The sequence below is a fragment of the Pseudoalteromonas sp. Of11M-6 genome (genome assembly GCF_022347905.1).
Lineage (GTDB): Bacteria > Pseudomonadota > Gammaproteobacteria > Enterobacterales > Alteromonadaceae > Pseudoalteromonas.
In genome coordinates, this window is the sequence record NZ_JAKRFW010000036.1 from 1 (window position 1) to 55,787 (window position 55,787).

General features: G+C 43.4%; 55 protein-coding genes and 2 tRNA genes. 43 read left to right on the plus strand and 14 right to left on the minus strand.

What is annotated here, in order from left to right; genetic code table 11:
• From ftsY to MHN32_RS16325, 7 genes are all read left to right on the plus strand, one after another.
• A partial coding sequence (ftsY, locus tag MHN32_RS16295) for a signal recognition particle-docking protein FtsY (protein ID WP_239422332.1) occupies window positions 1-1,906 on the plus strand: 1,906 nt, incomplete at its 5' end.
• Window positions 1,907-2,019: 113 nt separating this feature from the next.
• The gene (ftsE, locus tag MHN32_RS16300; protein ID WP_017218471.1) at window positions 2,020-2,697 is read left to right on the plus strand and encodes a cell division ATP-binding protein FtsE; all 678 of its coding nucleotides are present in this window, start codon (window positions 2,020-2,022) and stop codon (window positions 2,695-2,697) included.
• Window positions 2,694-3,680 carry a permease-like cell division protein FtsX gene (gene ftsX / locus MHN32_RS16305; protein WP_010607197.1) on the plus strand — a complete coding sequence of 329 codons (987 nt, stop codon included), beginning with the start codon at window positions 2,694-2,696 and terminating at the stop codon, window positions 3,678-3,680. The genes ftsE and ftsX overlap by 4 nt, the downstream gene beginning before the upstream one ends.
• 298 nt (window positions 3,681-3,978) lie before the next feature.
• Window positions 3,979-4,836: an RNA polymerase sigma factor RpoH gene (rpoH, locus tag MHN32_RS16310; RefSeq protein ID WP_010374102.1), complete on the plus strand. Its 858-nt coding sequence runs from the start codon at window positions 3,979-3,981 to the stop codon at window positions 4,834-4,836.
• A 194-nt stretch (window positions 4,837-5,030) separates the two neighbouring features.
• The gene (locus MHN32_RS16315) at window positions 5,031-5,744 is read left to right on the plus strand and encodes a 1-acylglycerol-3-phosphate O-acyltransferase (protein WP_029215903.1); all 714 of its coding nucleotides are present in this window, start codon (window positions 5,031-5,033) and stop codon (window positions 5,742-5,744) included.
• Window positions 5,744-6,079, plus strand: coding sequence for a ribonuclease E inhibitor RraB (gene rraB / locus MHN32_RS16320; RefSeq protein WP_010374098.1), 336 nt, complete (start codon window positions 5,744-5,746; stop codon window positions 6,077-6,079). The genes MHN32_RS16315 and rraB overlap by 1 nt, the downstream gene beginning before the upstream one ends.
• A 225-nt stretch (window positions 6,080-6,304) precedes the next feature.
• Window positions 6,305-7,579: an HD domain-containing phosphohydrolase gene (locus MHN32_RS16325; protein WP_211867054.1), complete on the plus strand. Its 1,275-nt coding sequence runs from the start codon at window positions 6,305-6,307 to the stop codon at window positions 7,577-7,579.
• On the opposite strand, the gene MHN32_RS16330 is transcribed toward MHN32_RS16325, so the two are convergent.
• The gene (locus tag MHN32_RS16330) at window positions 7,576-7,893 is read right to left on the minus strand and encodes a hypothetical protein (protein WP_010374094.1); all 318 of its coding nucleotides are present in this window, start codon (window positions 7,891-7,893) and stop codon (window positions 7,576-7,578) included. The genes MHN32_RS16325 and MHN32_RS16330 overlap by 4 nt on opposite strands.
• Window positions 7,894-8,266: 373 nt before the next feature.
• On the opposite strand from MHN32_RS16330, the gene MHN32_RS16335 reads away from it, so the two are divergent.
• Window positions 8,267-9,526, plus strand: coding sequence for an outer membrane protein transport protein (locus MHN32_RS16335; protein ID WP_239422333.1), 1,260 nt, complete (start codon window positions 8,267-8,269; stop codon window positions 9,524-9,526).
• A 44-nt stretch (window positions 9,527-9,570) separates the two neighbouring features.
• Here MHN32_RS16335 and mutS read toward each other — a convergent pair whose 3' ends face one another.
• The gene (gene mutS, locus MHN32_RS16340; RefSeq protein ID WP_239422334.1) at window positions 9,571-12,162 is read right to left on the minus strand and encodes a DNA mismatch repair protein MutS; all 2,592 of its coding nucleotides are present in this window, start codon (window positions 12,160-12,162) and stop codon (window positions 9,571-9,573) included.
• Window positions 12,163-12,186: 24 nt separating this feature from the next.
• Between mutS and MHN32_RS16345 the strand changes: the two genes are divergently transcribed.
• The 4 genes from MHN32_RS16345 to MHN32_RS16360 all read left to right on the plus strand — a co-directional run bounded on the left by MHN32_RS16345 (window position 12,187) and on the right by MHN32_RS16360 (window position 16,337).
• Window positions 12,187-12,678: a nicotinamide-nucleotide amidohydrolase family protein gene (locus tag MHN32_RS16345; RefSeq protein ID WP_102057545.1), complete on the plus strand. Its 492-nt coding sequence runs from the start codon at window positions 12,187-12,189 to the stop codon at window positions 12,676-12,678.
• Between the two features lie 66 nt (window positions 12,679-12,744).
• Complete coding sequence (gene recA, locus MHN32_RS16350; RefSeq protein WP_095729681.1) at window positions 12,745-13,800, plus strand: recombinase RecA; 1,056 nt, start codon at window positions 12,745-12,747, stop codon at window positions 13,798-13,800.
• Between the two features lie 339 nt (window positions 13,801-14,139).
• Entirely contained in the window at window positions 14,140-15,456 is a 1,317-nt protein-coding gene (locus MHN32_RS16355; RefSeq protein ID WP_010378944.1) for an adenylosuccinate synthase, read from the plus strand.
• 242 nt (window positions 15,457-15,698) lie between these two features.
• The gene (locus MHN32_RS16360) at window positions 15,699-16,337 is read left to right on the plus strand and encodes an SEL1-like repeat protein (protein WP_010378945.1); all 639 of its coding nucleotides are present in this window, start codon (window positions 15,699-15,701) and stop codon (window positions 16,335-16,337) included.
• 347 nt (window positions 16,338-16,684) lie between these two features.
• On the opposite strand, the gene MHN32_RS16365 is transcribed toward MHN32_RS16360, so the two are convergent.
• Window positions 16,685-18,556 carry a sodium:proton antiporter gene (locus MHN32_RS16365; RefSeq protein ID WP_174170617.1) on the minus strand — a complete coding sequence of 624 codons (1,872 nt, stop codon included), beginning with the start codon at window positions 18,554-18,556 and terminating at the stop codon, window positions 16,685-16,687.
• 571 nt (window positions 18,557-19,127) lie between these two features.
• Here MHN32_RS16365 and proB point away from each other — a divergent pair.
• Both proB and MHN32_RS16375 read left to right on the plus strand, forming a co-directional pair.
• A complete protein-coding gene (gene proB, locus MHN32_RS16370; RefSeq protein WP_017218481.1) occupies window positions 19,128-20,228 on the plus strand; it encodes a glutamate 5-kinase in 1,101 nt (366 codons plus the stop codon).
• 3 nt (window positions 20,229-20,231) lie between these two features.
• Window positions 20,232-21,479, plus strand: a complete 1,248-nt coding sequence (locus MHN32_RS16375) for a glutamate-5-semialdehyde dehydrogenase (RefSeq protein ID WP_174170619.1) — start codon at window positions 20,232-20,234, stop codon at window positions 21,477-21,479.
• A 186-nt stretch (window positions 21,480-21,665) separates the two neighbouring features.
• On the opposite strand, the gene MHN32_RS16380 is transcribed toward MHN32_RS16375, so the two are convergent.
• A tRNA-Ala gene (locus MHN32_RS16380) sits at window positions 21,666-21,741 on the minus strand.
• Between the two features lie 129 nt (window positions 21,742-21,870).
• Between MHN32_RS16380 and MHN32_RS16385 the strand changes: the two genes are divergently transcribed.
• A complete protein-coding gene (locus MHN32_RS16385) occupies window positions 21,871-22,266 on the plus strand; it encodes a hypothetical protein (protein WP_017218483.1) in 396 nt (131 codons plus the stop codon).
• Entirely contained in the window at window positions 22,263-22,775 is a 513-nt protein-coding gene (locus MHN32_RS16390; RefSeq protein ID WP_174170620.1) for a prolyl-tRNA synthetase associated domain-containing protein, read from the plus strand. Before MHN32_RS16385 ends, MHN32_RS16390 begins: the two co-directional genes overlap by 4 nt.
• Here MHN32_RS16390 and MHN32_RS16395 read toward each other — a convergent pair.
• Entirely contained in the window at window positions 22,734-23,867 is a 1,134-nt protein-coding gene (locus MHN32_RS16395) for an MFS transporter (RefSeq protein ID WP_239422335.1), read from the minus strand. The two genes, MHN32_RS16390 and MHN32_RS16395, sit on opposite strands and share 42 nt — an antisense overlap.
• A gap of 188 nt (window positions 23,868-24,055) precedes the next feature.
• Here MHN32_RS16395 and MHN32_RS16400 point away from each other — a divergent pair, with 188 nt between their 5' ends.
• The 4 genes from MHN32_RS16400 to MHN32_RS16415 all read left to right on the plus strand — a co-directional run bounded on the left by MHN32_RS16400 (window position 24,056) and on the right by MHN32_RS16415 (window position 27,061).
• Entirely contained in the window at window positions 24,056-24,592 is a 537-nt protein-coding gene (locus MHN32_RS16400; protein ID WP_010378951.1) for a DUF2058 domain-containing protein, read from the plus strand.
• Window positions 24,593-24,664: 72 nt separating this feature from the next.
• A complete protein-coding gene (locus tag MHN32_RS16405; protein WP_010607213.1) occupies window positions 24,665-24,988 on the plus strand; it encodes a c-type cytochrome in 324 nt (107 codons plus the stop codon).
• 121 nt (window positions 24,989-25,109) lie between these two features.
• Complete coding sequence (locus MHN32_RS16410) at window positions 25,110-25,877, plus strand: class II aldolase/adducin family protein (protein ID WP_102057539.1); 768 nt, start codon at window positions 25,110-25,112, stop codon at window positions 25,875-25,877.
• Window positions 25,878-25,885: 8 nt separating this feature from the next.
• Window positions 25,886-27,061 carry a mandelate racemase/muconate lactonizing enzyme family protein gene (locus MHN32_RS16415; protein ID WP_088531804.1) on the plus strand — a complete coding sequence of 392 codons (1,176 nt, stop codon included), beginning with the start codon at window positions 25,886-25,888 and terminating at the stop codon, window positions 27,059-27,061.
• A 129-nt stretch (window positions 27,062-27,190) separates the two neighbouring features.
• Here the strand turns inward: MHN32_RS16415 and suhB are convergent, their stop codons facing one another.
• Window positions 27,191-27,994: an inositol-1-monophosphatase gene (suhB, locus tag MHN32_RS16420; RefSeq protein WP_010607217.1), complete on the minus strand. Its 804-nt coding sequence runs from the start codon at window positions 27,992-27,994 to the stop codon at window positions 27,191-27,193.
• A 215-nt stretch (window positions 27,995-28,209) separates the two neighbouring features.
• Between suhB and trmJ the strand changes: the two genes are divergently transcribed.
• From trmJ to MHN32_RS16500, 16 genes are all read left to right on the plus strand, one after another.
• On the plus strand, window positions 28,210-28,938 hold the full coding sequence (trmJ, locus tag MHN32_RS16425) for a tRNA (cytosine(32)/uridine(32)-2'-O)-methyltransferase TrmJ (protein ID WP_010607218.1): 729 nt from the start codon (window positions 28,210-28,212) through the stop codon (window positions 28,936-28,938).
• Window positions 28,939-29,229: 291 nt separating this feature from the next.
• Entirely contained in the window at window positions 29,230-29,721 is a 492-nt protein-coding gene (iscR, locus tag MHN32_RS16430) for a Fe-S cluster assembly transcriptional regulator IscR (protein WP_010378960.1), read from the plus strand.
• 23 nt (window positions 29,722-29,744) lie between these two features.
• On the plus strand, window positions 29,745-30,959 hold the full coding sequence (locus tag MHN32_RS16435; protein WP_010378962.1) for an IscS subfamily cysteine desulfurase: 1,215 nt from the start codon (window positions 29,745-29,747) through the stop codon (window positions 30,957-30,959).
• Between the two features lie 60 nt (window positions 30,960-31,019).
• Window positions 31,020-31,403, plus strand: coding sequence for a Fe-S cluster assembly scaffold IscU (gene iscU / locus MHN32_RS16440; protein ID WP_010607219.1), 384 nt, complete (start codon window positions 31,020-31,022; stop codon window positions 31,401-31,403).
• Between the two features lie 9 nt (window positions 31,404-31,412).
• Window positions 31,413-31,736, plus strand: a complete 324-nt coding sequence (gene iscA, locus MHN32_RS16445; RefSeq protein ID WP_010378967.1) for an iron-sulfur cluster assembly protein IscA — start codon at window positions 31,413-31,415, stop codon at window positions 31,734-31,736.
• A 60-nt stretch (window positions 31,737-31,796) separates the two neighbouring features.
• The gene (hscB, locus tag MHN32_RS16450) at window positions 31,797-32,321 is read left to right on the plus strand and encodes a co-chaperone HscB (RefSeq protein ID WP_102057536.1); all 525 of its coding nucleotides are present in this window, start codon (window positions 31,797-31,799) and stop codon (window positions 32,319-32,321) included.
• 41 nt (window positions 32,322-32,362) lie between these two features.
• Window positions 32,363-34,225, plus strand: coding sequence for a Fe-S protein assembly chaperone HscA (gene hscA, locus MHN32_RS16455; protein ID WP_239422336.1), 1,863 nt, complete (start codon window positions 32,363-32,365; stop codon window positions 34,223-34,225).
• Window position 34,226: 1 nt separating this feature from the next.
• The gene (gene fdx, locus MHN32_RS16460; protein WP_010607222.1) at window positions 34,227-34,565 is read left to right on the plus strand and encodes an ISC system 2Fe-2S type ferredoxin; all 339 of its coding nucleotides are present in this window, start codon (window positions 34,227-34,229) and stop codon (window positions 34,563-34,565) included.
• 88 nt (window positions 34,566-34,653) lie between these two features.
• The gene (locus tag MHN32_RS16465) at window positions 34,654-36,087 is read left to right on the plus strand and encodes an NAD-dependent succinate-semialdehyde dehydrogenase (protein ID WP_239422337.1); all 1,434 of its coding nucleotides are present in this window, start codon (window positions 34,654-34,656) and stop codon (window positions 36,085-36,087) included.
• Window positions 36,088-36,186: 99 nt separating this feature from the next.
• Window positions 36,187-37,068 carry an NTP transferase domain-containing protein gene (locus MHN32_RS16470; RefSeq protein WP_239422338.1) on the plus strand — a complete coding sequence of 294 codons (882 nt, stop codon included), beginning with the start codon at window positions 36,187-36,189 and terminating at the stop codon, window positions 37,066-37,068.
• A gap of 46 nt (window positions 37,069-37,114) precedes the next feature.
• Window positions 37,115-38,188 carry an aminoglycoside phosphotransferase family protein gene (locus MHN32_RS16475; protein ID WP_010607225.1) on the plus strand — a complete coding sequence of 358 codons (1,074 nt, stop codon included), beginning with the start codon at window positions 37,115-37,117 and terminating at the stop codon, window positions 38,186-38,188.
• Between the two features lie 141 nt (window positions 38,189-38,329).
• On the plus strand, window positions 38,330-39,706 hold the full coding sequence (locus MHN32_RS16480) for a Gfo/Idh/MocA family oxidoreductase (RefSeq protein ID WP_235367932.1): 1,377 nt from the start codon (window positions 38,330-38,332) through the stop codon (window positions 39,704-39,706).
• A gap of 80 nt (window positions 39,707-39,786) precedes the next feature.
• On the plus strand, window positions 39,787-40,287 hold the full coding sequence (locus tag MHN32_RS16485) for a nuclear transport factor 2 family protein (RefSeq protein WP_235367931.1): 501 nt from the start codon (window positions 39,787-39,789) through the stop codon (window positions 40,285-40,287).
• Between the two features lie 29 nt (window positions 40,288-40,316).
• A complete protein-coding gene (locus tag MHN32_RS16490; protein ID WP_017218496.1) occupies window positions 40,317-40,583 on the plus strand; it encodes a YkoF family thiamine/hydroxymethylpyrimidine-binding protein in 267 nt (88 codons plus the stop codon).
• A complete protein-coding gene (pnuC, locus tag MHN32_RS16495; protein WP_039493061.1) occupies window positions 40,583-41,203 on the plus strand; it encodes a nicotinamide riboside transporter PnuC in 621 nt (206 codons plus the stop codon). The genes MHN32_RS16490 and pnuC overlap by 1 nt, the downstream gene beginning before the upstream one ends.
• Window positions 41,166-41,978, plus strand: a complete 813-nt coding sequence (locus tag MHN32_RS16500) for a phosphotransferase (RefSeq protein ID WP_239422339.1) — start codon at window positions 41,166-41,168, stop codon at window positions 41,976-41,978. The genes pnuC and MHN32_RS16500 overlap by 38 nt, the downstream gene beginning before the upstream one ends.
• 66 nt (window positions 41,979-42,044) lie before the next feature.
• Here the strand turns inward: MHN32_RS16500 and MHN32_RS16505 are convergent, their stop codons facing one another.
• Window positions 42,045-42,227, minus strand: a complete 183-nt coding sequence (locus tag MHN32_RS16505) for a helix-turn-helix domain-containing protein (protein WP_010607231.1) — start codon at window positions 42,225-42,227, stop codon at window positions 42,045-42,047.
• Between the two features lie 197 nt (window positions 42,228-42,424).
• On the opposite strand from MHN32_RS16505, the gene MHN32_RS16510 reads away from it, so the two are divergent.
• Window positions 42,425-42,499 (plus strand) — tRNA-Arg (locus MHN32_RS16510).
• Between the two features lie 14 nt (window positions 42,500-42,513).
• Here the strand turns inward: MHN32_RS16510 and MHN32_RS16515 are convergent.
• Complete coding sequence (locus tag MHN32_RS16515) at window positions 42,514-43,479, minus strand: zinc transporter ZntB (protein WP_235367929.1); 966 nt, start codon at window positions 43,477-43,479, stop codon at window positions 42,514-42,516.
• Window positions 43,480-43,762: 283 nt separating this feature from the next.
• Here MHN32_RS16515 and MHN32_RS16520 point away from each other — a divergent pair, with 283 nt between their 5' ends.
• The 3 genes from MHN32_RS16520 to MHN32_RS16530 are packed head-to-tail and all read left to right on the plus strand — an operon-like array spanning window position 43,763 to window position 46,114.
• Window positions 43,763-44,197, plus strand: coding sequence for an ATP-dependent zinc protease (locus tag MHN32_RS16520; protein ID WP_235367928.1), 435 nt, complete (start codon window positions 43,763-43,765; stop codon window positions 44,195-44,197).
• Entirely contained in the window at window positions 44,194-45,099 is a 906-nt protein-coding gene (rimK, locus tag MHN32_RS16525; protein ID WP_010378991.1) for a 30S ribosomal protein S6--L-glutamate ligase, read from the plus strand. Before MHN32_RS16520 ends, rimK begins: the two co-directional genes overlap by 4 nt.
• Window positions 45,086-46,114 (plus strand): succinylglutamate desuccinylase/aspartoacylase family protein, encoded by a 1,029-nt coding sequence (locus MHN32_RS16530; protein ID WP_102057526.1) that lies wholly within the window; start codon window positions 45,086-45,088, stop codon window positions 46,112-46,114. Before rimK ends, MHN32_RS16530 begins: the two co-directional genes overlap by 14 nt.
• Here MHN32_RS16530 and MHN32_RS16535 read toward each other — a convergent pair.
• The 4 genes from MHN32_RS16535 to recQ form a co-directional block, all read right to left on the minus strand.
• Window positions 46,104-46,667 (minus strand): mechanosensitive ion channel domain-containing protein, encoded by a 564-nt coding sequence (locus MHN32_RS16535; RefSeq protein WP_010607234.1) that lies wholly within the window; start codon window positions 46,665-46,667, stop codon window positions 46,104-46,106. The genes MHN32_RS16530 and MHN32_RS16535 overlap by 11 nt on opposite strands.
• 58 nt (window positions 46,668-46,725) lie before the next feature.
• Window positions 46,726-48,393, minus strand: a complete 1,668-nt coding sequence (locus MHN32_RS16540) for a POTRA domain-containing protein (RefSeq protein ID WP_239422344.1) — start codon at window positions 48,391-48,393, stop codon at window positions 46,726-46,728.
• Window positions 48,394-48,544: 151 nt separating this feature from the next.
• Entirely contained in the window at window positions 48,545-48,832 is a 288-nt protein-coding gene (locus MHN32_RS16545; protein WP_239422340.1) for a DUF3630 family protein, read from the minus strand.
• A complete protein-coding gene (recQ, locus tag MHN32_RS16550; RefSeq protein WP_239422341.1) occupies window positions 48,832-50,646 on the minus strand; it encodes a DNA helicase RecQ in 1,815 nt (604 codons plus the stop codon). The genes MHN32_RS16545 and recQ overlap by 1 nt, the downstream gene beginning before the upstream one ends.
• A gap of 193 nt (window positions 50,647-50,839) precedes the next feature.
• On the opposite strand from recQ, the gene rarD reads away from it, so the two are divergent.
• Window positions 50,840-51,730 carry an EamA family transporter RarD gene (gene rarD, locus MHN32_RS16555; protein ID WP_266070687.1) on the plus strand — a complete coding sequence of 297 codons (891 nt, stop codon included), beginning with the start codon at window positions 50,840-50,842 and terminating at the stop codon, window positions 51,728-51,730.
• Here rarD and MHN32_RS16560 read toward each other — a convergent pair.
• A complete protein-coding gene (locus MHN32_RS16560) occupies window positions 51,719-52,954 on the minus strand; it encodes a response regulator (protein WP_239422342.1) in 1,236 nt (411 codons plus the stop codon). The genes rarD and MHN32_RS16560 overlap by 12 nt on opposite strands.
• Window positions 52,955-53,183: 229 nt before the next feature.
• Window positions 53,184-53,555, minus strand: coding sequence for a DUF413 domain-containing protein (gene maoP / locus MHN32_RS16565; RefSeq protein ID WP_010607241.1), 372 nt, complete (start codon window positions 53,553-53,555; stop codon window positions 53,184-53,186).
• Window positions 53,556-53,642: 87 nt separating this feature from the next.
• On the opposite strand from maoP, the gene MHN32_RS16570 reads away from it, so the two are divergent.
• Window positions 53,643-54,488 carry a LysR family transcriptional regulator gene (locus MHN32_RS16570; protein WP_010607242.1) on the plus strand — a complete coding sequence of 282 codons (846 nt, stop codon included), beginning with the start codon at window positions 53,643-53,645 and terminating at the stop codon, window positions 54,486-54,488.
• A gap of 148 nt (window positions 54,489-54,636) precedes the next feature.
• Complete coding sequence (locus MHN32_RS16575) at window positions 54,637-55,566, plus strand: porin (RefSeq protein ID WP_239422343.1); 930 nt, start codon at window positions 54,637-54,639, stop codon at window positions 55,564-55,566.
• The last annotated feature ends 221 nt before the right edge of the window (window positions 55,567-55,787 follow it).

Here is a 55,787-nt window from a genome sequence, read left to right on the forward strand (position 1 = left end):
AGCAAAAGAACAAGCTGAGCGTGAGGAAGCAGAACTTCAGGCACAACTTGCGAAAGAACAAGCTGAGCGTGAGGAAGCAGCACGCCAAGAACAGTTAGCGAAAGAACAAGCCGAGCGTGAAGAAGTAGAACGCCAAGAACAGTTAGCAAAGGAACAAGCTGAGCGTGAAGAAGCGGAACGTCAGGCACAATTAGCAAAAGAACAAGCCGAGCGTGAAGAATCAGAACGTCAGGCACAACTAGCGAAAGAACAAGCCGAGCGTGAAGAATCAGAACGTCAGACACAATTAGCAAAAGAACAAGCTGAACGTGAAGAGGCAGAGCATCAGGCACAATTAGCGAAAGAACAAGCTGAGCGTGAAGAAGCAGAGCGTCAGGCACAATTAGCGAAAGAACAAGCCGAGCGTGAAGAAGCCGAACGTCAGGCACAATTAGCGAAAGAACAAGCTGAGCGTGAAGAGGCACAGCGTCAGGCACAATTAGCGAAAGAACAAGCCGAGCGTGAAGAAGCCGAACGTCAGGTACAATTAGCGAAAGAACAAGCTGAGCGTGAAGAAGCAGAACGTCAGGCACAATTAGCGAAAGAGCAAGCTGAGCGTGAAGAAGCAGAACGTCAGGCGCAATTAGCGAAAGAACAAGCCGAGCGTGAAGAAGCAGAACGTCAGGCGCAATTAGCGAAAGAACAAGCCGAGCGTGAGGAAGCAGCACGCCAAGAACAGTTAGCAAAGGAACAAGCTGATCGTGAAGAAGCAGAACGTCAGGCGCAACAAGCAAAAGAACAAGCTGAGCGTGAGGAAGCAGAACGCCAAGAACAGTTAGCTAAAGAACAAGCTGAGCGTGAAGAGGCAGAACGCCAGGCGCAATTAGCGAAAGAACAAGCTGAACGTGAAGAAGCAGAACGTCAGGCGCAATTAGCAAAAGAACAAGCCGAGCGTGAAGAGGAAGAGCGTCAAGCACAATTAGCTCAAGAACAACAAAAGCCGAAAAAAGAAGGTTTCTTCTCCCGCCTTAAAAAAGGCTTGTTGAAAACCAAGGCCAATATCGGCTCAGGCTTTGCTTCGGTATTCAAAGGCAAGAAAATCGATGATGAGCTGTTCGAAGATCTAGAAACGCAATTGCTAACGGCTGATATTGGTGTTGAAACCACGATGAAGCTAATAGATAACCTGACTGATGCCGCTGATAGAAAGCAGTTAAAAGACGGTGAAGCTTTATATGATCTAATGAAAAAAGAAATGTCAGAGATCTTAAAAACGGCTGAGCAACCGCTTGAGATCCCTACCGATAAGAAACCTTTTGTTATCTTAATGGTCGGCGTAAATGGCGTTGGTAAAACGACAACAATCGGTAAGCTTGCCAAACAGTTTCAAAGCGAAGGTAAATCTGTCATGTTGGCGGCTGGCGATACTTTCCGCGCGGCTGCGGTAGAGCAGTTGCAGGTATGGGGTGAAAGAAACAGTATCCCTGTTGTTGCCCAGCACACAGGTGCTGATTCTGCGTCGGTGGTATTTGATGCCTTCCAAGCCGCTAAAGCGAGAAATATCGATGTATTAATAGCGGATACAGCGGGTCGATTACAAAATAAAGATAACCTAATGCAAGAGCTTGAGAAGATAGCTCGAGTAATGAAAAAGTTAGACCCAGACGCGCCACATGAAGTGATGTTGACGATTGATGCCGGAACTGGTCAGAATGCGATTAGCCAGGTAAAACTGTTTAATCAAGCGGTTGGCTTAACTGGTATCACGTTAACTAAGCTTGATGGTACAGCCAAAGGTGGGGTTATCTTTGCTGTGGCGGATCAGTTTAAGGTGCCAATTCGATATATCGGTGTAGGTGAAGGCATTGATGACTTACGCACCTTTAAGAGTGATGATTTTATCGAGGCATTGTTCAGTCAAGAATAAATAGAGACATCAGTTGCAATAAAGCGGGCAAATTTGCCCGCTTTATTCGATTGCCGAATTGCTACAATGCCACGGACTGAGTGTCATGGTTAAAATAAGTATAAGAGGCCAACATGATTAAATTTGAGCAAGTGAGCAAAACTTATCCTGGTGGGCACAAAGCACTGGAAAAAGTGAGCTTTGAACTTGCAAATGGAGAACTCGCATTTTTAACCGGCCACAGTGGCGCTGGTAAAAGTACATTATTAAAGTTGGTTAGCGTGATGGAAAGGCCATCAGCAGGCCGTGTCTACATTAATGGTGTCGATCTCAATACGGTATCTAACCGGCAAGTTCCTTTCGTTCGCCGAGATATTGGGATTATTTTTCAAAACCACCGCCTACTCGAACGTTACAGCGTATTTGATAACGTCGCACTACCTTTAGTTATTGAAGGTACTCACCATAAACAGATCACCAAAAGAGTACATGCCGCTCTGGACAAGGTGGGTTTGCTTGATAAAGCAAAGTGCCATCCGAGTGTGTTATCTGGAGGTGAACAGCAACGTGTTGGCATAGCAAGAGCGATTGTTAACTCGCCGCCTTTGCTGCTTGCAGATGAACCTACGGGGAACTTAGACCCAGAACTATCGATGGAAATTCTGAACCTATTTGAAGAATTTAATCGCCGTGGTACATCCGTTCTTATCGCTACTCATGATTTGGGGTTAATAGCACGTATGAAATACCGTAGCTTCACGCTTAATCAAGGACGCATGCTACAAGATCCGCTAGCGGAGGACACGCTATGAGTTTGCTGTTTAAAGGACGGGGAAATCAGGCTGAACAGAGTAAAAAATCGATATTTCATCATTTTTACTTTTTTTGTTTGATGATTATTCGTCAAGGTGTACAGAGCCTTGGGGAAATGTGGCGTACGCCAATGGCCTCTTTAATGACTATTCTAGTTTTGGGGCTCAGCCTGACATTGCCTGCGACGCTTTATGTGGTAGTGAAAAATGTACAGCAGGTAAGTAGCGGGTTTAAAGAGGCATCTGAAATATCATTGTTCGTTAAAGATGAAATGACAGAAGCACAGACACAAACCTTGGTGAAGCGACTTGCACTCTATCCAGAAATAGAAAAAGTAGTACTGATTAGTAAAAGCCAAGCTCTGGACGAGTTTAAGTCAATGTCAGGCTTTGGTCAGGCGCTTAACTATTTAGAAGAAAACCCGCTGCCCAATGTTGTGTTGGTAACGCCTGTTAGTCGTTTTAGAAAACCACAAGCCGCAACTGAGCTTCTTACTAAACTTGAAAAAGAGCGCGAGGTCGAGTTTGGTAAGCTGGATATTGAATGGCTAGAGCGCCTAAATGCACTACTGGGGTTACTAAAAGAAAGTGTGATCACCGTGGGGTTTCTATTGCTTAGCGCCGTTATCTTGATTATTGGAAATACCATACGCTTATCCATCATGGACAAGAAAGAAGAAATTCAAGTGCTAAAACTGGTGGGAGCGACCAATACTTTTATTCAGGCTCCGTTTCTTTGGACTGGTGTATGGTATGGCATAGTCGGTGGTTTGGTTGCCTTTATCTGTGTTGGCCTTATGTTGTGGTGGCTGGAGTCAGCTGTATCTACAGTTGTTGGGGTATATCAAAGCAACTTTGTGCTTCAGGGAATGGCAGGGAATGAACTTTTAGTGCTACTTGGCACTGCAATTACTTTAGGGTTTGTAGGCTCTTTTCTTTCTGTACACCGTTATATCAAAGAGATTGAACCTGAAAAGGTATGATTTAACGCTACAAACACCAATCGACTGCTAAAGTGTAGCAGTCGGTTGCCAATTACTATCAGATTTTAGCACTCAAACAATCAGAACTAATTAAATTTAGCACTGTCATAAAAAAATAATATCGTAAAAAGAAGCCTAGTTAATTCAATATTTTTAATATTATTCAGCAGGTTATATTTTATTTTTGAAGTTCTTCTAAAAAGGTTGATTTTAAAAATCAGATAAAGTAGATTGCATTTAGCACTCTAGATGTTAGAGTGCTAAATATACACGAAACGGTTTATCACTGAGGTGAAACATGACTAAAGATTTATACGCATTAGCACTAACTGGGCAGCAAAGCGCAAGTGTTGAAGGTTACCTTCAATCTGTAAGCACAATACCTATGCTTGGCGCTGAGGAAGAGAAAAAACTTGCGACACGTCTTCAGGAAGAAGGGGATCTTAACGCGGCTAAGCAACTCATTATGTCTCATTTGAGATTTGTTGCTCACATCGCAAAAAGTTATTCGGGCTATGGCCTACCTCAGGCTGATTTAATCCAAGAAGGAAATATTGGGTTGATGAAAGCAGTAAAGCGTTTTGACCCAAGCGTGGGTGTGCGCCTTGTTTCTTTTGCGGTACATTGGATTAAAGCAGAAATCCATGAATATGTATTAAAGAACTGGCGTATTGTTAAAGTTGCGACGACAAAAGCGCAGCGTAAATTATTCTTCAATCTACGCAAAAATAAAAAGCGTTTAGGTTGGTTTAACCAAGACGAAGTGACAACGGTTGCAAACGAGCTTGGTGTAAGTGAGAAAGAAGTTCGCGAGATGGAGTCTCGTATGGCAGGCCAAGATATGGGCTTTGACCTATCTGCTGACGATGATGAAAGCCAAGCTGGTAATTTCTCTCCAGTACAGTATTTAACAGACACAAGTAGTGACCTTGCCGAAGAAGTTGAGCAAGAGCAGTGGCAAGAGCAGTCACATAATCGCCTATTTGCAGCACTGAAAACGCTTGATGAACGCTCTCAAGATATCGTAAGTGCACGTTGGCTTGCTGACGAAAAAGCAACATTACAAGATCTTGCTGAGAAATATAGCGTGTCGGCAGAGCGTGTACGCCAGCTAGAAAAGTCAGCAATGAAAAAGCTGCAAAACGCAATGAGCTAAATTTTGCAAAAATGATAAATCGTGTGTCAAATGCCGCTACTCAGCGGCATTTTTATTTTCTATAAATAGATCAGTACCTTAACTATCATACTCTGAGATTCCTCTGGCAGCCTCTAAACTATCATCATTTTGAGCTTACAAGTGTTCGCTTATTTTACTATAATGCGCAAGATTTTAATTCTGGAGTGGTTAAATTGATTGCCATTATACGAATTCTCTTATTAACAGTGTTTATCATTGTTAGTGGTATTTGCGGATTGTTATTGTGCATTGTGCGCCCTTTTCATGCTAACAATGTGCACACGATAGCCAAATGGTATGGCTATATGTCAAAGTTGATAGGCGTTGAGTTGGTGATAACGCAGCATGAAAATGCCAAGCATGTTGTCCCCGCGATGTATGTTGCAAATCACCAAAATAATTATGATCTCTTTACGCTGCCGGCCGTGGTGCCAAAAAACACCGTCAGCATGGGGAAAAAAAGTTTAAAGTGGATCCCGTTTTTTGGACAAATGTATTGGCTATCTGGCAACATTTTGATTGATAGAGCCAATCGTTCTAAAGCCTTAGGAACACTGACCAAATCAGCAAAAAAAATCACCGAGTCAAAACTATCGGTTTGGATGTTCCCTGAAGGGACCAGAAGCTATGGTCGCGGTTTGTTGCCATTTAAAACCGGGGCATTTCACACCGCAATGAGCGCCAATGTGCCTATTATCCCAGTATGTATGAGTTCAACGCATGAGCAGATAAAGCTCAATCGTTGGAATAATGGTAAGGTCTATATCGACATGCTAGAACCGGAATATTTAGACCCTGAAGTGCCAGCAAGGGATCACGCTGCTCAGATCCATGCTAAAATGGCTCAAAGAATAGCTGAATTAGATGCAAAAGCGAGATTAAAATAATGGAAAACTGGCGTGAGATAAGTGAAGACATCGTTTCTTCATTGCTAGAAGACGGTTCAAACCCTGAAACGCTTTATGAAGTAGAACATCACTTTGTAAGTGAGGATTTTGACAAGCTGGAAGCAGCAGCATTAGCGGCATTTAAATTGGGCTATGATGTTGAAGAACCAGCAGAGCTTGAGCTCGAAGACGGCGGTAAAATTTGGGGCTTTGATGTTGTAGTAGAAGCCGAACTGGATACCGACGTTATCATGGAAGACGTAGACAAGTTAGAAAAGGTTGCACTAGACGCTGGCGTTGAATACGACGGCTGGGGAACTTATTTCCAAGAATAGCAACTGTATAAAACCCAGCATGTATATGGTGTTGGGTTTCCCCTTCTGCAACACTTCATAAATACCTCAAATTAAATCACTTAATTAAGTAAACTGGTATAACAAGCGTTTCTGAGTGGTTGTAATTTCACCATACCTTTGTGTGAATTTAATCTGAATAGATGGTGTTTCACCTCATTCAATGGTATTAATATTCATTGGCTAACTACGTAGTGTAAGCGATTCATGCAGATTGTCCTCCCAATTGAAGATCTTAGACCTGGCATGTTTGTGGATAATGTTCACAAGCATAAGTCTGACGCGGGTATTAAGATCAAATCTCGGGGAATGGTCAGAGATGAAGCCATCATTCAAAAGCTGATTGACAAAGGAGTACTTGAGCTCACTATAGACTTTACGCAGAGCGATATTCCTGTACCACAGAAATACCAGCAGCCAGCAGAACCGGTCACTGAAGCACCACAAGCCCCTGAAGAACCTGCCGCCAAAAATGGCATGGATGGCAGTCTTTCCACCGCTCGCAGCAAACCAAAATCCAAAGCCAAAACGGTGAGTAAAGAACAAACTTTGCAGCAAGAATTTGCGGTTGCGATGCAAAAGTTTGAAAAGAATAACCGTCAGATCCAAAGCCTCTATGGAGATGTAACATCGGGTTTGAAGGTCGATATGAGCCTCATCAATGAGGTAAGTAAAGACATCGTCGATTCGGTACTGCGTAATTCAAATGCGATGGCGATTTTAACTCGGATCAAAGACAAAGATGCCTACAATTGGCGTCATATGACCAACTGCGCAATTCTGATCACCGTATTTGCCAAGCACCTTGGTTTGCAACATCACATTATTGAACAGTTAGCCATGGGGGCGATGTTGCATGACATTGGTCACGCTAAGTTACCCCAGGGGTTGATCAATAAGCCGGGTAATTTTACCGATCTTGAGTATCGTGCGGTCAAAAAGCACGTGGCGCAGTCTTTAGGATTGAGCAAAGGTGAGTCTGGGATCACGCCTATTATGCTGGACATGATCATCAACCATCATGAACGCTTAGATGGTACAGGTTATCCCAGAGGGATTAAGGACGACGCACTCAGCACCGCGGCAAGAATGATGGCGATTGTGGATGTATACGACGCCATAACCTCAGATCAGCACCACAAAGAGGCTGATGAACCAATTAATGCGTTACGTTTTTTACTGTCGAGTAAAAAGCAATTTGATCCTATTTTAGTGCAGCGTTTTATTAAGTGTATGGGGGTTCACCCCGTAGGGACTATTGTTAAACTGACCAACGAGCGATTAGGATTGGTACTAGAAGGCAATAAGCATGCACCAACCGCACCTCTTGTACGTGTGTTTTACAATACCAAACATCTCCACCATGTTACGGCAAAAGATTTGGATTTAAGCGAGTCAGAGATAAAAGTGATCGCAAGTGTCAGGCCGCTTGATTATCAAATTAACCTCTCACGATTGCTAAGAGATCAATTATTGATTTAAGGTTTGGATTGCGCGACTGGGAAGAAAGCGTTTTTACAGCGTCTTTTGAGATTTTGCCATCTAGCAGAGAGCATTGCGCCAGTCATACAGCTTGCCATCATTAATATCCACAGTAATGTTCCCTTTTCCGAATGTAACGCCGCACAGCTTAGCAGCAGTGATAGCAGCGCTGCGACAATTGCACCTAGCCAGTATTGACTGACCGGATTATCACACTCTCCTGCGTGGCGACAGGCACAGTAGTTTGCTTTACACAGGCAATATACGCTGAGACCGCAAAATACCAATGCGCAAACGATTAATGCTATCGACATGTTGTTCTCCTTAGCACGATTAACACACTGAATGACTCATACTCAGATTGAAGAGTGTATATAAGGGATGAAGGTACGTCAATGATATTGGTAATTATTATCATTTGGTAATTTGTCTCATCCGATGAGTTTACAAAGTGCGTAATTTGTTCGTTATATGTTCACTTAATCAACGAAAAGTCGCAAAAAAGGAGATTTCTACTCCACTTTTAGGTAGGGTGTCATGAATTTATTATTCTGCCAATTTGGTGGGTGTGTGGCATAGCTGGATATTGGCTAGGTGAGCAAGGTCAAAGTGAGGCTGCGCAGTGTTACTCGAATTGGTTTTTTTAACCATTACTCAGGAAATGGTTAGTTCACAGGGGATTAGAGTATGAACAAAGTATTATTAGGTCTTATCGCATCAGGTGCGATTTTATCGTCATCACAAGCACTAGCTGCCGCCTTCCAACTTGCGGAACAAAACGTATCTGGCCTTGGTCGTGCTTATGCGGGTGAAGCATCTGCAGCCGACGATGCGTCAGTGGTAGCACGTAACCCAGCATTGATGGGTAAGCTATCGGGCACGCAACTATCAGTCGCAGCTATGTATGTTCAACCAGATGTAAGCCTAACAGGGACTAGTACCAATAATGGTATTCCTGCATCAGCGTTAAATGACAACAGCATCGCACCAAGTGCTATTATTCCTGCTATTTATGCAACGCACAAATATAACGACCAATGGTCGATTGGTGCAGGTATCTATTCACAGTTTGGTCTATCTACAGAATTCGATAAGGATTATGTTGCTGGCCAAATCGCGGGTGAAACTGAAATCAAGACCGTTAACTTAGGTATTTCTGCTGCTTACCAAATTGATGAGCAATGGAGCGTAGCGTTTGGTATTAATGAAGTTTATGCCGATGCTAAAATCGTTCGTAACCTTGGTGCGACAACGACAGGTTTGCCAGCCAGTACTCAGGCGGTACACTTAGAAGGTGACGATTATGGCTTTGGTTGGAACCTAGGCGTTGCTTATCAAATTGATGAAAACAACCTAATCGGCTTCCATTACCGTAGTGAAACAGATATCACATTTGATGGCCACTTTAGCAACGACTTACCAGCAGCGATGGGCGGCTTGAATGGCGCGTCACTACCTGGTTCAGTGGATGTAACGTTACCTGCGATTGCTGAGATCTCAGGTTCTCATAAATTAAACCAAGAAACCTCACTACACTACAGCGTACTTTGGACTGGCTGGAGCAGCTTCGATGAACTTAAAGCGATTATCGGTACTTCACAGTCGGCATTTACGAAAGAAGAAAATTTTTCAAACTCTTTGCGCTTCTCTGTTGGTGCTGATTATCAGTTAAGTGAATATGTTAAGTTGCGTGCAGGCATGGCGTATGATGAATCGCCTGCGGATGAAAACCTTCTATCAATTTCAATCCCAGATACAGACCGTACATGGTACTCTTTTGGTGCTGAGTATACTTTACCAAATCAAGCAACACTTGATTTTGGTATCAGTCTACTACGAGGCAAGACTCAAGACTTTATCGAGACCGACAAAGCGCAAAGCGAGTGGGGTTTCCGCTCTAAAGGCCATGCGATGATCTTTGGTCTTCAGTATAACCACAAGTTCTAATTGTGAGAGAACATTAAAAAAGCGGCTTGGCCGCTTTTTACTTTCTATAGCTTAGATTTAAGTTGATATAGCAAAGCATGAGCTTGCTTTGGTGTCATATCATCGGGATCCATATCTGCAAGTAGCGCTTCAACCTCAGAAGGCTCATTGGCAAGCATTAAGCTCTGCTGTACAGGTGCGGCTACATGAACAGGCTTATCGCCAACGACACTCTGATGTTGCTCTAACAAAGCGAGTTTCTGTTTCGCTAACTTAATCACTGCTTTTGGCACGCCGGCAAGACTTGCTACCTGTAAACCAAAACTCTTACTTGCAGCCCCTTCCATCACTGTGTGTTTGAAGGCAATAGTATCGTTATGTTCAACGGCATCCAAATGCACATTAACAAGGCCTGCTTGCTGCTCAGCCAATTCGGTTAACTCAAAATAATGAGTAGCAAACAGTGTTTTTGCTGCAATTTTGCTGGCGAGATAATCCGCTGTCGCATAAGCGAGTGATAAACCGTCATAGGTGCTTGTCCCACGACCAATTTCGTCCATTAGCACCAATGATTGGGCGGTTGCATTGTTTAAAATGGTTGCAGTTTCGGTCATTTCAACCATAAAGGTTGAGCGCCCAGAGGCAAGGTCATCACTGGCACCAATGCGAGTAAAAATACGATCGACAATTCCGATGGTGGCTGCGCTTGCCGGTACATAGCTGCCAATATGCGCCATCAACACAATTAACGCGGTTTGACGCATATAGGTCGATTTACCACCCATATTTGGTCCAGTAATAATGAGCATTTTACGTTCATCGTTGAGTTTTACTGGGTTGGCAATGAATGGTTCTTTACTTACTTGTTCTACGACTGGGTGGCGACCATCCACTAAATCAATTTCAGTGCCCTCGGTAAGCGTGGGCTTGCAATAGTCTAGTGTCTGAGCACGTTCGGCTAAGGTGTTTAATACGTCCAGATCGGCAAGCGCTGCAGCCATGACTTGCAATTGTTCAATATAAGGAGCGATGAGTTCAAAGAGCTCTTCATATAGGCGCTTTTCAAGTGCTAGTGCTTTCGATTGGCTACCAAGCACTTTGTCTTCATGTTCTTTTAGCTCAGGAATAATGTAGCGTTCGTTATTTTTCAGTGTTTGTCTGCGAATGTATTCCGCGGGCACTAAGTGCGAATTGGCCCGGCTGATCTCAATATAAAATCCGTGAACGCGGTTATACCCAATTTTTAATGTCGAGATCCCTGTGCGTTCGCGCTCTCTTTCTTCAAGTTTTTCTAAAACATCCGTGGCACCTGCGCTTAATGCGCGTAGCTCGTCAAGCTCTGCATTGTAGCCCTGTGCTATTACTCCACCATCACGAATGAGAACAGGGGGATTGTCGATAACCGCTCGTTCTAACAAATCTTGTAACTTAGGTAATGCAGGTGAATGGCTAATAATAGACTGAAGTCTCGTATCCGTCGCATCTTGTAAAATATCATGCAGTGGCGGTAACGCTTGTAATGCACTTCTTAAGCGCGTTAGATCACGCGGACGAGCGGTAAATAACGCTAACCGGGCTACGACTCGTTCAATATCGCCAATGTGTTTTAGTGCATCGTAAACTTCCATGCATAGTTGTTGTTCGATAAGGCTCGCAATCGCATTGAGTCGAGCATTGAGCTCTTTGCGTTCGCGCACGGGCGTATGAATGCGGCGTTTTAGTAAGCGCGAACCCATGGCCGTTGAAGACTTATCTAAAATCTGCGCTAAGGTGTTTTCAACACCGCCAGAGAGGTTTAGAGTTAGCTCTAAGTTTTTGCGCGTCGCGGCATCTAAGATCACCGCGTGCTCATTCTTTTCGAGCGTGATCGCACGTATATGAGGTAATGCAGTGCGTTGCGTGTCTTTCACGTATTGCATGACACAACCCGCGGCGATTAAACCCATATTGGCATTGTCGACACCAAAACCGACTAAGTCGCGGGTTGCAAACTGCTGACAAAGTAAATGCTTTGCTGTGTCTAAATCAAACTCCCAATCTGGACGGCGACGACTGCCTTTAATGCTTTCTAGCACTAAAAGGTTCTGAAATGATTCTGGATATAACAATTCTGCGGGCTGCAAGCGCTGTAACGTGGAATTAAGTGCTTCGTCAGTCTGTAGCTCTACGATATTAAATCGGCCCGAGTTAATATCAAGATAGGCAACGCCATAACCTAAGTTTTTTGGATGTTGGTAGACCGCCGCAAGTAAATTATCTTGGCGTTCTTGCAATAGTGCTTCGTCGGTGACGGTACCTGGAGTAACAATACGCACAACTTTACGTTCTACAGGACCTTTACTGGTCGCAGGGTCGCCAACTTGCTCACAAATAGCAACAGATTCACCCAGTTGTACCAAGCGAGCTAAGTAGTTTTCAACTGCATGATAGGGAACACCCGCCATTGGAATTGGATTGCCACCGGCTTTACCGCGATAGGTTTGAGAAATATCAAGAAGCTGCGCCGCTCTGATAGCATCGTCAAAGAAGAGTTCATAAAAGTCGCCCATGCGATAGAACAGCAAGATTTCTTGATGCTGAGCTTTAATTCGCAGGTATTGCTGCATCATTGGGGTTTGTTGGTTTATAGTGTGTTCTGAATATAGATCTGACGACATTGTTGATACCTAAAAGGTTTTCCTATGGAGCACTACAAAGAGATAGCCGAATATGCGGCACAATTGGGCGCTATTCTAACGAATAACGGCGTAACAATCACTACCGCAGAGTCATGTACAGGTGGTGGGGTGAGTTATGCGTTAACAGATACGCCGGGGAGCTCTGCTTATATCGAACGTTGTTTTGTGACATACAGTAATCAAGCTAAGCACGAATTATTGGGAGTATCACAACAAACCCTAACGCAATTTGGTGCCGTGAGTGAGCAAACGGTTTTGGAGATGGTCAAAGGTGCTCAGCAGGCAGCTCATGCTGAAGTTGCCATTGCTGTGTCTGGTATCGCTGGACCAACTGGAGGCAGCGTTGATAAGCCCGTAGGTACTGTATGGTTTGCTATTGCGAATAGTGATAGAGTTCAGGCATTTCACCAAGTATTTACTGGGAATAGGGCCGAAATAAGACTTCAAGCCATTGAATTTGCATTAAAAAATGCTATAGCGATGGTAAAATCATAAAATTCTACTTGATACTGTGATTTCATACAGTATACTAGGTGTCATTACGCTGAATTGGAGAAGCAAATGAACGATAACAAGCAAAAGGCATTAGACGCAGCACTATCACAAATTGAGCGTCAGTTTGGTAAAGGCTCAATCATGAAACTGGGTGAGAACAAGGCGCTAGATATTGAAGCCATCTCAACGGGTTCATTAGGTCTGGATATTGCACTTGGTATCGGCGGCTTACCAACTGGTCGTATTGTTGAAATCTATGGTCCAGAATCATCAGGTAAAACAACGCTAACATTACAAGCGATTGCAGAAGCGCAAAAAATGGGAAAAACATGTGCGTTCGTTGATGCTGAACACGCACTCGATCCAATCTATGCCGAAAAGCTAGGCGTTAATGTTGATGAGTTATTAGTATCACAGCCTGACACCGGTGAACAAGCGCTTGAAATTTGTGACATGCTAGTTCGTTCTGGTGCGGTTGATTTGGTTGTTATTGACTCGGTAGCAGCACTTACCCCTAAAGCTGAAATCGAAGGCGATATGGGTGACTCACACGTTGGTTTGCAGGCTCGACTCATGTCACAAGCATTGCGTAAGCTTACTGCTAATATCAAACGCTCGAACACATTATGTATTTTCATCAACCAAATTCGTATGAAGATTGGTGTGATGTTTGGCAACCCTGAAACCACAACTGGTGGTAACGCACTTAAATTCTATGCATCTGTACGTCTTGATATTCGTCGTATCGGTTCAGTGAAAGAAGGTGATGAGGTTGTTGGTAACGAAACTCGTGTTAAGGTTGTGAAAAACAAAGTAGCACCACCATTTAAGCAAGCTGAGTTCATCATCATGTACGGTGAAGGTACGTCGAAACAAGGTGAGTTGATAGACTTAGGTGTGAAACACAAACTGGTTGATAAAGCGGGTGCTTGGTTTAGCTATAACGGCAGTAAAATTGGCCAAGGTAAAGCAAACTCAATTAAGTTCTTAAAAGAAAATGTTGAGATTGCCAATGAAATTGAAGGCAAGTTAAGAGAAATGCTCCTAGCGCAAGCGGTTATTATGCCTGAAGAGGGTGAAGATAAAGGCCTTGCTGAAGTTGAAGACGATTTAGAGCTATAGGCTAACCACTCAAGCTTAACTGCTCGCCAGCAAGCTTGAGCTATATTTTAAAAAGCCCAAAGGTTAACCTTTGGGCTTTTTACATTTTATAAAAGTTTACTTTTGATAACAAAGAGATAGTTATCGATTAATCCGAACAATACAGCTATTTTGATATAAAAATAAAATACGTTGTTTGATTTTCAGCTATTAACCCACCTTTTCAACAAGTTATGTAACTTGCCTTGATGCTTTACATCATCAATCTTATTGAAAGCAGAAAAATTAGGCAAATTGGGGTGATTTCGACTATGGTTTTCTGGTAAAATCTGCGCCTAATTTTTTCTAAGTGAATTTGCAATGGGTAAAAACGTCGTTGTATTAGGCACCCAATGGGGTGACGAAGGTAAAGGTAAAGTAGTTGACCTACTTACAGATAAGGCTTCTTTAGTTGTTCGCTACCAAGGCGGACACAATGCTGGCCATACACTAGTAATTAACGGTGAGAAAACGGTACTACACTTGATCCCATCAGGTGTACTACGCGAAGACGTTAAATGTGTAATTGGTAATGGTGTAGTACTTGCACCAGATGCACTAATGAAAGAAATCCACATGCTTGAAGCGCGTGGCGTTCCTGTACGTGAGCGTCTATTGATCAGCGAAGCATGTCCTTTGATCTTGCCTTACCACGTTGCACTAGACCAAGCGCGTGAACTAGCGCGTGGTGAAAAAGCCATTGGTACAACTGGCCGTGGTATTGGTCCTGCGTACGAAGATAAGGTTGCACGTCGTGGTTTACGTGTTGGCGATCTTTTCAACCCAGAGCAATTTGCTGCGAAGCTTAAAGAAGTACTAGAGTTCCACAACTTCGCCTTGGTTAACTACTACAAAGTAGATCCAGTAGACTTCCAGAAGACATACGATGATGCAATGGAAGTAGCAAAAGTACTTAAGTCAATGATTGTTGACGTTACTGAGCTACTTGATCAAGCGCGTAATGCTGGCGACCATATTCTATTTGAAGGTGCGCAAGGTACATTACTTGATATTGACCACGGTACTTACCCGTACGTAACCTCATCAAACACGACGGCTGGTGGTGTTGCGACTGGTGCAGGTTTTGGTCCGCTACACTTAGATTACGTTTTAGGTATTGTTAAAGCTTACACAACTCGTGTTGGTTCAGGTCCTTTCCCTACAGAGCTTTACGATGGTCAAGACAAGCAAGACCCAGTTGGCAGACACTTAGGCGAGAAAGGCAACGAGTTTGGCGCAACAACTGGTCGTTTACGTCGTACCGGTTGGTTTGATGCAGTGGCAATGCGCCGTGCAGTTCAAATCAACAGCATCAGTGGTTTCTGCTTAACTAAACTAGACGTACTTGATGGTTTAGAAAAAGTGAAAATCTGTACTGGTTACCAATTAGAAGACGGCACTGTGACTAATGTGACTCCTCTTGCTGCTGAAGGCTATGAGAAAGTGACTCCAGTCTACGAAGAAATGCCAGGTTGGAGCGAAAACACCTTTGGTGCAACTTCTGTTGAGCAGCTTCCTGAAGCCGCTATCAATTATATCAAGCGCCTAGAAGAAATCACTGGCGTGCCAATTGATATCATCTCAACAGGCCCAGACCGCGTTGAAACAATGATTGTTCGCAACCCTTTTGCTGAATAATCCTGCTGTCGATTGATAAAGAAAAAAGCTGCTACGGCAGCTTTTTTTGTGTCTATTACCCTACAAGTTTTTGTCTTCCTGCCGATAAGTAAGTGAATTTTTGCTCAGATGATGAAATTAGACTTCGCTTTGGCGTAAATAATGCTTAATCAAATTTGAGTGTCGATGTTGCTGCAGAGCAAGTAATTTGCCTTTGCAGCCTGCTATAGTTAAACAATCAGCTTTACTTTGATGGGTCTTCGATGAATTACTTACTTCGTTATTTTGCAGCTTCAGCATTGAGTGTTTCCTTAAGCCTCAGTATACAGAGCAAAGTATCTGCCGAAGAGGCTATCGAAGCTGTGCCTTTGTATACGCAGCAAGAGCTACTAGCACTCATTGAAAAAAATCAACACCTTGCTCGGGTTAAAGCGGATGAGTGCCAGCTGGTTAAAGATATTGAAGCGCGTGCTGAAATCATGGCGCTGCCTTCGTATCAGTTTCTTTATGGTGACATGTTAGCTTATGCCGTGTGTGTAGACAGAGATGTTGAGCTCGGCCTTTATTATATGAAAAGGGCAGCAGAGCAGGGCCTTGCCGCGGCGCTTGAACAATTAGGTCGTTACTATGATGTTGGCCAGTTGGTGCAAGAAGATAAAGCGATGGCGGTAACCTATCTGAGAGAAGCCGCAGCACTTGGCAACTTAAACGCTCAATTAAGACTCGTAGATGTGTTTAATCAAGGCCACGGTAGCCCTAGAGATTATGAAGACGCCTATCGATGGTTGTTCCATTCCGCAGTTGCAGATAAAAAGCTACATAAGCGGATTCAGGTAGCACTAGGTCAACTGGCAAACAAAATGCCTGATAGTGTGGTCAAGCGTGCGAGATTGCCTATATAACCTGAACTCGGGATAACAACTTGTTCTCTAGCAGCTGCTATCCCTTACTACTGCGTTAAATTTGCTTGCAATAGGCCAGCTATTGGCGCACAAATTTGCCTTGTATTAAGAAATAACTTCTGGCTAGAGTGACACTACGCTTTTGAACTTAGTGATTTTAGTGGATTAACTTACTTCTTATCCCGAGTTCAGGTTGTATAACCTGAGGCTCAGGTTAACTCCGTTGGATCAATAGATATTACTTCAGCAGGTTTTGAGTGCAAAGTAAAAGCGGCGTAAGTGACGCCGCTTTGCTTGTTTCTAAATAAAGCTCGTAAAGTTAGCTTATTTCTTATCCAAATCTCAGGTTAAGTAATTTGCTGGCTGCTAAGCTTTGCACCAATTTGGCTTTCTTTATTCACATTTGGATCTTTAAGAACCGTTAACTTAGGCGGTTGTAACGCCAATACGCGGTCGCCTTCCTCTGGAAGCTTTTTCATGTCAGAGGTAAACGGGCGGATCAAGATGGGTTCCTCATCTTTGTTCTGCTCTGTGAGTACAAACAGCGGGATTGCTTCACTGTTAACCTCTTTATACTGTTCCCATTTAAACTCTTCTGAGATCCGCGTTACGCTCACTTTGCCGCCCTTAGCCATCATGCTACTTAGCTTGGCGTAATTACCTTCGTCACCAAACAAAATTTGGCGAGAAAGGAAAGTGGCGCTATCTTTGTTCGCCTTGGCGTGGTTAGTGGATGATTTGAGCGAATAAACACATTGATCGCCAAGTAAATGAGAAAAGTACTGTACACCTAAAGCGTTGTGATGACGGTTAGGTGAAAGCGCTAGCACTGACTTTAAGCTGGTCAATGGGAGGTAACGCTCTGCATGTTCCGACTGTGGGTTACCATAGTAACAAGGCAGTCCGTCCATTCTCGCCATCTTGCAGTTTTCCCAAGCGGGATCGGAGAGGTAAACATCAATATTTTGGTCTTTTAAGCCTTTAGCCACCGCTCTAGCTACATGGTTTGCACCAATGATAAGTAAGGTATTGGGCTTTGGTTGACGCACTCCTAAAAGACGTGCGAAAGGCGTTGCCGTTAGGCTTTGTAGTACCACGGTGACAATGATGACGGTGAAGATAAGCGGCACCATTTTATCCGCATCTGCTATCTGTGATTTGGTCATACTCAACGCAAAAACTGAGCCTACCGCTGCAGCAACAATACCTCGAGGAGCTATCCAACTTAACAGAATACGAGACTTTATCGGTAAGTCTGTATTGAACGTCGATAAGAATATCGACAGTGGTCGAGCAATAAATAATACTACAGCTAGAAAGATAAAGACGTCAGTGTCTAACAGCATTAAATCTTCTAACTTGAGTCGTGCCGCGAGTAAGATAAATAAGCTCGAAATCAGGATCATTGAGAGATCTTCTTTAAATTCTAACACTGAGTCTATTTCCAAGTCATCTTGGTTAGCGAGCCAAATACCAAAGATAGTCACGGCTAGTAAACCCGACTCATGGCTCAGATGATTCGATAGCGTAAAGCTAAACAACACTAGCGCTAAAATGGCGAACTTGTGAAGCTCGAAAGGAAGCCACTCTTTTCTTATTAGGTAAGTGGTAAGGTAACCTGATGCGACGCCAATACTTATCCCCACACCAAGTGTTGATACGAGCGCCCACAGGGTATGACTGAAGATACCTTCGCCACCAACTAAAGAGACGGCTTCAAATACGAGTACCGCAAAGAGTGCACCAATTGGGTCTATGACTATACCTTCCCAACGTAAAATACGGTCTATGTCTTTGTCTGGGCGCATGGCGTTCAGCATCGGGGCAATAACTGTTGGACCAGTCACGACAAGTACTGCGCCCAAAACGGCGGCAACTTGCCAGTTAAGCTCCAGCACAAAAATTGCGGTCGTTGCTATCACCGCAAAGGTTGCTAACATCCCGATAGAACAAAGATTCCGTACAACCTTACCGATTCCTTTGAGTTCTTTAAAATGCAGGGTTAGTGAACCTTCAAAGAGGATTACAGCAACGGAAAGTGAGACGACGGGAAAGAGTAAATCCCCGAGTAAGGCATCTGGGTCCAGCGTGCCACTAAATGGCCCCAAAGCAAGACCTATAAGAAGTAAAAACAAAATTGCTGGAACCTTAAAGGCCCAAGCAAGCCATTGTGCTATTACAGAACATACTGCAATACCTGCAATGTAGATTGCTGACATAGATTCTCCCCGGTTGGATTATCCCAACATTTTTATCAGTATAGCTAGCATCCAGTTATAACACAGCGCGAATGAGGGTAAAGTGAATAAATTACTGAAAATAAGGTATTATAAAATTGATTTATGGTGGTCATAAATAATTAACATGGGATAGGGTTGCAATCTTACCCTTGCTTACGTTAAGGTAATAAACGTTCAAGGCGTGGAGTAAATCGCGCCGTCATTCACAATCTACTCATTACGCAATTATTCATTGCGGTACAGCCTTTCCGGCCGCACCAAACCATGGTGGCCCTGTTGGAAACGGCTCGACATCAAAGGTTAAGTACTTGATGTCACAATCAATCTTCTATTAGTGAAATGTCAGCCAGTTAACGATTGTTACTGCGTCTGGGTTTAGCATGTGTGGCGACATGATGGGACTAAGGTCTTCGCCGCCGCACGTCTGTTTGTTTTATCTATTTGCCGACTTTTTGGTCGATGCATTGCGCTTTCTGTTGTCTTCTAATAGGAGATATTTGGAGTACCAACTCGTGAGTGGGTGGTTAATTTAATGCAGGAATTTATGTCGATGAAACAGTCAAAACGTATAGTAATCAAGATCGGGAGTGCGTTGATCGCGCCAGAGCAAGATGGGTGTCGATCCCGCTATTTACTCAGCATCGCGCAATTCATCGTGCGTTGTCGAGCCCGAGGTATCGAAGTGATCCTCGTCTCTTCAGGTTCAGTCGCAGCAGGGTCGCACTTATTTCCAAACTCAGAGCAGCCGAGCATTGCGGTAAAAAAAGCGATGGCGGCAGCTGGCCAAACCGAGATGATGGCTACGTGGGACCGCTTCTTCGACTTTCCGTCGGCGCAGATATTGCTGACTCATGGCGACCTGCGTGACAGGGAGCGATATACCAGTATTCGTGAAACAATATTCACTTTACTCGATCATGGAATACTGCCTATTATCAATGAAAATGACACCGTGACCACAGACGATTTGAAGGTGGGAGATAACGATAATTTGTCTGCCATGGTAGCGGGGGCTGCAGATGCCGATGGGCTAATTATTTGCTCCGATGTCAGTGGTTTATATAACAAAAATCCTAATTTACACGCAGATGCAGAGCTGATCTCAGAAGTGACAGAGATCACTGAAGAAATCTACGATATGGCAGGTTGTCCAACGAGCAAGGTTGGCACCGGTGGTATGAAGACCAAAATTGAAGCTGCTGAAAAGGCGACGTCTCACGGTATAGATACTTATATTGTTAACGGCTTCGAAGAAACAACCTTTGAATTATTGTTAGCGGGAAAAAATCCAGGCACGGTATTTACAGCCTATGATAAACCGATGCAAGAAGCAGTGCATTGGATGACTCACACAGCATCAGAGCAAGGTGAGCTGGTCGTAGATAGCGATTATGGCTCAGGCGAAAATCAAGTGGTGGGTCAGTTAAGTGGCGATGAAATCACTGAAGTAAAAGGTGAGTTTTCTGTTGGAGATACCGTACTCGTGAGAAGCAAAGATGGTAAGCGCTTAGCCAAAGCAACCACCAATTACAGTAGCTGCCTATTAAACTTTTTAACTGAACATGAAGAGAATCCGATCAGCGAAAGAATTCAAGATAGTATCGGACCCGTTATTTCAGAACAAGATATTGCATTATTGGAGAAGTCATAAGACATGAGTTTAATCACAGATATTTCATCACAGGCTGCAAAAGCAGCGAAACAGTTAGCACTATTATCTACAGAGCAAAAAAATGCAGTGTTAGCAGATATGGCAAAAGGGATCCGTGATAACAGCGATGCCATTATTAAAGCCAATGAAGCTGACTTAGCTGCTGCTCGTGATAACCAGCTTAGCGACGCCATGATAGATAGATTAACGCTTAACCAAGCGCGGATTGAAAGCATGGCTGAGGGCATTGAGACCATCATTCAACTGGACGATCCAGTGGGTGCACGTAGAGACATGGGTGTAAGACCAAATGGCATTAAAATCAGTAAAATGCGAGTGCCACTTGGTGTTGTCTGCATGATTTATGAGGCGCGCCCCAATGTCACCGCTGACGCCGGTGCACTATGTTTTAAATCAGGTAATGGTGTTATTTTGCGTGGTGGTAAAGAAGCGTTATCAAGTTCTTTAGAGATCGCAAAAGCGATGCATCAGGCGCTCGAAAAACATAATCTACCTGCCGCGTTGGTTTCTGTTATTCCGGATCCAGACCGCGCGTTGTTAATGGAGCTGATGCAGCAAAAAGAATATATCGACCTTATCATCCCACGTGGCGGTGAGGGTCTAATCAATTTCGTTACTGAGAATAGTACGGTGCCAGTGATCCAGCATTTTAAGGGCGTGTGTCACTTGTATATAGATAAAGCGGCCGATCTCGATAAAGCAATGGCGCTTCTGTTAAACGGTAAAACGCAGCGTACTGGTGTATGTAATGCGCTTGAAGGGTTAATCGTTCATCAAGATATCGCTCCGACTTTTTTACCGAAAGTTGCTGCAGCACTAGCAGAAAGGGGTGTGAAAATTAATGCGTGTAAGCAAACCGTAGCTTATTTTGATAATGCAGTTGAGTTAAGCGATGACGAATTTGGCGAAGAATACTTGAGTCTTGAAATAGCGGTTCGTCAGGTTGCTGATTTTAATGCAGCGCTTGCACATATTGATCGCTTTGGTAGTCACCATACCGAAGTTATCTGTACGGAAGACAAAGCAGCTGCTGATTTGTTCCAACGCGGTGTAGATGCTTCCGTCGTGATGGTTAACGCCTCTTCACGCTTTAGTGATGGTTCAGCGTTAGGTTTAGGTGCCGAGATTGGTATTGCTACCACCAAATTGCACGCTTACGGACCTATGGGCTTGGAGTCGCTAACAACCGAAAAGTTTTTAGTGAATGGTGAAGGCCAAATCAGAGAATAATGAACTGATGCTGCTTGAGTAGATAGAAGAATTATACTCAGTGGTATACACAGAATGACATAAGTAACTGCAAAGCTCGGGTCGAAAGACTTGGGCTTTTTTCTTTTCGATTTAGAGGGTTAATTTTGTAAGAAGTAAGAAGTAAGAAGTAAGAAGTAAGAAGTAAGAAGTAAGAAGTGCGGAAAGTGGTGGAGCTAAGCAGGATCGAACTGCTGACCTCCTGCGTGCAAGGCAGGCGCTCTCCCAGCTGAGCTATAGCCCCACATTCCGTCAGTGGACGAAGCGAAATTTAATCATTTTTTATATTCCCGTCAACCCCAGACAAAAAATTTCGCTATTTTTTTATAGTCTTTGTTACACTGAACTGAAAATAAAACGAATTAAGCGAATTATGGTTCTGCGTCATATCTTTTCTATTCTCATTATTGGGCTGCTAGCGAGTTGTGCATCACAGCCTGATGAGCCTGAACTTATTATCGAAAAACAATCTCTTCATAAGCGTCTTTCGCCAACTGGTGATAAAGAATTTGCTTTCATTGTAACGGTACAAGCAACACCTCGAATGGAGCTGGATGCAAGTAAGCCAATATCAAGAAGAGAGTTAAAACGCTTTGCCGAGTTTGAGCGTATTGAAGATTCCCCCTCTCTAAAACTCAAGCTAGAAGAGCAAGCTGTCGCCTTATTAAAACCGGCTTTGATTGAGGCGGACTACTGTAATTCAGGTCATAAAATTACCGATGTATACTGGCGACAGCGTAGCGTTCAGTTACGAGGTAAGTGTTTGTGATCAGAAACAATCCAAGTGCACTTGCAGAGCGGCTCGCTCAGTTAGATATCAACTATCTCAATTATGAGCATCCACCGTTACATACTTGTCTAGATGCTGACAACTTGAAGTTAGAGAGAAAAGGGACGCGACTGAAAAATCTCTTCCTCCGAGATAACTATGGAAAGCGACACTTTCTTTTTATTATTCCTGCAGATAAGCAAGTCGACCTAAAAGCGCTGTCTAAATCTCAAGGGGTGTCGCGTTTAGGTTTTGCATCGACGGACAGATTAGCGAAGTATTTAGGGGTGGAACAAGGCTGTGTGTCAGTACTCACACTGCATAACGACAACGAGCAACGAGTCGAATTATGGCTTGATAGTGAACTGCAATCTGCGCACTTATGGCAGTGCCATCCCCTAGTGAATACTAAAACTTGGGTGTTAACGCTCGAAGATTTAAAGCGCTTTTGGCAAGTCACAGGACATTCACCTCACTGGGTTGACTGTGTTTCTCAAACTCAGAGCTAAGCCGACTGTACAAACGATAAAAAGTGACGCACAAAACCAAGCGATACCAGCTTGCTCATAAATCAAACCCGGAAGGTAAGATCCCAGCACGCCTCCGGAATAATAAAATGAAACATAAGCGCCATTGGTGACGGTTGCAGGTGCCTGACTAATACTGTTGGCTAATGGTGCAGCGGTAGAATGGATCACAAACATACAGCCGCAGAACAGCGTAAATAAGACTACAAAAAAGAACACAGACGCCACGGGTAATAGCGCAATGGTTGCAGCGTAGACTAAAAACATCACAGCTAAAAATCGCCAGGTAGAATGAAATTTACTTTGTAGCCAAGGTGTAACGATAGACCCTAAAGCACCAACTAAATAGCCTGTATAGACCCAGCCCACTTTACTGGGATCAGTTAAATTAAAGTCGTACTTGAGTATAAAAGGTAAAAAGTTGAGTAGCCCCGCGAAGCAGAAAAACATACAAAATACAGAGCTGTATAATCTCACTAGGCGCGATTGCTTGAGTGGTGCCAAGTAATCCCTGATCCTTGTCGCGTGAATTATTGGTGGTTTGTTTTTGCTGGCTCGAATGCTAAATGCCAGCACAATCAATAACAATGCGTTTAGGTAATAGAAACTTTGCCACTCAAACCAGACAGTAAAGTTGGCTGCAAGTGTACGGCCAAAATAACCTCCGGCTATGGTACTTCCGATGTACAAGCTCATGTTTCTTTTCAACTGTGAGCCACTAAATTGTTGGCCGATATAACCTGTCATCGCAGTGAGTGCTGCAGGTAATAATAGCCCTTGAATTAACCGAGCAAACAATAGCCCTGAAAACGAAGTCATTGAAGCAAATGCTAAACTGCTGAGTGCCAAGAGCAGCATGGTCCATTTTAAAATGCGCAGCGGATTGGACTTTGCCAGCAATAACCCGTAGCAGATTGGCGCGATAGCCAGAGGTAGCATAGTTGCTGACATCAGCATGCCCGCATCTGACGCCGATACATTAAATTGCTCTGCAAACTCGGCCAGCAGCGGCTGCGGCGCGTAAAGCACAAAAAAAATGGTCACAGAGCAAAGCAATAGATGAATGACGGGCATTAAGCAATAAGGCGTTTAATTTCGATGGGTTAGCTTAAATTAAAGCAAACTAGATGACAATTTTTTGCGCTAAATCACGATGCGCAACAATAATTTTGGTAGTTTTACATTAGATTGACCGATTCCTCTCTGGTCAATCGAAATTGCTGAGTTAAAATAGTGAAAAGTCTATTTTACGGAGTTGCATGATGGGTTCACTGCAAGATCAGTTGCTAAAAGCAGGTCTAACAACTGAGCACAAAGCGAAAGTTGCAAAAACACAAAAGCGTAAACAGCAGAAGAAAAAGAAAAAAGGCGCAACGAGCGACCAAACAGACCTTCAAAAACATATTGAGCAGACAAAGCTTGAGCAGCAAAAGCGTGCCGAAGAGCTAAATAAAGCGAAGCAAGAAACGCTAAAAGATAAAGAGCAAATTGCTCGCGTGAAGCAGATCTTAGAACACCATAACCAAGATGAGATCCGCGGTAATGTGACCTTTAACTTCACATATCAAAATAAGGTGAAGGAGTTAGAAGTTAATTCCGAAACACAAAAAGCGCTATCAAAGGGGCGTTTAGCGATTTGTGTATTAGAAGAGCAGTTCTACGTACTACAAGATGAACCTGCTAGAAAGATTGCAGAGGTAGACGAGAAGTATATCGTTTTCCATGTTGAGGACAATCAGCAAGGTGATGAGGATGACCCTTACGCTGACTTTGAAGTCCCAGATGATTTGATGTGGTAGTGATTAGGCTTTAGGTCAAACTTTAGTCTACACTGACTTACAACGTTAACCGTCAATAAAAAGAGTAATGATATGAGCAAGATGAAAAAACTACTAGTAGGGACTACGGTGGCAATTTGCGCACTAGGTTCAGCAAGTTCAATGGCTGCAGATGGTAAAGCATTGTATACAGCAAAGATGTGCCAAACCTGTCATGGTGCAGAAGGTAAAGCACCGATCATGCCTCTGTATCCGAAGGTAAATGGTCAAAGCAAAGAGTATTTAGCGGCGCAAATGAAAGATATCAAATCAGGTAAACGTAATAACGGTATGACAGCAGCAATGAAAGCGATGGTTGCTAATGTCACTGACGCTGAAATCGATGCGATTGCAGAGTATCTATCTAAAGTTGAATAACACCAAAGTTAGATATCAAAGATGATAAAAAACCACCGTTCGCGGTGGTTTTTAGTTGAAGATATAATTAAGCTAATTTAGACTTCTATACATCCAAATGTGGAGTCAATAAGGGATCCCCATGTTCGAATTACCTCAGTTAAATTTAAAAGACAAAGTAAGCGCAGAAGAATGGCAGCTGCGTGTTGACCTTGCCGCTTGCTATCGACTGGTTGAGCACTTTCGTTGGGGAGATCTAATTTATACGCATATGTCGGCGCGTTTGCCGGGTACGGATCATTATTTAGTAAACGCCTTTGGCCTGACCTTTGATGAAGTCACCGCTTCTAATTTGGTGAAGGTCGATCTTGAAGGGAATATTCTTGATGATACGCCATTTGAGATTAATCCGGCGGGCTTTACTATTCACAGTGCGATCCATGAGGTGCGAGAAGATGCGCATTGCGTTATCCACCTCCATACCAAAGAGACGATCGCAGTCGCAAGTGTAGAATGTGGTTTATTGCCTTTGAGTCAGCATAGTATGTTCTCCTTACCATCACTGTCGTATCACGGCTATGAAGGCTTAGCAGTGAATATGGATGAAAAAAAGCGCTTGCAAGATGACTTAGGTACAACCAATCATATGCTGCTGGTGAACCATGGTGGTTTAACTGTTGGACCAACGGTAGGCGATGCCTTTATGCGTTTTTATGACTTACAGCGTGCATGCGAGATTCAAGTTGCGATTCAAGCAACGGGACAACAAGCCGTACCTGTACCACAACCCATTATTGATAACATATATAACCAAGCGAATGTCGTGCATAGCGGTAGCACCGGTGGTCAATTAGCATGGCCCGCAATGCTTCGTAAAGCTTACCGCCTAGACCCAAGCTTTGCTCAATAGGAGTCAACATGAAAGTTAATCGCGTCGAAGTTTTCGATATTCATTGTCCAGATAGACCTGCTTGGACACCCGTTTTTGTTCGTATTCACACCGATGAAGGCATTTCAGGGGTTGGTGAAGCTGGGCTTGCATACGATCTCGGCCACAGCGCTGCGGCCAGTATGATCAAAGAAATGGCTGAAGCTTTTTTAATTGGTCATGACCCGTTTCAAACCGAGCTGCTTTGGTCGCGTATGCTCAGAGAAAGCTTTTGGGGTTTAGGTGGCGGACCTGTGGTATATGCGGCAATGTCAGCAATAGATACCGCGCTTTGGGATATTAAAGGTAAAGCCTTAAACCTACCTGTTTATCAGTTGCTTGGTGGTAAAGTGAACCCTGAGCTTCGCACCTATGCCTCACAATTACAGTTTGACTGGGATAGCGAGTTTAAAGCACTAGTTCAACCACACGAATATGCTGAAGCGGCTCACAAAGCCATTGCTGAAGGGTACGATGCGGTTAAAGTTGACCCAATTCAGTACGATAAAGATGGTAACACCTATTACGATAGAACTAAGCTTATCTCGCGCGCGGAAATGAAATTATACCGTGCAAGAATGAAAGCAATACGTGAAGCGGTAGGTGATGAAGTCGACATTATTTTTGAGTGCCACAGCTTACCAGGCGCGACATCAGCCATTCAAATTGCAGACATCGCTGAAGAATTTGATTGTATGTATTATGAAGAGCCAGTGAATTATCTTAACCACTCTTTACATGCAAAGGTAGCCAACAAGACCTCTGTACCAATCGCTGGTGGTGAGCGTTTGTATAATCGCTGGGGTGTTCGCCCTTATTTTGAAGATCAAAGTATTGATGTACTGCAGCCAGATATTGGCCTATGTGGTGGCTTTACGGAAACTAAGAAGGTATGTGATTACGCCGATATCTTTGATATCCGTATTCAGGCGCATGTCTGTGGCGGCCCGGTAGCAACCGCAGCTTCATTACACTTGGAAACCGCGATCCCAAACTTCCTGATCCATGAGCACCATACTTACGCAATCAAAAAGTGGAACAGAGAGCTATGCTTGCAAGACCCACAGCCTAAGAATGGTATCTTTACAGTGTCAGAAGAACCGGGGCTTGGTATTGAGCTAAACGATGAAATCGTGATGCGCTCAGCCCGTGTTGAAATTAAGTAGGTATCTGACGCTCAACGTAAATACCTGAGTTTGGAATAACAGTTAGCTCTTACTATGGTTATTCTTAGACTCAATCAGATACAAAAAACCCAAGCAGAGCTTGGGTTTTTTGTATCTAAGCCAGAGTTATTATTTTAGCAATGACTCAGTTAATACTGGACGAATTTCTTTTACAATCGCTTGGCAAAGCTTAGGCGCGCCACAGATGATGTTGCCGCTACGGTTAAAGTTAGCACCGCCTGCAAAATCAGTGACCATACCGCCTGCTTCTTTTACTAACAGCTCACCGGCTGCTGTATCCCAAGGCTTAAGGCCAATTTCAAAGAAGCCATCCATACGACCTGCAGCAACATATGCCATGTCTAAAGCTGCAGAGCCCGCACGGCGGATATCAGCTGTATGAATGAATAATGCTTTGAACGCTTCTAGGTAGGCATCCATGTGGTGCTTTTGCTTGAAAGGGAAACCTGTTGCAAGCACAGTGCCTTGTAATTCAATAGACTTAGATACACGAATACGTTTGTTGTTTAGCTGTGCGCCTTGGCCACGAGAAGCAGTAAATAATTCGTCGCGGATTGGATCGTATACAACAGCTTGCTCTACGCGACCTTTAACTCTTAGCGCGATAGAAACAGCATAATGAGGGATACCTTTAACGAAGTTAGTTGTACCGTCTAGAGGATCGATAACCCAAAGGTAGTCTGCATCTTTGCCTTCGTGATGACCAAATTCTTCACCAACAATAGCGTGATCAGGGTAAGATTTTAAAATTGTGTCACGAACGATTGATTCCGCATCTTTATCGATGTTAGTTACTAAATCATTTGTGCCTTTTTGAGTAGCTTCAACGCGCGATAAATCTTCACTTGCACGTAGGATAATCTTACCTGCGTTACGCGCAGCGCGTACCGCAATGTTCAACATTGGATGCATAGCATTACCTTTAGGTTGTAAAAGAACAGGATCATTTTGAGCCGGCGTATTCTAGCGGTTTTTTCTCTAAAGTAAATAACCAATTGTGAATTTCTCTGGTTGTTTTTTGTACTTCGTTGCTACATAAAGATTTTTAATTTCTGGTTGTGGAGCTTGGAAAAACGCAAATTAGATATGCTACACTGCGCCATTATTTTTGTTTGAGACTCGTGTAAATGGCTTTAGAAGATATTCGAATTGTATTAGTGAACACCTCACACTCTGGCAATATTGGCTCTGTTGCGAGAGCGATGAAGACGATGGGGTTATCTAAGCTTTACTTAGTTGACCCTGCATGTGAAGTGGACAGCCATGCAAGTGCATTGGCGGCTGGCGCAACAGACGTGTTGGGTGCAGCGACTAAAGTCGATACACTTCAAGAGGCGATTGCTGATTGCGCTTTAACTATTGGCACGAGTGCGCGCTCACGCACTTTGTCGTGGCCAATGGTAGACCCGCGTGAGTGTGCACAAAAATTGGTTGCTGAATCGGTGAATGGCCCAGTTGCATTGGTATTTGGTCGAGAAAACAGTGGCTTGTCGAACGAAGAGCTGCAGTTGTGCAACTATCACGTATGTATTCCGGCTAATCCTGAGTATAGCTCGCTTAATCTTGCGATGGCAGTGCAAACGTTGGCCTACGAAACGCGTATGACATACTTAGACACGCAACAAAAGCAGCCAGAAGAAGTGGATGAAACGATTTACCCATCATCAAAGCAGATGGAGTTATTCTACGAGCATCTTGAAAATACCCTGAATGACACTGGCTTTATCATCAAACAGCATCCGGGCATGGTAATGACCAAGCTAAAGCGTTTGTTCAACCGTGCTAGACCGGAAGATCAAGAACTTAATATTCTACGTGGGATCCTAAGTTCGATAGATAAATCTACTAACAAGTAAACCAAACAAGATAACAGTATTGGCCAACTCGGCGCGCCAATACTGTTATATTTCTACTGTCTAAATGTCAACCATTCCTTTTGTGAAATCTTGCATAAATCTTCATCACTAATACTTGACTAAAATACTCAGGTAATTACAATATCCATAATACCTGATTAAATTACTCGGGTATTTTGGGTAGGCATACGAGGGTTGCAGATTTAAAGCCGTTATTATGCTTGGTTAATACTTGACTATCTTAGTCAAGTAATTAAAATTTGCGGCTTGGTAAATTAGCGGGGGTTATGCATGAAACTGACATCAAAAGGCAGATACGCCGTGACAGCAATGTTAGATGTTGCGTTACACGCAAGTATTGGCCCTGTTCCACTAGCCGATATCTCTGAACGACAAGAGATTTCGCTATCTTACCTTGAACAATTATTTGCCCGTCTACGTAAACATGGCTTAGTTAGCTCTGTACGTGGTCCAGGCGGCGGCTACTTATTAGGCCGTGATGCACACACAATTTCCGTTGGTGATGTGATCAATGCTGTTGACGAGTCCGTTGACGCAACACGTTGTCACGGCGAAGGCGGCGGCTGCCAAAGCGGTATGCGCTGTCTAACTCATTCATTGTGGTCTGATTTAAGTGTGCGAATTGAAGAATTTTTAAACAGTATTTCCCTAGCCGAGTTAGTCGCCGACGCGGATGTTCAATCCGTAGCAACGCGGCAAGATAAGCACGTTAAACGTGTTATCGAGCAATTAGACAATATTCAAGTGAGCTGTCAACTCTAGGTTGACGTCAAGCGGAGAGATAAATGAAATTACCGATATATCTAGATTATGCAGCAACCGCTCCGGTTGATCAGCGTGTTGCAGACGAGATGATGCAGTGCCTGACAATGGATGGTAACTTTGGTAATCCAGCTTCTCGTTCACACCGTTTCGGTTGGCAAGCAGAAGAACTGGTTGATCAGGCGCGTAATGATATCGCTGATTTAATCAACGCTGATCCGCGTGAAATCGTTTTCACATCTGGTGCAACTGAGTCAAACAACCTTGCAATCAAAGGTGCTGCGCAGTTCTATAAAAAGAAAGGTAAACACATCATCACCGTTCGTACAGAGCACAAAGCAGTACTAGACACCTGCCGTGAGCTTGAGCGTCAAGGCTTTGAAGTGACGTATATGGATGTTGAAGACAACGGCTTACTTGACTTGAAAAAGCTTGAAGCAACCATGCGTGAAGACACTGTTTTAGTGAGCGTAATGCACGTTAATAACGAGCTAGGTGTTATTCAAGATATCGCGACTATCGGTGAGATGTGTCGTGAGCGCAAGATCATGTTCCATGTTGATGCGGCGCAAAGTGCTGGCAAGGTACTAATCGACCTACAAACATTGAAAGTAGACTTTATGTCATTTTCGGGCCACAAAGTTTATGGCCCGAAGGGTATCGGTGCGTTGTACGTACGCCGTAAGCCACGTGCGCGTTTAGAAGCACAAATGCACGGTGGTGGTCATGAGCGCGGTATGCGTTCTGGTACTCTTGCTACTCATCAAATCGTGGGTATGGGCACAGCATTTAGAATTGCTAAGCAAGACTTTGAAAAAGACCATGCACACATCAGTGCGCTTCGTCAGCGTCTATTGGACGGCCTAATGGATATGGACGAAGTTTATTTTAATGGTGCTATCGACCAATCAGTACCTGGCATTGTAAACATCAGCTTCAACTTTGTTGAAGGTGAAAGTCTACTAATGGCAGTTAAAGACATTGCGGTTTCTTCAGGTTCTGCATGTACATCGGCGAGCTTAGAGCCATCTTATGTACTGCGTGCTCTAGGTCGTAATGACGAATTAGCACACAGCTCAATCCGTTTCAGTATTGGTCGTTTTACGACAGAAGAAGAGATCGATTACACCGTCAATCTTCTTAAGAATTCTATTGGTCGCTTACGTGAGATGTCACCGCTTTGGGAAATGCACCAAGATGGCATCGACTTAGATAGCGTTGAATGGGCACACCATTAAGCAAGTTTTAGCCGCTGGCTGGATACTATCCAGCCGCAAGCAGGTAGTGAGGAAATAGTTATGGCTTACAGTGATAAAGTTATCGACCACGTTGAGAATCCACGTAACGTAGGTTCTTTAGACAAGAACGATCCAAGCGTAGCAACGGGCATGGTGGGGGCACCTGCATGTGGCGACGTAATGAAACTACAAATTAAAGTGTCAAAAGAAGGCATCATCGAAGATGCGAAATTCAAGACATATGGTTGTGGTAGCGCGATTGCATCATCATCCCTTGTGACTGAGTGGGTGAAAGGTAAATCGTTAGAAGAAGCTTCCACTATCAAAAACACTGATATCAGCGCTGAGCTTGAGTTGCCACCAGTGAAAATCCACTGCTCAATTTTGGCAGAAGATGCGATTCAAGCTGCGATTGCAGATTATAAGAGTAAACAAGCGAAGTAAGAGACTATTATGGCAGTGACGTTAACAGATGCAGCCGCTAATCGCGTATTAGCCTTTTTGAGTAACCGTGGAAAAGGCATAGGGCTGCGCGTTGGTATTAAAACCACGGGCTGTTCAGGTCTTGCTTATGTTCTCGAATTTGTCGACGACTTAGATGAAGGCGACGAAGTATTTGAAGACAAAGATGTCAAAATCATCGTTGATGCAAAAAGTTTAGTTTATATCGACGGCACAGAGCTTGATTACACAAAAGAAGGTCTGAATGAAGGGTTTAAATTCAATAACCCAAATCAGAAAGACGAATGTGGCTGTGGCGAAAGCTTCACCGTATAGTTTGCAACAGTGAATAGCTTAAAGCCCTGCCTTGGTGGGGCTTTGCTGTATTAGGTGCGTATGCGTTATTTTGAATTATTTGATTTACCTGTTGATTATCACGTTGATTTAAACAAACTAAATCAAGGTTATTTAGAGCTACAGCGTGCAGTTCACCCAGATAGATTTGCTGGTAAAAGTGAGCGTGAGAAGTTGCTCGCGGTACAGAAAACCGCAGAGATCAATGACGCGCTAGCGGTACTTAAACACCCAGTTAAACGCGCCGAGTATATGCTAAGCGAAAAGGGTGTAGACATACGTGCAGAGCAACAAACGTTGCAAGATCCGATGTTTTTAATGCAACAGATGGAGCTGCGCGAAGCATTAGAAGAATTACCTGATGCGGCGGATCCTGACGGCGCGATTGCAGAGTTCGAAACACAGATTAAAGCGTTAGATACAGAGTTTAGCGCCTCCCTTGCCGAGCAGCTTCAAAGCGATGACGTGAGCACATTAGAAGCCGCAGCAGACAATATTCGTAAGCTAAAGTTTGTCTACAAGTTACGCGACGAATTAGCACGTATCGAAGATGAATTATTCGATTGATGATGTATAACATCAACAAACGTTAAAGTGAAAAGAGCATTATGGCATTATTGCAAATTGCTGAGCCGGGGCAGAGCGCGGCACCTCATGAGCATAAATTAGCGATTGGTATTGACTTAGGTACCACGAACTCTCTTGTGGCAACAGTACAAAGTGGCGAAACGAAGACTCTTAGCGATTTTATGGGTAAACCTATGCTGCCGTCGGTAGTAAGGTACACCGACTCAGAGGTTATTGTTGGTGAACAAGCCCAAGCTGCTTCTGCTGAAGACCCGACTAATACGCTTATTTCTGTAAAACGTTTTTTAGGTAAAACGCAATCTGAAATAGAACAAAGCTATGGTCAGTTGCCTTATAATTTTGTCGATAATAACGGTTCGCTTGCTATTGAAACCGTAGCTGGCGCTGTAAGCCCAGTGCAAGCCTCCGCTGAAATTTTAAAAACATTACACCAACGTGCTATTGATAGCTTTGCTGGTGAGGATGTAATGGGCGCGGTGATCACTGTACCTGCATATTTTGATGATGCACAAAGGCAAAGTACAAAAGACGCAGCCGAGCTTGCTGGTCTAAAAGTATTAAGACTTCTCAATGAGCCGACTGCAGCTGCGGTAGCTTACGGCCTAGACTCCGGTCAAGAAGGCGTGATCGCAGTTTATGACCTTGGTGGTGGTACGTTTGATATTTCTATCTTACGCTTAAACCAAGGAGTGTTTGAGGTATTATCAACCGGTGGTGATTCTAGCCTTGGTGGTGATGACTTTGATTCACTGTTGGTCGATTTCTTCAAACAGCAAACGCAGCTATTTAATTTAAACCCAAAAGAGCTACGCTTGTTTATCAATAAGGCAAGAGCCTGTAAAGAAGCGCTTTCAAGCTATGAAACGGTAAACGTAGAGCTACCAGTTCGCGAGCAAAAGTTGGTTGTTACGATCACGCGTCAAGCATTTGCTGAAATGGCAATGCCTTTAGTTAAAAAGACTTTACGCTCTTGTCGCCGCGCGTTAAAAGACGCCGGTGTCACAGCAGAAGAAGTCTTGCAGGTTGTGATGGTCGGTGGTTCGACTCGTATGCCAGTGGTGCGTGAAGAAGTCGGGAGTTTCTTTGCCAAAGAGCCGCTAACATCAATCGATCCAGACCGTGTGGTGGCATTAGGTGCTGCTATCCAGGCTGATATTTTAGTGGGTAACAAGCCTGACTCTGATATGTTACTGCTTGATGTATTGCCATTGTCTTTAGGCCTAGAAACTATGGGTGGATTGGTTGAAAAAATCATTCCGCGCAATACCACTATTCCTGTTGCACGTGCACAAGAGTTTACCACTTTTAAAGATGGTCAAACCGCTATGTCATTGCATGTATTGCAAGGTGAGCGTGAACTCGTTGATGATTGTCGTAGCCTAGCTAAATTTAGTCTAAAAGGCATTCCACCAATGGCGGCAGGCGCTGCGCATATTCGAGTCACTTTTAGAGTTGACGCTGATGGTCTATTGAGTGTTTCGGCTGAAGAAAAGTCGACAGGCGTGCAGGCTGAGATCCAGGTAAAACCGTCGTTTGGTTTGAGCGATGAGCAAGTAGCACAAATGCTAAAAGATTCGATGAGCAATGCCAAAGAAGACATGAGTGCTCGTATGCTTAAAGAGCAGCAGGTTGAAGCACTGCGTGTATTAGAAGCGTTAGAGGCATCGCTTGCAACGGATGGTCATCTGTTGGCAGAAGATGAACTCAATACACTGCGCGGTGCAATGACTGAACTTGCACAAATTCGCGAAAGTGCAGACAATCCAGAGCAGATTAAAAAGGCGATCGAAGAAGTCGATCAGGCGAGTAGTGATTTTGCTTCACGCCGAATGGATGAATCAATTAAAAAGGCACTGCAAGGGCAGTCGGTAGACGAGGTGTAATATGCCACAAATTATCTTTTTACCCCATGAAGAGTTATGTCCGGAAGGTGCTGCAATCGAAGCGAAAACGGGTGAAACTGTACTCGATGTGGCTTTGAAAAACGGAATTAGTATTCCACATGCCTGTGAAAAATCATGTGCATGTACTACGTGCCATATCGTTGTTCGTGAAGGTTTTGACTCGCTGGAAGAAAGCGATGAGTTAGAAGATGACATGCTAGATAAAGCATGGGGTCTCGAAGCTGAGTCTCGTTTGGGTTGCCAAGCGATAATTAGTGATGAAGACTTAGTGGTTGAAATTCCAAAGTACAATCTCAATATCGTTAATGAAGACCATTAAGTGCTGCTAACAACCTAGGTTGTTACTGACAAATTTAATAAAGCCGTAGTCTGATACTACGGCTTTTTGCTTTTCTAGGAGGAACGCTATGTCACTCATCAGTAACCCCGAATTTTCACTTATCAATGGCCAAGCACATCATAGTAACACGCATGTCGATGTGGTTAATCCTGCAACTGGAGAGCACCTTGCTCAGGTTTCGGAGGCGGATAATCAGGCTGCCGATAAAGCGCTGCAAGCAGCGGCTGAAACCTTCGAAAAACTCGCTAGCACGACAGCACATGCCCGTAGTCAAGTACTTAGAAAATGGTACGAATTGGTAATAGAGCATCGCCAGGCCTTGGCTGAAATCGTCACTAAGGAACAAGGCAAACCGCTTAAGGAGGCACTTGCCGAGGCGGATTATGCTGCAGGATTTATTGAATGGTATAGCGAAGAAGCCAAGCGCGCCTATGGTCAGGTTATTCCCAGTCATTCTCAATCACATGAGCTAACTACAATCAGGCAAGGGATTGGTGTTGTACTTGGGATCACACCGTGGAATTTTCCACTGGCGATGATCACCAGAAAAGTAGCACCAGCTTACGCTGCAGGCTGTAGTTTTATTTTAAAGCCCTCTGAGAAAACTCCTCTTGCGGCCATCGCCCTTGCAAAGCTGGCTATTCAGGCTGGAATGGAAGTTGGCGCTTTTCAGGTGTTAGTGACTAACGACTCTAAAGGGTTAGTAGCACACCTTACTGAGTCACCACAAGTGCGAAAACTCACGTTTACGGGATCAACACAAGTGGGGAGTGCGTTGTTAAAGCAATGTGCCGACACAGTGAAAAGAACGTCAATGGAGCTTGGTGGTAATGCACCATTTATTGTTTTCGACAGCGCTGATGTTGAGCAAGCGGTAAGTGGTTTGATGGCAGCGAAGTTCAGAAATGCAGGACAAACTTGTGTGGCCGCAAATCGTGTGTTTGTCGCGAAAGGTATCTCGGCAGAACTACTCAACACACTCACTCAGCAGGTTAGCACGCTCACCTTGGGAAATGGTCTAGAGCAAGGTATTGATATTGGTCCACTCATTTCACTTGAAGCCAAACAAAAAGCACAGCAGCTGTTAGAAGATGCGTTAGCTAAAGGTGCGAGCATCGCTTATCAAGGTGATAAACAAAGCGGCCAATTTATGGCACCGGTAGTTATCACGGGTGTAAATAGCACCATGCGGATCTTCCATGAAGAAATTTTTGCACCGATTGTCAGCATTATTGATTTTGAGAGTGAAGATGAAGTGGTAAGAATGGCAAACTCTGTGCCAGAAGGGCTTGCTGCTTATTTTTATTCGAATGATGGCAATCAAATAAGGCGAGTAAGTCATGCGCTTGAGTATGGCATGGTTGGGATTAATGAAGGGATCATATCCAATCCAGTAGCGCCTTTTGGTGGTGTGAAGTTTTCAGGTCTTGGTCGAGAAGGAGCACAGGAAGGATTGCTTGAATACCAAGAAATAAAGTACTTATGTCAAAAGTTTAGCTAGTTCACACTAATTGCGAGGACGTCTTTCCTCGCAATTGCTTTTATTCTGCGCAAAAGCTCAGTACACTTACCCGCTTATTTGAGTTTTGATATTTTTTCAATGATAGGAATCGAACAACCCCCTAAGCTGATCATTTTGGCAGGTGGATTAGGAAGCCGCTTTGGTGGTAATAAGCAGGTTGCTGAGCTGCCAAGTATCGATAAAAGCATTATGGAATTGAGCATAATTGACGCGCATCATGCTGGTGTGCAAGATGTTATTTTGATCATCAATGACAAAGTGCGAAGCCTAATCGAAAATGTGATATTGCCACGATTGCCGAAGGCGCTGAACATTACTTTAGTGCAGCAGCGGCTTAGCGATATTCCGAATGAATTTATCGACTGTTTGGCAGGGCGAGAAAAACCATGGGGCACAGGACATGCGCTGCTGTGTGCAAAACCATACGTTGATAAGCCTGCGATAGTTATTACGGCGGATGATTATTACGGGCCAGATGCATTTGAGCAGCTTGTTGAACATTTTCAACATCATAGCAATATGGCGATGGTCGCATACCCCATTATAAATACCTTATCAGATCAAGGTGGAGTAAACCGTGGCGTTTGTCAGGTACAAGCGCAACAACTACACTCGGTTGAAGAGGCATTAGATATTCGCTTTGAAAACGGCGAGTTGTCAGGTGATATTGCAGGTAAGCGGTGTAAGATAGCAAGCTCAGCGCTTGCTTCGATGACCTGCTGGGGTGTTATGCCGTCACTTTTTGATTCATTAGAAGCCGGGTTTAATGCGTTTTTAAGGAATTATGACAACGGTGTCAAAAAAGAGTATTATCTGCCAGATTGTATCCAACACAGTATCAATAAGGGCCTACAAACCGTGTCGGTCTACCAAGCTAAATCACATTGGTACGGTATAACTTATAAGAGCGAACTAGACATTGTCGCGAGAAAGATTTATGAAGCACGTCAGGGAAGATAATCATCTCCACACAACTACATCCGACTTAACTCCTTTTGAGGTGAATATGGAGTATCAAGCCGTTGCGCAACAACTTGCTGATGAATACGGTCTCATTAGTGAAGAAGCTAAAATGAAGCCGATCGGTAGTGGTCATATCAACACGACTATGCTGTTGCAGGACAACCACAAAACCATGGTGGTACAAAAGCTAAATACCACGGTATTTCCAAACCCTTTGCATCTTGTTGAAAATGCGCGAGCGATTGAACAGCACTTAACAGCAAAAGCCTTAAATGGAGAATATAGCCTCGCTATCATAAAGCACTTAGCGACGAGTTCAGGCCAATATTTAGTCGATATTAATGACGAAGTTTGGCGTGCGCTTGCATTTATTGGCCGCAGTTATAGCGAAGACGTAGTGGCAAACGAACAACAAGCATTAACGGCTGCAAACGCCTTTGGGCAGTTTGCACATGCGCTAAATGATTTTGATGCGGCGCAGTTACATCATGTCATTCCAAATTTTCATAACTTGGCGATGCGTATTGATGCATTTAACCAAGTGCTAGCGAAAGATGAGCATGGTCGCGCGGACAAGTGCAGTGATGTTATCGCTGCTTTTCAGCAGCAATTTGCGCTTGCAGAAGAGCTGCAGCAGGCACAAAAACAAGTGCCACTTAGAGCTTGCCACAACGATACCAAAATCAACAACATGCTGTTTTCAACACAGAGTGATGCAGCGCGAGCCGTTATTGACTTAGATACTTGTATGCCAGGTAACTGGTTATTTGATTTTGGCGATATGGTGCGTACCTTCTGTTCGCCAGAAGCTGAAGACTCAACGAACTTGAGTAATGTGCAGGTAAGAGAAAATATCTTTGCTGCGCTGGCGCAAGGGTATATTGAACCGTTACAAGACAGTGTGACTGAAGCAGAAAAAGACAGTTTTATTCTTGGCGCCAAAGTGATGCCATTCATGATAGGTCTGAGATTTTTAACAGATCACTTAGATGGAGATAATTATTTTGCAACCCACAGAGCCAATCATAATCTCGACCGTGCGAAGAACCAGTTTGCGTTGTATTCCAGTGTGCTAGAAAAAGAGGATTGTCTGAATAATATTATCAGGGCAATTTAACGGTTTAATATATTTTAAGAAAAAGCGCTTCAAGCGCTTTTTTTGCGGCTTTATCGCAATGTTTTGAACCTAAGATTGGGATAGGTTAGCTTGATAGCGAGCAGTATTAGTGCTGTTGAGAAGTATCGTTTAGGAGTAAGAATGAAAAATATAAACCGCCGCGACTTTTTAAAAGCCGCAGGAGCGGCAGCGGCTGCGAGTGTAGTAGCTGGGTGCGCAAGCTCGAATCAAAATAATAGCATTGTACCTAAGCAACAAGGCCGCTCTGTCATTGGGCTCGTAGCACCAAAAATGGACGTGGTTCGGGTAGGTTTTATTGGGGTTGGCCAACGTGGCTATGGTCATGTAAAGCGCATGAGTCACATCGATGGTGCACGTATTGTCGCGATTTGTGATACCCATGATGAAGTGCTTGAAAAATCGGCTGACTATCTTGTGCGCGAGCGAGGCTTGCCGAAACCTGCGCTGTATCGTGGTGGTGACTTAGCTTATCAAGAAATGCTTAACCGGGATGATATTGACATCGTTATCATTTCAACACCCTGGAAATGGCACGCGCCGATGGCAATTGATACCATGAATAGCGGTAAGCACGCGTTTGTTGAAGTGCCTTTAGCGTTGACCGTTGAAGAAATGTGGCAGATAGTCGACACCGCAGAGCGCACGCAAAAGAACTGTATGATGATGGAAAATGTCAATTACGGTCGCGATGAGTTGATGGTACTGAATATGGTTCGTCAAGGTGTATTCGGTGAGTTATTGCATGGTGAAGCTGCATATATTCATGAGCTACGTTGGCAGATGAAGGAAATTGAGCACAAGACCGGCTCATGGCGTACACACTGGCATACTAAGCGAGATGGTAACCTATATCCAACTCATGGTTTAGGTCCAGTATCTCAGTACATGAATATTAACCGCGGTGATCGTTTTGATTACTTAACTTCTATGAGTTCTCCCGCCCTAGGTCGTGCAGCCTATGCAAAACGCGAATTTCCGGCAGATCATGAACGCAATCAACTACATTATATTGCGGGTGATATGAATACCACGATGATAAAGACCATCAAAGGACGCAGTATCATGGTACAACATGATACGACCACGCCTAGGCCTTATTCTCGTCACAATCTAATTCAAGGAACTAATGGGGTCTTTGCTGGTTTCCCTAATCGTATCGCGTTAGAGCAAGGTGGTACTAAGAGCTTCCATGAATGGGATTACGAAATGGATTCATGGTATAAACAATACGACCATCCGCTTTGGACTAAAATGGGTGAAGAAGCACAGCGCAACGGCGGTCATGGTGGTATGGACTTTTTAATGTTCTGGCGGATGATCTATTGCCTGCGCAATGGTGAGGCGCTAGATCAAGACGTATACGACGGTGCCGCTTGGTCGGTAATTTCTCCATTATCGGCTCAATCAGTCGCTAATCGCAGTGAATCATTGAGTATTCCAGACTTTACCCGTGGAGCGTGGAAAACCGCTAAACCATTGGGTATAGTAACAGTATAAAAATACACACTTTATCATCGTCGAATTAAGCGCTACAGGCGCTTTTTTTATACTCGATTAATACGGCTTTTGGAGTGGCTATGATGCGCTATCGGTTCTTATTATTCTTTATATTAATACTGAGTGGTTGTAGTAACTCGGTTAATATCAGTAAGAAAAATACATTCATCAGCCATGCCGATGCTTACTTTAATACCTATGCTCAGCGGCAGAACTTTACCCAGTTTATCGAGTTCTATGCAGAAGATTCCGTGCTGGAAGATATGGTTTTTGGCCATAAGGCACAAGGTAAAGATCAAATTACGGCTTTTTTTAATTGGTCTGCTGGGAATTTTGCTGTGCTGGATGAGCAACCCGTCTTAGTGGTAGAAGATAAGATAGTCGATACCACGGCTAGAACTGTGGTTGCTAGAGGCGTTTTTAATCGCTTTAATTATGCGTCACGCGAGTTAGGGCCTTGGCGATTTCTGATAGTGCTAAAGTTTGACGAAAAAGGTAAAATTATCTATCAGCAAGATTGGATTAACTATACCCCAAAATCGGATTTTACCGGTGGGGAAAATCTAAACCAGCAATATTAATAATCGGCTGCCATTTGTAAGGAGCGCCCATGCAAGTTTCTGTTGAAATAAGCAAGTACCCACTGCACCAAGACTATATCCCTTTTATTAAAGGTTTTATTGATAGGCTGAATGAGCATGAAGGGATCAAGGTGATCACAAACACGATGTCAACTCAGGTCTTTGGTGAATTTGATTTAGTGACTTCAGTATTGAATCAAGAAATGAAACACTCATTTGAAGCTTACGGAAAATGTATTTTTGTTTGTAAGTTTATCTCAGGCGATTTATCTCCAGCTGATAGTGCCTGCGATTAATGGACTGGTTTACTGAAACCTTTGCAGGGTTCACAGCGATGTCGAGTTGGGAGTATATCGCTGTGGTGCTGGCTGTAGCTTATTTACTGCTGGCAATTCGAGAGAATATTTGGTGTTGGCCAGTGGCCTTTATTAATACCTTCATCTATACCGTGCTGTACTGGAACGGAGCACTAGTGATGGAATCACTGCTGCACTTTTACTATATGGTCATGGCCGTTGTTGGCTGGTGGATGTGGCGTCAGGGTGACAAAAACAAGCCCAGTGATATTGTTTCTTGGTCGTTATCAAAACATCTTTCAATCATTGTTATCACTTCAGTGGTTTCCGTTGTGCTCGGGTATTTCACCAAGCATTATATGGCAGCAGATCTCGCCTATTTAGATAGCTTTACCACGTGCTTTGCGGTGGTGACGACCTATTTAGTGGCTAAGAAAATTCTTGAAAACTGGTTATATTGGGTCGTGATTGATGCAGCCTCCATCTACCTTTATTACCTTAAAGGTTTCTATCCTACGCTGGTACTATTTATTTTCTACACCTTGATGGCGTGTTGGGGCTACAAGCGTTGGTACGAAGAATATGAAGCTAAGCAAGGAAAGACGCTTGCAGCACTCTGAGCTTGAAAAATTAAAAGTAAAGGTGGATACCGTATTCAAGGTTTCAGCTGAGCGATTAGAAAAGCTAACTAAGGGTGTGAGTAACAATAATTACCTGATGGTGAGTAAGGGCGAAAGCTACCTATTAAAATGCTATAGCCATGGTATTCCTACTGAGGCATTAAAGGCACAGAATGAGTTAGCACAGCAAGGCATTACTTCTAAAGTACTGCAGTACGACCTACGCACTCGTATGGCACTATTCACCTTTATGCCAGAAGTGTGTGCTGAGCCAAAGTTAAATACTGCGTTGTTAGCACAAGTTATTCAGGTGCATAGCTTAGAGCTTGAAGTATACGAGGTGCTGGACCTAGTCGGTTATGTTCAGGCTATTGATGAGAAATTGCGTCACTTAGTTGATATCGAATGGCTTATCGAAAGCTTAGCTTCTTTACCTGTGGATCAGGCGTTTTGCCATAATGACTTAGTCATGAGCAATATTATTCAAAGCCCAGAGGGGATTCGGTTAATCGACTTTGAGTATGCTTGTCATAGTGACATATTTTTTGATTTAGCAGCGCTGGTGTGTAGTTTTAGCTGTGGTGTTGAAGCAGCACTTACGATAGTTGAGTCTTACTTTTCTCTAAAGCGGCAAGCAATGCCTTCATACGCTGAAGCTAAACTGACGGTATTTTGCCAAATTTATTTGATTGTTAGTATTCAATGGTACGAGCAGCGCGGCGTAATGATAGAAGCCGAAAAGCTTAGGCAGTTACTGAAGCAGTGGATATTGTAGCTACAAGCTGAGCCAGTAGTATGTGATATTCCTTGATCACATTACTGGCCATCACTATTGGGTAGTTTAAATCCCACCCAGTCGCTGTGCTAGCTCTTTGTATTTTTCAACATCGGCTTTGTCAAAGATAGGTTCGCCATTGGCATCTGTGTCTTTGGCGACTAGCAAGTTTTCTCGTGCGAGGCGTCTTACGCGCTCAACCTTTACGTCAAGAAACTCTGCAACTTGCTCTGTTGTCATCGGTGTCATATTTGGGATCCTCAATGATGTATCGCGATATTTCTGAACGGGCAGCAATATCAGTCTATTTTATTATTTTCAAAGCATAGTTGAATAACTGGTTTTTTGCCCAAAGTACAGCTTTTTTTAAAAAATAGGTTACTAATTAGTCATATAGCAAACATTGTCTGGCAATTGTCTGCACTTAGCATTATTATGTTGGCGACGCTCTCGTGGTGAAATGGATATCACGTAGCCCTCCGGAGGCTGAGTTCTAGGTTCGATCCCTAGCGAGAGCGCCAATGATTACTCCTACTTACAACCAGCCTTTGCGTTTAAAGTACACGCCAATACCGCCAGTTAGTACCACCAACATAATAACAAACAAGGCAAATGCGCCACCCCATTCTGTGCCTGGAATACCGCCAATATTCACTCCCAACAAACCTGTTAAAAACCCAAGTGGTAAGAATAACGCTGCAACGACGGACATCACGTACATTCTTTGGTTTAACTGTTCATTTTGATGGTTGGTGATCGCATTTTGGATCACTTGTGCACGTTCAATCGCAGCCTCTAATTCTTCGATATATCGACTTAAGGCATTGCTCGCCTCTTCAATCATGTGTCGATGATCTTCATCTAGCCAAGCAATCTTTGCCAATAGCAGTTCGCTAATAGCAAGCTTTTGTGGCTTAAGATAGCGTTTTAAACCAATGGTTTGTCTTCTTAATGTTGAAAGTTGCTGATAGTTTGGCAGCTGCTCACAGCTTTCCATCGCGTCTTCAAACTCGTCAAGCTGCTCTTCTATTTGCCAGATGATGTCTTGCATTCGCACAGAAAGTCGCATCACCAATGTAGACAGTAACTCACCGATACTTTTTGCGCCTTGACCCTTTTTAAGCGATGCCAGCATATCTTGGGCAGACATAATATGGCGCTTACGACAGGTGATAAGTAGTTTATCGTTTGCAAAACAGCGAATAGAAACCATGTCTTCAGGGCTTTGCTTGGGGTTAAGGTTCACGCCACGCAAGAAAACTAGCAAACCTTCATCGCCATTAGCCGTTCTCGGACGGGTTTCATCTGCGGTTAGCGCTTCTCTTTCCCAGTCATCCAAAAACGTTTGTTGCTTCAGCCATTCAGTCGTTTCGTCGAAGCTGTAGTCAAAATGGAGCCAAAGTGGCTCCTTGTGAATTACGGATTTTACTTCACTCAGATCGCAAAGTAGCCGACCGCCACCTTGACCGTCGAGTACAAACGCATGGAGTAATCCAGTCATAGCTAATTCCTATTAAAAAGTTCGTCCCAAGACTGACATAGATAATTTAATTTTCAAATTCATTTAGGTCCTAAAATCTTGGCGATGAAATAAATTGTTTGAATACTCTATTTTACTTTAGCTCAGTATAGGGCTCTACCTTGAAAAATGTGTAAGTGGTGTTACTGTAAGTTAAGGTGCTTGGCTTAACAGAGCGTTTTTATCTTTAGGATAAATTTATTTTGTTTTTCAAGTGACTTGAATCAGCGTATAAGTCCGAACTCATTTTGTACGAGAGCATAATATGATCACAGTTGGTTGGAGAGAGTGGCTTTCCTTACCCGATTTAGGTATCGAAAAAATCAAAGCGAAAGTAGATACTGGAGCAAGAACATCATGTCTGCACGCCTTTAAGATTGAGCCTTTCAAAACAGAACAAGATGAACTTTGGGTAAGGTTTTGGATCCATCCCAAACAAGACAATACTGACTATGAAGTCTGTAGTGAAGCAAAAGTAGTAGATGAGCGCGTTGTTACCGATTCGGGCGGTCATAAAGAACTACGTTATGTAATAGAAACAAATTTAACTATCGGCAATCAGGCTTGGCCAATTGAAATCACGCTAAGCGATAGAGAAACAATGAAATTTAGAATGTTACTGGGTCGTACGGCGATGCGAGGCCGCATCCTTGTTGATCCAGAACAGTCATATTTAAGTAATAAAACGGATAAATCATGAAAATTGGCATTCTTTCAAGGAATCAATCTTTATATTCAACACGTCGTTTAATTGAAGCGGCAGAGCAGCGTGGGCACGAAGTAGAGGTTATTGACGCGCTACGTTGTTATATGAATATCAATAGTAGTGAGCCTGAAATTCACTTTAAGGGTCAGCAGTTGAGCGGCTTTGATGCGATTGTTCCGCGAATTGGTGCCTCTGTGACATTTTATGGTTGTGCGGTACTCAGACAGTTTGAAATGATGGGGGTGTACCCATTGAATGAGTCTGTTGCAATCACTCGCTCAAGAGATAAGTTGCGTTCATTACAGCTACTGTCAAGAAAAGGCGTAGGCATGCCAATCACAGGCTTTGCCAGTAAGCCTGATGACGTTAAAGACTTACTGGAAATGGTTGGTGGCACACCAGTTGTGATCAAGCTACTAGAAGGCACACAAGGTATTGGCGTGGTGTTAGCTGAGACACGTAAAGCGGCAGAAAGCGTTATCGAAGCATTTATGGGCTTAAAAGCCAATATTATGGTGCAAGAATATATTAAAGAAGCTGGTGGTGCAGACATTCGCTGTTTCGTTATCGGCGACCGTGTCATTGCCGCGATGAAGCGTCAAGCGCAAGAGGGTGAATTCCGTTCAAATCTGCATCGTGGTGGTTCTGCGACCTTGGTAAAAATCACTCCGGAAGAGCGCCGTACTGCAATTGCTGCAGCAAAGGCCATGGGCCTAAATGTTGCCGGTGTAGATTTATTGCGTTCAGAGCGTGGTCCTTTGGTGATGGAAGTGAACTCATCTCCGGGCCTTGAGGGCATTGAAAAGGCAACAGGTAAAGACATAGCTAGCTTGATCATCTCCTTTATCGAGAAGAATGCAGCGGCGAAAAGGACTGCTACACGTGGCAAAGGTTAAAATCAACCAACCCTTTACGTTATTAGATACACGAGTGGGTGTTGCTGAAAGGCAGACTGTCCAGTTAGAAGTGGCCAAGCTCTACACTCACACACCAATGACCATTCCGATTGAAGTCGTTAATGGCGCAGAGGCCGGACCGGTACTTTTGGTCTGTGCCGCAATTCATGGTGATGAATTGAATGGCGTAGAGGTTGTGCGTCAGCTATTAAGTACAGTCGATGCAGCAACGCTACGTGGCACCTTGATAGCGGTGCCTATCGTAAATATCTTTGGCTTTATTCATAAGTCTCGCTATTTACCTGATAGACGAGACCTAAATCGCTGTTTTCCAGGTTCTGAGCAAGGCTCGTTAGGGGCTCGAATGGCATCTATGTTTTTCGATTTGGTGGTAAAAAAATGCACACATATTATCGATTTACATACCGGCGCGATTCATCGCTCTAATTTACCGCAGATCCGTGGTGACTTGTCCTGCGAAATGACCAAAGAAATGGCCATGGCGTTTGGTACGCCGGTTGCGATAGATGCGCGACTGCGTAACGGCTCGTTGCGAAGTGAAGCGGCGGGATTGGACATTCCTGTTATTACTTATGAAGCGGGAGAAGCGTTGCGGTTTGACTCATTGGCCATTGCAGCTGGATTGCAAGGGGTTGAAAATGTCATGCGTAAACTCAGAATGCTGCGTGGGCGTCGAAGGAAACAACGTCATGACGCGGTTATCGCGGCAGCGACAAGTTGGGTGCGTGCGGACGTTGACGGTATTGTTCGAGCTCAAGTTAACTTGGGGGAACGCGTATCAAAAGGTCAAATCTTGGCTTATATAGACAGTCCATTAGGTCAAAGCGAAGAAGCAGTTATCGCACCTCGTAGTGGGATAGTGATTGGCCAACAAATGCTACCTTTGGTGAATGAGGGAGATGCAGTTTTTCACTTAGCTTACTTTGCACATGCAAATAGTATTGTTGAGCAACAGCTAGAAACCTTTATTGACGATATAGGCCCTATTTCTTAGGGCCTAATGTTCTTCTTGGTGTTGTAACCTGTTTAGGTTTAGTCGGTTCTTGACTAAGCACCATAACGGGGCGAGTGACAAATAAGTTATTAGGATATACGACCTTATGGCCGTCAACATGGCGCAGCACTACACTCATCAACCCCATCTCTACAATACAGCCTTCCACAAAGTTTGCACCGTCAACAATTCTTACCCAATTCCCAACGCGATAATCGTTTTGAATAAACATAAGTAAAAATGAAGTCAGATTGGAAAGTAATGACCAACCGGCAAACATGGCAACACCAAGCATCGCAAATAACGATGAACCAAGCACCAGTAAACCACGAAGTTCTATGCCCCAGAATACAAGCATAAAGCAGACGAATACAAAGGCAACAAGTACACGAACGAGTAAGTCGGCACGTTGTTTACGATGAGAGTCTATTTTTCCGCGTGTTACTTTTTCTAAGAGTTTGCAACATGCCTTCATTAATAGTGGGAAGGATAATAGCGCCACCAAAGTTACAATTAGCTTGTATTGACTGAGTGCGAAATCTAACAAATGCAAAACCGTATCCTAAGAAATTTTTTCTGCTTTATATCATGTTTATTGTTGTGCGACACCGTTAAAAGCGATTTTTTACCGTTAATAGCCACTGTACGCTATCGACGTTATCCGGGCCATTAATTGGTGCGGCTAAATCAATATGAACCATGATATCTGAATTGGCTCGGCTAGGTGCTAAACGCAAGCCAATACCGACATTTTTTAGGACTGATTCATCTGCTTCAATCGGCAGGTGAGAGTGGTACGCGCGCCCTACATCAAAAAAAGCTGCACCACCAATTTTGAATAAGCGCAGTAAGTCATATTCCCAGTAATAGCGTTTTTCGATATTGAGTAGCATACTGCGACTACCTTGCTGATATTTTATTGGGTATCCGCGAAGCCCGGTTTCGCCCCCTAACGTAATTTGATTATCAAAGGTCAGGTTATTCCCATAGGTATAGCTTGCGTTGATAAACCAAGACTCATACAAGCTGGTATTTAAATAGTATTGAAAGGTCGCTTTCGCTATTAGGTTTTCGGTTTTATCTGTGTCTTTGTTCCAGTTGCCACTGACATCAAAATAAAAACGCCACAAGCTGTGATCTGAGGTGTAGTGTGCCGTATTGGCAGAAAATGAATAGACAAGACGTTCAGTATCGTCACTCCAAGATTCGGCTGAATAGCCAAATAGAGCATTAATATTCCAACCTAAATTAAGATCCTCTGTACGATAAATCGAGTCGAAGTTGCGTACTTTTACATAGGAATCTTCAAACCACTGAGCTTGAACATAAGGGTAGGTGAGCGTTCTATCTTGTGCAATGGGTAAAGTGGTATCTGCTATCTCACGGAAGGTATGTTGCTCATGTCTAACGCCTGCGATGAGACGGCGAGTCCAACTGCCCGATAGCGCTTTTGAGTGTCCGAAGTAGACTTGCGTGACATCCGTGGATTGACTGAACTCTGAGATTGTTTCACCTTCAGAATATATGGGTTCTTCGCGTTTGTCGGAATAACTCGTAAAACCATAACTATATGGAGTATCGGTTGCAAAAAATGGATAGCTCACATCGATATAGTGGCGCTCACCATCGTCATTATCTGAATATTCTACGCGACCACGATATCTTGAGTTTAAAATATTAGGGTCATCATAGACAAACTGATAACCAGAGCGGTCGACCTCTTGTATGTGGGTAAAAGAAAGGCGCTTTCCCCAGCCAAATAAATTACTTTCTCTAAACCCAATTCGAGAAGTGTTTTCCCCACCACTACGACTAAAACTTAAATCGGGCAATAGTGTCCAAAGATCCCGCGTTACAACCGTAACTAAAATATCACCATCACAGTTTTCTACGGCATAGATACGTGCATCATATAGGTATGACTGATTGCGAAGGAGTCGTTCGGATTCACTGAGTTTTCTTGGGTTGTAAGCATCCCCTTCCTGAAATAGGAGCACGCTTTTTAATACTTCGGGCTTGGTTTGAATATGATAACGGTTGGCAAATCGGAATAGGGCATTGTCTTCTTCAGGTTTATCGGTATCGAAAACATTAAGTTGTTTTAGAGTGATAGCGACGACCTTTTTACCCTCTGCGGGCTCAGGATAGGCTTGTTTGCTGTCTAGCTGGCGTGAAAGGTTTTGGTCGCTTTGTGCTTCAACTCGGTTATTACCACAGCTATTAGCAAAATCAACAGCAGGCACTTTTTCAGCTTGCGCAGCTGCATTTAGGCTACACATTAGCACAATACTATTACACGAAATCCTCTTTACATTCATCACAGAGCCTTTAAGTCTAATATTCCTTTAGTATGGATTATATTGTTGCAGCTTGCTTTAGTTCTGCAACAAAAGTAATAATATTTATAGACTTAAAGAGCTTTATGTGGACTTAACGAGAAAGTTGTTGGCGTAGGAAAGGTAGGAGTTCTAAGGCACCAACGCCATCAGGAGCTATCCACACACTCTCACTGTAATGTTCAAAATTTAAATTAAAATTACAGCTTTTATATGAAAAACGCCACTGATGTCTATCCGCTCCAGCAGAGAATTCAATTAACTGAATCTCATCTTGATGTAAGAATATTTGCCCCCAAAGTTCAAATTCATCGTCTTGAGGTGTAATTTCACAGCTGACGATAATCACCTCGTGTGAATTATCCAAAGTGAGTGTAGTCATTATTCTCTTTCCAAATAATTGCGAATGAGCTGCATGAAAGGGGCACCGTACTTGCTGAGCTTAGTAAAACCGACACCAGATACTTGCAAAAACTCACTATCAGTTGTTGGCGTTCTTTGTGCCATTTCAGCCAACGTTCGGTCGTTAAATACAACATACGGTGGTACATCATCTTCATCTGCGAGCTGCTTTCTGAGTGCACGAAGCTTAGCAAATAGTTTCTTATCGTAATTAAACTGAGCCAGTTTATCTTGATAGACATGCTTTGCTACAAGTCTTGGTTCTGCGAGTTGTAGCACATATTCGCCGCGAAGTACGGCGCGGGCGGCTTCTGTTAATCTAAGCGTTGCGCCTTGAGTAATATCTTGACTCAATAAACCATGATGGATCAATTGACGTAAGATACTCAGCCAAAATTCATTGCTGTGCTCTTTCCCGATCCCATAGGTTGAGAGGGTATGGTGATTTTGTTCTCTGATCCTTGCGGTATTTGCCCCACGCAAAATATCCACAATGTAACCAATGCCAAAGCGTTGTTCTGCGCGGTATACGCACGATAACGCTTGTTGGGCAACTAATGTGCCATCAAATTGTTTCGGTGGGTTAAGGCAAATATCACAGTTTCCGCATGCTTCACGTTGATATTCGCTGAAGTAATTGAGCAAAATTTGACGACGACAGGTTTGCGCTTCAGCGAAGCTCGACATCGCCTGAAACCGTTGTTCTTCAACCTTACGACGTTGCTCGTCTGGAATATCTTCAAAAAAGCGCCTAACGCGGGGAATATCCGCAGGATCAAAGTACATAACGGCTTCAGCTGCTAAGCTATCTCGCCCTGCACGGCCGGTTTCTTGATAATACGCTTCTACACTTTTAGGAATATCATAGTGAACCACAAATCGCACGTTGGGTTTATTGATCCCCATCCCAAAAGCAACGGTTGCAACTACGATTTGAATGTCATCTCGGGCGAAGCGGTTTTGTACAAACTGGCGCTGATCATTATCTAGACCTGCATGATAACCTGCAGCATTGAACCCAGCATCAATCAGCTTTTCGGCAATATCATCAACACGTTTACGGCTACCACAGTAGATTATGCCACTTTGCCCCTTTTGCTCTTTTAAATAGCGGATCAACTGCGACAGGGGTTTGAACTTTTCTTCGATGGTGTAACGAATATTGGGTCTGTCAAAGCTACCGGTATAGATAAATGGTGCTTGCATACCTAATTGCTGGACAATATCTTTTCGTGTCGCTAAATCGGCCGTTGCGGTTAATGCCATCATCGGAACGGACGGAAAATGTTGACGTAATTCTTTTAAACGAAAATAGTGCGGTCTAAAGTCATGTCCCCAATGAGATACACAATGGGCTTCATCAATGGCAAACAAACTGATGTTACAGTTGGATATGCGTTCAATAAAGTCTCGTTGTAAGGCCTTTTCTGGTGCAACGTACAGCAGCTTTAAACTGCCTTGGAAAAGCGCGTCATAGGTATCTCTTTGCTGCTCCCAAGCGACGCTGTTGTTGATATATTCAGCGGCTATGCCTTGTGCTTTTAACTGCGCGACCTGATCTTGCATTAATGAGATAAGTGGCGATATAACAATTGTCACGCCTGCAAATAATACTGCTGGGACTTGGTAACAGAGTGATTTACCGCCGCCGGTAGGCAGTAGTACAAGCGTATCCTGACCAGCTAAGCTAGACTGAATAATATCAAGCTGACCATCTCTAAACGTACTGTAGCCAAACACATCTTTCAGTACTGAATGAGGGTCGTTAATTGGGGTGCTTACGAGGGTATCCATCGGTGTCATTTTAGAGCTTTTTTTGAACCTTGTCTTTGCTTTTTATCTAATCTTAAGAGACTTGAATAAGTTTTGAGCACTTGTAGGCTTTAAACTTTGTGATTGTGAATTCATCGAACTTTCATCGCCGTGATTAGTAAAAATGAGTATAATGATTGACCTCTTAGTTGATCCCTCCAAAGGTTAAACGCCCGTGATTGAAGAACAAAAGAAAGGCCACTTACTCGCTGTACTCGCCTTTTTTATGTGGGGACTTGCACCCATCTATTTTAAGCAACTCGTCCATGTTGACGCGATTGAGATACTCATTCATCGCGTTGTGTGGTCTGTATTTTTTATTGCACTAATTGTGCTGGCAAAGCAGCAATGGCCCAAAATTAAGGCCATATTGGCTAATCCTAAATTGCTGGCGATGTTGACAATCACTGCGTTGCTGTTGGGTTTTAACTGGGGTTTATTCATTTGGTCTGTGAATAACGGCTTTATGCTAGATGCGAGTTTGGGTTATTACATCAACCCATTACTTAACGTGCTATTGGGAATGCTGTTCTTATCGGAAAGGTTGAGAACGGCGCAAAAGTTTGCTGTGTTATTAGCGATAGTGGGTGTGGTGTTACAGTTAATCAGTTTTGGCTCATTCCCAGTCATTGCGTTTTCACTGGCGGGATCGTTTGCAATATATGGATTGTTGCGTAAGACCTTAGCGGTTGAGTCACTTCCTGGATTGCTGGTGGAAGCCCTTATTCTCACCCCAATTGCACTGGCTTATTGGTGGTGGGTTGAGCCCAGTGCCACAAGCAACCTTTGGAATAATGATTGGTACACCAACACGCTTTTGATAAGTGCGGGTGTGGTGACAACTTTGCCTTTGTTATGCTTTACCGCAGCAGCAAAACGGATACCCTACACGACACTTGGCTTTTTTCAATATATCGGGCCGAGCTTAATGTTCATATTGGCGGTACTCTTTTATGGGGAAGCCTTTGATGCAGAACGAGCAATAACGTTTGCCTTTATTTGGGGAGCGCTGGTGATGTTTAGCTTTGATTCTTATCGAGATAAAAGAAAGCGCTTAGTGAATTAAGCGGTTTCTTCCCGAAGCTTTCGCCTGATATAAACGCTCATCGGCTTGTTTTATCAGGCTTTCTATGTCCGTAGTCACCTGAGCGGCAAGTCCCATTGAAACAGTAAACGAGATCTGCTGTTCAGTCAGTTCGTTACTACTTTGCTCTAAATATTCCCTGAAGCACTCCAGTCTTTCTTTGCAATGTTCAGCCACCGTATCTTTAAAATATATCGCAAACTCTTCGCCGCCTAATCGAGCGACTAAATCATTGGGAAAGTATTGAGCAAACGCTTGGCCAATTGACTCAAGCACTGCATCGCCGCCTTCATGGCCATATTTGTCATTTACTTGCTTAAAATGATCGATATCTATCATAGCGATCAGCCCGTAGAGCTCCTTTTTATGTCTTGCTTTTAGGCTTTTCTTTACGGTATCGAAAAAGTAGCGTCGATTTGGCAAGCTGGTTAAATAGTCTGTATTTGCTTGTCGGCGTATCGTTTGAATATGTTCTAGCATATCGACGTTCTGGCTAAGGCGGCAGTAAAACTCTTCAGCGTTAAAGGGCTTTCTGAGGTAGTCATTAGCACCATTTTTCAAAAATCGTGTAGATAAATTTTCGGTTTCAACTCCAGATATACCAATTATCGCTTTATCATCATCAGTGTAGAGTCGCCTAATTTCGATACATAGCTCTTCGCCTCGCATATTTGGCATTTCATTGTCGGTAATGATCACTGAAATATCCGGGTTGTCTTTTAATACCGCGAGCGCTTCTATGCCATCACAGGCTTCTAGTACCTGATATTTATGGCGAGTGAGGAGTGCTGAGACATAGTGTCTCGACGAAATAGAGTCGTCCACAACCAGTACTCTGACATTTTCATTTCTTGGCAAGCGTTCTAATTGGCGACGTAAATAATGATAGGCTTGTTTATTTTCCTTGGTGATATAGTCGATGATGGGGTATTGCTCAACGATTGAGCGAGTCTGACTTTCAAGGTTACCAGTCATCACTATGGTAGGAATATCAGCTTTAACCGTGCAGGGAATAGCTTCTCCAAGCGGCGCATCTGGTAACACAAAGTCTACCACGGCACAAAAATAATCGTGCTGTGATAACAATGCTTTGGCTTCGGCCAAAGACTCTGCAATATCTACATGGTATCCCACAGTGGTCGCAATATGCTTTTGCACCTTCGCAATTGTGGGGGTGTCTTCAATGATTAAGATTTTCCGTAACACAACCTTCGCCAACCATTTCCTGTTTTACTAATTCTTAACCTAACTGCGCTTAATTGCAATGCTTGTGCTAATAAACAGGTAATGACTAAGAACAAAATACGAGACAGATAGAGGCTGATGAGGTAATCGAGATTGAAATGGGATTGATAATAGAAGTGCTTAGACACCAACGACAGAAATAAAGCCACTCTGTTGGCGTCTAAGCTTGATAGGATTTAGACGATTTTGCTTATAGCTCGTCGTCAATATCTACCGGGATCACCACGCTACCGTCGTTTTGAACTTTAGAGCGTCCAAATAGCGTGTGAAACTTTGTCTTACACGTAGTATGCTTCAAATATTTGGTCCAAGCTTTTTCTACAGCGTTAGTTGGGGGGATTAACCCTTCCATCACCTGAACAAACTGAGATTGGAAACTGTTTTGAGGTTCTTCCGCTTTGCTGTATAAGCTTCTTAATGTGGCACCACAGCGTTCAAGAATTTCGGCTTCTTGTAGCGTGAAGTGACCACTGCGTCCGAATCCTCTAGGGAAGTTGGCGTCATCATAAAAGGCTCTGGGGCTTGCAAATGCATTTTTCAAAGTCGCTAAATTATGATCCATAACTGAGTCCTCTAAGGTTATCTGGCTGGAGTATGGACCAAGTTTTATAATTTTTTAAACGAGTAATTTTTATCGTCAGGAAGAAAAATGGACATAGATCTATTAAAAACTTTTGTCGAAGTTGTCAAAACCCGTCACTTCGGTCGAGCGGCAGAAAATTTATACATCACTCAGTCAGCTGTAAGTTTTAGGATCCGCCAGCTTGAGCAAAGTTTAGGGGTGAATCTTTTTATTCGCCAGCGTAACAATATTCAGTTAACTGCGCCAGGTGAAAGGTTGTTACCACACGCCAAAATGATTTTAACTGGGATGCAGCGCGCCAAAGTCGATGTTGCACTTGCAAACAATATGCACAAGCAATTGTCACTGAGTGGCACGGCTAATATTTGGGACGCATTTTTACAATTCGGGATTAACCATATTGTATCCGCTATGCCCGGAGTATCGCTTGTTGCTGAAGTGAAAGCACAGCAAGAAAGCACGCGACTATTATTAGAGAGAACATTGGATCTCGCTGTTCTGTTCGATCCGCCAAAAGTGGATGAACTGGTTGTTAAGCCGATCAGCGATCTTGCTATTATTCCTGTAAGCACTTTTGATAACGCAACAAAGGAAGACTTTTTTGACAACCAGTATGTTTATGTTGATTGGGGAACTGCTTTTTCTCTATGGCATGCAAAACAGTTCACTGGCGCAACCCCTCCTTATTTTAGAACCAGCACCGGCAGAATAGCGCTTGATCTTATTCTTCAGTGTGGTGGCTCTGCATTTGTGCCAGAAGCGTTAGCGTTAGAGTCCATTGAGGCTGGAAGGTTGACTCAAGTTGATGAAGTAGAAAGTAACTCAAGAGAGATATTTGTGGCATACCATAAAGACAACGACCAATTAGAGCAAATAGAAACCATCGTAAATTTACTGGGGGCGGTGAAGTAATTCTTATAATGAATCTTTTGTGACGTATTTCTTAAGGTTGGGTGTCATTTTATTTTCAGAAATATTTTATGTGTAATATTTTTGTCATTTACCAGTGTCAAACTGCGCGTGTTTTGAAAATACGTGTTGCGATATTGAGGAAATACACATGAAACTAACTAAGACTGCTTTAGCGCTATCATTACTAAGTGCATTCACTTTTCAAGCAAACGCTGAAGTTGATGTTTATGGTAAAGCGAATGTATCGGTACAATCTTCTGACGATGGTGCTGGCTCAGTTACTGAAATTAAAAGTAACGCCTCTCGCTTTGGTTTCAAAGGTTCTGAGAAATTAGACTCTGGTTTAGAAGTTATTTATAAGCTTGAGTTCCAAGTAGATGTCTCTGACGCTGATTCAAAAGGTGATAAAGATAATATTACTGCACGTAATCAGTATGTGGGTTTAAAAGGTAACTTCGGTGAAGTTGTTATCGGCCGTAATGACACTGCATTAAAACAGTCTCAAGGTAAGTTAGACCAGTTCAACGACCTTGAGGGTGACATTAAGGTACTCTTTAAAGGCGAAAACCGCTTAGGTGATTCAATTTCCTACAAGTCGCCAAGCTTTAATGGCTTTAGAGTACTAGGAAGCTTTATTGCTGAAGACAGCGAAGAAGGTGAAAACGGTTTCTCTACTGCGCTAACATATGGCGATGCAGGATTGAAAGAGTCAACTATCTATGCAGCGATTGCAGCAGATAGCGAAGTAAATGGCTATGACACGGTTCGTTTCACTGTTCAAGGTAAGGTAGCTGACTTCAAACTTGGTGCAATGTACCAGACACAGGAAAAGGTGGATGGAAGTGCAGAGGCCGATGGGTACTTACTAAATGCAGCGTACAAATTGGGCAATGCAACCTTGAAAGCACAGTATCAAGTTATTGACTTCGATGCCGGTGACAAAGTAGATGGTGTTTCTGCCGGTGTTGATTACAAGCTTGCTAAAAACGCGAAGGTTTATGGTTTCTACTCAACATTTGATGCAGATAACCAAGTAGAAAAGGATTATCTAGGCTTAGGTATCGAGTATAAGTTTTAATTTATAGACTCTATCCAAGCTTAAATGTAGTAAAACACCCGCCTAATGCGGGTGTTTTTGTTTGTTTTATATCCGGATTGTTTTCTTTTTGCTCGAACAAACGTTTTTTTGCAATTTTCTCTAAAAAAGGGTTGCACTAAAATCGGATCGCCCTATAATGCGACCCCACTGACACGGGGCGCTACGCTGAAAAGCAAAGCAGCAACGAGTTAGCGTCAAGT

What these genes read in the sequence shown, in the direction of transcription:
- ftsE (WP_017218471.1), top strand. Translation starts at nt 2,020, where the DNA reads ATGATTAAATTTGAGCAAGTGAGCAAAACTTATCCTGGTGGGCACAAA.
- ftsX (WP_010607197.1), top strand. Translation starts at nt 2,694, where the DNA reads ATGAGTTTGCTGTTTAAAGGACGGGGAAATCAGGCTGAACAGAGTAAA.
- rpoH (WP_010374102.1), top strand. Translation starts at nt 3,979, where the DNA reads ATGACTAAAGATTTATACGCATTAGCACTAACTGGGCAGCAAAGCGCA.
- rraB (WP_010374098.1), top strand. Translation starts at nt 5,744, where the DNA reads ATGGAAAACTGGCGTGAGATAAGTGAAGACATCGTTTCTTCATTGCTA.
- MHN32_RS16325 (WP_211867054.1), top strand. Translation starts at nt 6,305, where the DNA reads ATGCAGATTGTCCTCCCAATTGAAGATCTTAGACCTGGCATGTTTGTG.
- MHN32_RS16330 (WP_010374094.1), bottom strand. Translation starts at nt 7,893, where the DNA reads ATGTCGATAGCATTAATCGTTTGCGCATTGGTATTTTGCGGTCTCAGC.
- MHN32_RS16335 (WP_239422333.1), top strand. Translation starts at nt 8,267, where the DNA reads ATGAACAAAGTATTATTAGGTCTTATCGCATCAGGTGCGATTTTATCG.
- mutS (WP_239422334.1), bottom strand. Translation starts at nt 12,162, where the DNA reads ATGTCGTCAGATCTATATTCAGAACACACTATAAACCAACAAACCCCA.
- MHN32_RS16345 (WP_102057545.1), top strand. Translation starts at nt 12,187, where the DNA reads ATGGAGCACTACAAAGAGATAGCCGAATATGCGGCACAATTGGGCGCT.
- recA (WP_095729681.1), top strand. Translation starts at nt 12,745, where the DNA reads ATGAACGATAACAAGCAAAAGGCATTAGACGCAGCACTATCACAAATT.
- MHN32_RS16355 (WP_010378944.1), top strand. Translation starts at nt 14,140, where the DNA reads ATGGGTAAAAACGTCGTTGTATTAGGCACCCAATGGGGTGACGAAGGT.
- MHN32_RS16360 (WP_010378945.1), top strand. Translation starts at nt 15,699, where the DNA reads ATGAATTACTTACTTCGTTATTTTGCAGCTTCAGCATTGAGTGTTTCC.
- MHN32_RS16365 (WP_174170617.1), bottom strand. Translation starts at nt 18,556, where the DNA reads ATGTCAGCAATCTACATTGCAGGTATTGCAGTATGTTCTGTAATAGCA.
- proB (WP_017218481.1), top strand. Translation starts at nt 19,128, where the DNA reads ATGAAACAGTCAAAACGTATAGTAATCAAGATCGGGAGTGCGTTGATC.
- MHN32_RS16375 (WP_174170619.1), top strand. Translation starts at nt 20,232, where the DNA reads ATGAGTTTAATCACAGATATTTCATCACAGGCTGCAAAAGCAGCGAAA.
- MHN32_RS16385 (WP_017218483.1), top strand. Translation starts at nt 21,871, where the DNA reads ATGGTTCTGCGTCATATCTTTTCTATTCTCATTATTGGGCTGCTAGCG.
- MHN32_RS16395 (WP_239422335.1), bottom strand. Translation starts at nt 23,867, where the DNA reads ATGCCCGTCATTCATCTATTGCTTTGCTCTGTGACCATTTTTTTTGTG.
- MHN32_RS16400 (WP_010378951.1), top strand. Translation starts at nt 24,056, where the DNA reads ATGGGTTCACTGCAAGATCAGTTGCTAAAAGCAGGTCTAACAACTGAG.
- MHN32_RS16405 (WP_010607213.1), top strand. Translation starts at nt 24,665, where the DNA reads ATGAGCAAGATGAAAAAACTACTAGTAGGGACTACGGTGGCAATTTGC.
- MHN32_RS16410 (WP_102057539.1), top strand. Translation starts at nt 25,110, where the DNA reads ATGTTCGAATTACCTCAGTTAAATTTAAAAGACAAAGTAAGCGCAGAA.
- MHN32_RS16415 (WP_088531804.1), top strand. Translation starts at nt 25,886, where the DNA reads ATGAAAGTTAATCGCGTCGAAGTTTTCGATATTCATTGTCCAGATAGA.
- suhB (WP_010607217.1), bottom strand. Translation starts at nt 27,994, where the DNA reads ATGCATCCAATGTTGAACATTGCGGTACGCGCTGCGCGTAACGCAGGT.
- trmJ (WP_010607218.1), top strand. Translation starts at nt 28,210, where the DNA reads ATGGCTTTAGAAGATATTCGAATTGTATTAGTGAACACCTCACACTCT.
- iscR (WP_010378960.1), top strand. Translation starts at nt 29,230, where the DNA reads ATGAAACTGACATCAAAAGGCAGATACGCCGTGACAGCAATGTTAGAT.
- MHN32_RS16435 (WP_010378962.1), top strand. Translation starts at nt 29,745, where the DNA reads ATGAAATTACCGATATATCTAGATTATGCAGCAACCGCTCCGGTTGAT.
- iscU (WP_010607219.1), top strand. Translation starts at nt 31,020, where the DNA reads ATGGCTTACAGTGATAAAGTTATCGACCACGTTGAGAATCCACGTAAC.
- iscA (WP_010378967.1), top strand. Translation starts at nt 31,413, where the DNA reads ATGGCAGTGACGTTAACAGATGCAGCCGCTAATCGCGTATTAGCCTTT.
- hscB (WP_102057536.1), top strand. Translation starts at nt 31,797, where the DNA reads ATGCGTTATTTTGAATTATTTGATTTACCTGTTGATTATCACGTTGAT.
- hscA (WP_239422336.1), top strand. Translation starts at nt 32,363, where the DNA reads ATGGCATTATTGCAAATTGCTGAGCCGGGGCAGAGCGCGGCACCTCAT.
- fdx (WP_010607222.1), top strand. Translation starts at nt 34,227, where the DNA reads ATGCCACAAATTATCTTTTTACCCCATGAAGAGTTATGTCCGGAAGGT.
- MHN32_RS16465 (WP_239422337.1), top strand. Translation starts at nt 34,654, where the DNA reads ATGTCACTCATCAGTAACCCCGAATTTTCACTTATCAATGGCCAAGCA.
- MHN32_RS16470 (WP_239422338.1), top strand. Translation starts at nt 36,187, where the DNA reads ATGATAGGAATCGAACAACCCCCTAAGCTGATCATTTTGGCAGGTGGA.
- MHN32_RS16475 (WP_010607225.1), top strand. Translation starts at nt 37,115, where the DNA reads ATGGAGTATCAAGCCGTTGCGCAACAACTTGCTGATGAATACGGTCTC.
- MHN32_RS16480 (WP_235367932.1), top strand. Translation starts at nt 38,330, where the DNA reads ATGAAAAATATAAACCGCCGCGACTTTTTAAAAGCCGCAGGAGCGGCA.
- MHN32_RS16485 (WP_235367931.1), top strand. Translation starts at nt 39,787, where the DNA reads ATGATGCGCTATCGGTTCTTATTATTCTTTATATTAATACTGAGTGGT.
- MHN32_RS16490 (WP_017218496.1), top strand. Translation starts at nt 40,317, where the DNA reads ATGCAAGTTTCTGTTGAAATAAGCAAGTACCCACTGCACCAAGACTAT.
- pnuC (WP_039493061.1), top strand. Translation starts at nt 40,583, where the DNA reads ATGGACTGGTTTACTGAAACCTTTGCAGGGTTCACAGCGATGTCGAGT.
- MHN32_RS16500 (WP_239422339.1), top strand. Translation starts at nt 41,166, where the DNA reads ATGAAGCTAAGCAAGGAAAGACGCTTGCAGCACTCTGAGCTTGAAAAA.
- MHN32_RS16505 (WP_010607231.1), bottom strand. Translation starts at nt 42,227, where the DNA reads ATGACACCGATGACAACAGAGCAAGTTGCAGAGTTTCTTGACGTAAAG.
- MHN32_RS16515 (WP_235367929.1), bottom strand. Translation starts at nt 43,479, where the DNA reads ATGACTGGATTACTCCATGCGTTTGTACTCGACGGTCAAGGTGGCGGT.
- MHN32_RS16520 (WP_235367928.1), top strand. Translation starts at nt 43,763, where the DNA reads ATGATCACAGTTGGTTGGAGAGAGTGGCTTTCCTTACCCGATTTAGGT.
- rimK (WP_010378991.1), top strand. Translation starts at nt 44,194, where the DNA reads ATGAAAATTGGCATTCTTTCAAGGAATCAATCTTTATATTCAACACGT.
- MHN32_RS16540 (WP_239422344.1), bottom strand. Translation starts at nt 48,393, where the DNA reads ATGTGTAGCCTAAATGCAGCTGCGCAAGCTGAAAAAGTGCCTGCTGTT.
- MHN32_RS16545 (WP_239422340.1), bottom strand. Translation starts at nt 48,832, where the DNA reads ATGACTACACTCACTTTGGATAATTCACACGAGGTGATTATCGTCAGC.
- recQ (WP_239422341.1), bottom strand. Translation starts at nt 50,646, where the DNA reads ATGGATACCCTCGTAAGCACCCCAATTAACGACCCTCATTCAGTACTG.
- maoP (WP_010607241.1), bottom strand. Translation starts at nt 53,555, where the DNA reads ATGGATCATAATTTAGCGACTTTGAAAAATGCATTTGCAAGCCCCAGA.
- MHN32_RS16570 (WP_010607242.1), top strand. Translation starts at nt 53,643, where the DNA reads ATGGACATAGATCTATTAAAAACTTTTGTCGAAGTTGTCAAAACCCGT.
- MHN32_RS16575 (WP_239422343.1), top strand. Translation starts at nt 54,637, where the DNA reads ATGAAACTAACTAAGACTGCTTTAGCGCTATCATTACTAAGTGCATTC.